At 70.7% G+C, this 55,210-nt stretch carries 60 protein-coding genes and 1 pseudogene (2 of these 61 cut by a window edge); 21 read left to right on the top strand and 40 right to left on the bottom strand.

The features are described 5' to 3' along the window. The 4 genes from GUY59_RS00605 to GUY59_RS00590 all read left to right on the top strand — a co-directional run. Positions 1 to 524, top strand: the 3' portion of a protein-coding gene (locus GUY59_RS00605; protein ID WP_138198617.1) for a glycosyltransferase family 2 protein. Its footprint begins 379 nt before the window's first position; only the last 524 of its 903 coding nucleotides appear in the window; its start codon lies off the left edge, out of view; it ends in the stop codon at positions 522 to 524. Beyond that, a complete protein-coding gene (locus tag GUY59_RS00600) occupies positions 521 to 1,540 on the top strand; it encodes a GNAT family N-acetyltransferase (RefSeq protein ID WP_236666687.1) in 1,020 nt (339 codons plus the stop codon). The genes GUY59_RS00605 and GUY59_RS00600 overlap by 4 nt, the downstream gene beginning before the upstream one ends. A gap of 101 nt (positions 1,541 to 1,641) precedes the next feature. Continuing rightward, positions 1,642 to 2,949, top strand: coding sequence for a nucleotide sugar dehydrogenase (locus GUY59_RS00595; RefSeq protein ID WP_138198618.1), 1,308 nt, complete (start codon positions 1,642 to 1,644; stop codon positions 2,947 to 2,949). Then, a complete protein-coding gene (locus tag GUY59_RS00590; RefSeq protein ID WP_138198619.1) occupies positions 2,939 to 4,123 on the top strand; it encodes a glycosyltransferase family 4 protein in 1,185 nt (394 codons plus the stop codon). Before GUY59_RS00595 ends, GUY59_RS00590 begins: the two co-directional genes overlap by 11 nt. Here the strand turns inward: GUY59_RS00590 and GUY59_RS00585 are convergent. Then, entirely contained in the window at positions 4,096 to 4,941 is an 846-nt protein-coding gene (locus tag GUY59_RS00585) for a glycosyltransferase (RefSeq protein ID WP_138198620.1), read from the bottom strand. The two genes, GUY59_RS00590 and GUY59_RS00585, sit on opposite strands and share 28 nt — an antisense overlap. A gap of 26 nt (positions 4,942 to 4,967) precedes the next feature. Here GUY59_RS00585 and GUY59_RS00580 point away from each other — a divergent pair, with 26 nt between their 5' ends. Together GUY59_RS00580 and GUY59_RS00575 are read left to right on the top strand one after the other, a co-directional pair. Continuing rightward, complete coding sequence (locus tag GUY59_RS00580; protein WP_138198621.1) at positions 4,968 to 5,516, top strand: dTDP-4-dehydrorhamnose 3,5-epimerase family protein; 549 nt, start codon at positions 4,968 to 4,970, stop codon at positions 5,514 to 5,516. A gap of 3 nt (positions 5,517 to 5,519) precedes the next feature. Continuing rightward, positions 5,520 to 6,419: a hypothetical protein gene (locus tag GUY59_RS00575; RefSeq protein WP_138198622.1), complete on the top strand. Its 900-nt coding sequence runs from the start codon at positions 5,520 to 5,522 to the stop codon at positions 6,417 to 6,419. Here GUY59_RS00575 and GUY59_RS50450 read toward each other — a convergent pair. Together GUY59_RS50450 and GUY59_RS00565 are read right to left on the bottom strand one after the other, a co-directional pair. Further along, positions 6,368 to 7,714 carry an O-antigen ligase family protein gene (locus GUY59_RS50450; RefSeq protein ID WP_138198623.1) on the bottom strand — a complete coding sequence of 449 codons (1,347 nt, stop codon included), beginning with the start codon at positions 7,712 to 7,714 and terminating at the stop codon, positions 6,368 to 6,370. The genes GUY59_RS00575 and GUY59_RS50450 overlap by 52 nt on opposite strands. 3 nt (positions 7,715 to 7,717) lie before the next feature. Continuing rightward, a complete protein-coding gene (locus tag GUY59_RS00565) occupies positions 7,718 to 8,458 on the bottom strand; it encodes a hypothetical protein (RefSeq protein ID WP_138198624.1) in 741 nt (246 codons plus the stop codon). A gap of 131 nt (positions 8,459 to 8,589) precedes the next feature. Between GUY59_RS00565 and GUY59_RS00560 the strand changes: the two genes are divergently transcribed. Next, the gene (locus tag GUY59_RS00560) at positions 8,590 to 9,462 is read left to right on the top strand and encodes a DUF6492 family protein (protein WP_138198625.1); all 873 of its coding nucleotides are present in this window, start codon (positions 8,590 to 8,592) and stop codon (positions 9,460 to 9,462) included. Here the strand turns inward: GUY59_RS00560 and GUY59_RS00555 are convergent. From GUY59_RS00555 to GUY59_RS00515, 9 genes are all read right to left on the bottom strand, one after another. Next, the gene (locus tag GUY59_RS00555; RefSeq protein ID WP_138198626.1) at positions 9,441 to 10,259 is read right to left on the bottom strand and encodes a hypothetical protein; all 819 of its coding nucleotides are present in this window, start codon (positions 10,257 to 10,259) and stop codon (positions 9,441 to 9,443) included. The genes GUY59_RS00560 and GUY59_RS00555 overlap by 22 nt on opposite strands. Before the next feature lie 76 nt (positions 10,260 to 10,335). After that, positions 10,336 to 11,223 (bottom strand): glycosyltransferase family 2 protein, encoded by an 888-nt coding sequence (locus GUY59_RS00550; protein WP_138198627.1) that lies wholly within the window; start codon positions 11,221 to 11,223, stop codon positions 10,336 to 10,338. Then, positions 11,210 to 12,658 (bottom strand): oligosaccharide flippase family protein, encoded by a 1,449-nt coding sequence (locus GUY59_RS00545; RefSeq protein ID WP_252374792.1) that lies wholly within the window; start codon positions 12,656 to 12,658, stop codon positions 11,210 to 11,212. The genes GUY59_RS00550 and GUY59_RS00545 overlap by 14 nt, the downstream gene beginning before the upstream one ends. Next, positions 12,655 to 13,623 (bottom strand): hypothetical protein, encoded by a 969-nt coding sequence (locus tag GUY59_RS00540; protein WP_138198628.1) that lies wholly within the window; start codon positions 13,621 to 13,623, stop codon positions 12,655 to 12,657. Before GUY59_RS00540 ends, GUY59_RS00545 begins: the two co-directional genes overlap by 4 nt. Then, a complete protein-coding gene (locus GUY59_RS00535) occupies positions 13,620 to 14,885 on the bottom strand; it encodes a DUF4910 domain-containing protein (RefSeq protein ID WP_212746124.1) in 1,266 nt (421 codons plus the stop codon). The genes GUY59_RS00540 and GUY59_RS00535 overlap by 4 nt, the downstream gene beginning before the upstream one ends. After that, positions 14,882 to 15,901, bottom strand: a complete 1,020-nt coding sequence (locus GUY59_RS00530) for an NAD-dependent epimerase/dehydratase family protein (RefSeq protein ID WP_138198630.1) — start codon at positions 15,899 to 15,901, stop codon at positions 14,882 to 14,884. Before GUY59_RS00530 ends, GUY59_RS00535 begins: the two co-directional genes overlap by 4 nt. A gap of 6 nt (positions 15,902 to 15,907) precedes the next feature. Then, positions 15,908 to 16,558, bottom strand: coding sequence for a PIG-L deacetylase family protein (locus tag GUY59_RS00525; protein ID WP_138198631.1), 651 nt, complete (start codon positions 16,556 to 16,558; stop codon positions 15,908 to 15,910). Continuing rightward, a complete protein-coding gene (locus GUY59_RS00520; protein ID WP_138198632.1) occupies positions 16,555 to 17,334 on the bottom strand; it encodes a glucose-1-phosphate cytidylyltransferase in 780 nt (259 codons plus the stop codon). The genes GUY59_RS00525 and GUY59_RS00520 overlap by 4 nt, the downstream gene beginning before the upstream one ends. After that, on the bottom strand, positions 17,331 to 18,542 hold the full coding sequence (locus GUY59_RS00515; RefSeq protein WP_138198633.1) for a class I SAM-dependent methyltransferase: 1,212 nt from the start codon (positions 18,540 to 18,542) through the stop codon (positions 17,331 to 17,333). Before GUY59_RS00515 ends, GUY59_RS00520 begins: the two co-directional genes overlap by 4 nt. Positions 18,543 to 18,586: 44 nt before the next feature. On the opposite strand from GUY59_RS00515, the gene GUY59_RS00510 reads away from it, so the two are divergent. After that, positions 18,587 to 19,165 (top strand): dTDP-4-dehydrorhamnose 3,5-epimerase family protein, encoded by a 579-nt coding sequence (locus GUY59_RS00510; RefSeq protein WP_138198634.1) that lies wholly within the window; start codon positions 18,587 to 18,589, stop codon positions 19,163 to 19,165. Here the strand turns inward: GUY59_RS00510 and rfbD are convergent. From rfbD to GUY59_RS00445, 13 genes are all read right to left on the bottom strand, one after another. Beyond that, entirely contained in the window at positions 19,147 to 20,004 is an 858-nt protein-coding gene (gene rfbD / locus GUY59_RS00505) for a dTDP-4-dehydrorhamnose reductase (protein WP_138198635.1), read from the bottom strand. The genes GUY59_RS00510 and rfbD overlap by 19 nt on opposite strands. 11 nt (positions 20,005 to 20,015) lie before the next feature. Continuing rightward, the gene (rfbB, locus tag GUY59_RS00500) at positions 20,016 to 20,939 is read right to left on the bottom strand and encodes a dTDP-glucose 4,6-dehydratase (RefSeq protein ID WP_138198636.1); all 924 of its coding nucleotides are present in this window, start codon (positions 20,937 to 20,939) and stop codon (positions 20,016 to 20,018) included. Further along, complete coding sequence (locus tag GUY59_RS00495) at positions 20,936 to 22,003, bottom strand: glucose-1-phosphate thymidylyltransferase (protein WP_138198637.1); 1,068 nt, start codon at positions 22,001 to 22,003, stop codon at positions 20,936 to 20,938. The genes rfbB and GUY59_RS00495 overlap by 4 nt, the downstream gene beginning before the upstream one ends. Before the next feature lie 2 nt (positions 22,004 to 22,005). After that, positions 22,006 to 23,460: a sugar transferase gene (locus GUY59_RS00490; RefSeq protein ID WP_138198638.1), complete on the bottom strand. Its 1,455-nt coding sequence runs from the start codon at positions 23,458 to 23,460 to the stop codon at positions 22,006 to 22,008. Positions 23,461 to 23,696: 236 nt separating this feature from the next. After that, positions 23,697 to 24,047, bottom strand: a complete 351-nt coding sequence (locus tag GUY59_RS00485; RefSeq protein ID WP_138198639.1) for a hypothetical protein — start codon at positions 24,045 to 24,047, stop codon at positions 23,697 to 23,699. A 194-nt stretch (positions 24,048 to 24,241) separates the two neighbouring features. Further along, on the bottom strand, positions 24,242 to 24,871 hold the full coding sequence (locus GUY59_RS00480) for a GntR family transcriptional regulator (protein ID WP_132329201.1): 630 nt from the start codon (positions 24,869 to 24,871) through the stop codon (positions 24,242 to 24,244). Beyond that, positions 24,868 to 25,740: a DMT family transporter gene (locus tag GUY59_RS00475; RefSeq protein ID WP_138198640.1), complete on the bottom strand. Its 873-nt coding sequence runs from the start codon at positions 25,738 to 25,740 to the stop codon at positions 24,868 to 24,870. Before GUY59_RS00475 ends, GUY59_RS00480 begins: the two co-directional genes overlap by 4 nt. A 29-nt stretch (positions 25,741 to 25,769) precedes the next feature. Continuing rightward, positions 25,770 to 26,147 (bottom strand): hypothetical protein, encoded by a 378-nt coding sequence (locus GUY59_RS00470; RefSeq protein WP_138198641.1) that lies wholly within the window; start codon positions 26,145 to 26,147, stop codon positions 25,770 to 25,772. Between the two features lie 162 nt (positions 26,148 to 26,309). Next, positions 26,310 to 26,804: a GNAT family N-acetyltransferase gene (locus GUY59_RS00465; RefSeq protein WP_138198642.1), complete on the bottom strand. Its 495-nt coding sequence runs from the start codon at positions 26,802 to 26,804 to the stop codon at positions 26,310 to 26,312. 9 nt (positions 26,805 to 26,813) lie between these two features. Then, a complete protein-coding gene (locus tag GUY59_RS00460; protein ID WP_138198643.1) occupies positions 26,814 to 27,185 on the bottom strand; it encodes an MmcQ/YjbR family DNA-binding protein in 372 nt (123 codons plus the stop codon). A gap of 66 nt (positions 27,186 to 27,251) precedes the next feature. After that, positions 27,252 to 27,671: a VOC family protein gene (locus GUY59_RS00455; RefSeq protein WP_138198644.1), complete on the bottom strand. Its 420-nt coding sequence runs from the start codon at positions 27,669 to 27,671 to the stop codon at positions 27,252 to 27,254. Between the two features lie 291 nt (positions 27,672 to 27,962). Continuing rightward, on the bottom strand, positions 27,963 to 28,721 hold the full coding sequence (locus GUY59_RS00450; RefSeq protein ID WP_138198645.1) for a class I SAM-dependent DNA methyltransferase: 759 nt from the start codon (positions 28,719 to 28,721) through the stop codon (positions 27,963 to 27,965). 118 nt (positions 28,722 to 28,839) lie between these two features. Then, on the bottom strand, positions 28,840 to 30,051 hold the full coding sequence (locus GUY59_RS00445) for a cytochrome P450 (RefSeq protein ID WP_138198646.1): 1,212 nt from the start codon (positions 30,049 to 30,051) through the stop codon (positions 28,840 to 28,842). A gap of 76 nt (positions 30,052 to 30,127) precedes the next feature. On the opposite strand from GUY59_RS00445, the gene GUY59_RS00440 reads away from it, so the two are divergent. The 6 genes from GUY59_RS00440 (at position 30,128) to GUY59_RS00420 (ending at position 36,203) form a co-directional block, all read left to right on the top strand. Continuing rightward, the gene (locus GUY59_RS00440; protein WP_138198647.1) at positions 30,128 to 30,760 is read left to right on the top strand and encodes a TetR/AcrR family transcriptional regulator; all 633 of its coding nucleotides are present in this window, start codon (positions 30,128 to 30,130) and stop codon (positions 30,758 to 30,760) included. Between the two features lie 138 nt (positions 30,761 to 30,898). Continuing rightward, positions 30,899 to 32,092 (top strand): ROK family transcriptional regulator, encoded by a 1,194-nt coding sequence (locus tag GUY59_RS00435; protein WP_138198648.1) that lies wholly within the window; start codon positions 30,899 to 30,901, stop codon positions 32,090 to 32,092. 184 nt (positions 32,093 to 32,276) lie between these two features. Continuing rightward, on the top strand, positions 32,277 to 34,634 hold the full coding sequence (locus GUY59_RS00430) for an ATP-binding protein (protein ID WP_252374793.1): 2,358 nt from the start codon (positions 32,277 to 32,279) through the stop codon (positions 34,632 to 34,634). After that, the gene (locus GUY59_RS48175) at positions 34,598 to 34,759 is read left to right on the top strand and encodes a helix-turn-helix domain-containing protein (RefSeq protein ID WP_236666685.1); all 162 of its coding nucleotides are present in this window, start codon (positions 34,598 to 34,600) and stop codon (positions 34,757 to 34,759) included. Before GUY59_RS00430 ends, GUY59_RS48175 begins: the two co-directional genes overlap by 37 nt. 57 nt (positions 34,760 to 34,816) lie before the next feature. Then, the gene (locus GUY59_RS00425; protein ID WP_330849105.1) at positions 34,817 to 35,644 is read left to right on the top strand and encodes an alpha/beta fold hydrolase; all 828 of its coding nucleotides are present in this window, start codon (positions 34,817 to 34,819) and stop codon (positions 35,642 to 35,644) included. A 130-nt stretch (positions 35,645 to 35,774) separates the two neighbouring features. Beyond that, positions 35,775 to 36,203 (top strand): hypothetical protein, encoded by a 429-nt coding sequence (locus GUY59_RS00420; RefSeq protein ID WP_138198649.1) that lies wholly within the window; start codon positions 35,775 to 35,777, stop codon positions 36,201 to 36,203. Positions 36,204 to 36,579: 376 nt separating this feature from the next. Here the strand turns inward: GUY59_RS00420 and GUY59_RS00410 are convergent, their stop codons facing one another. The 3 genes from GUY59_RS00410 to ccsA form a co-directional block, all read right to left on the bottom strand. Next, a complete protein-coding gene (locus GUY59_RS00410; protein ID WP_138198650.1) occupies positions 36,580 to 37,098 on the bottom strand; it encodes a type II toxin-antitoxin system RelE family toxin in 519 nt (172 codons plus the stop codon). Positions 37,099 to 37,101: 3 nt separating this feature from the next. Next, positions 37,102 to 37,410 (bottom strand): type II toxin-antitoxin system prevent-host-death family antitoxin, encoded by a 309-nt coding sequence (locus tag GUY59_RS00405; RefSeq protein WP_138198651.1) that lies wholly within the window; start codon positions 37,408 to 37,410, stop codon positions 37,102 to 37,104. A 193-nt stretch (positions 37,411 to 37,603) separates the two neighbouring features. Continuing rightward, on the bottom strand, positions 37,604 to 38,293 hold the full coding sequence (ccsA, locus tag GUY59_RS00400; RefSeq protein ID WP_201760339.1) for a cytochrome c biogenesis protein CcsA: 690 nt from the start codon (positions 38,291 to 38,293) through the stop codon (positions 37,604 to 37,606). 376 nt (positions 38,294 to 38,669) lie between these two features. On the opposite strand from ccsA, the gene GUY59_RS00395 reads away from it, so the two are divergent. Genes GUY59_RS00395 through GUY59_RS00380 form a run of 4 tightly spaced genes read left to right on the top strand, consistent with a single transcriptional unit; the run spans position 38,670 to position 41,459 of the window. Next, positions 38,670 to 39,032 (top strand): hypothetical protein, encoded by a 363-nt coding sequence (locus GUY59_RS00395; protein ID WP_138198653.1) that lies wholly within the window; start codon positions 38,670 to 38,672, stop codon positions 39,030 to 39,032. After that, positions 39,032 to 40,201, top strand: coding sequence for an MFS transporter (locus GUY59_RS00390; protein WP_138198654.1), 1,170 nt, complete (start codon positions 39,032 to 39,034; stop codon positions 40,199 to 40,201). The genes GUY59_RS00395 and GUY59_RS00390 overlap by 1 nt, the downstream gene beginning before the upstream one ends. Beyond that, entirely contained in the window at positions 40,198 to 40,563 is a 366-nt protein-coding gene (locus GUY59_RS00385) for a BlaI/MecI/CopY family transcriptional regulator (RefSeq protein WP_138198655.1), read from the top strand. Before GUY59_RS00390 ends, GUY59_RS00385 begins: the two co-directional genes overlap by 4 nt. Then, positions 40,560 to 41,459: a M56 family metallopeptidase gene (locus tag GUY59_RS00380; protein ID WP_138198656.1), complete on the top strand. Its 900-nt coding sequence runs from the start codon at positions 40,560 to 40,562 to the stop codon at positions 41,457 to 41,459. The genes GUY59_RS00385 and GUY59_RS00380 overlap by 4 nt, the downstream gene beginning before the upstream one ends. 194 nt (positions 41,460 to 41,653) lie before the next feature. Here the strand turns inward: GUY59_RS00380 and GUY59_RS51175 are convergent. Further along, positions 41,654 to 42,061 (bottom strand): annotated as a pseudogene (locus GUY59_RS51175) (class I SAM-dependent methyltransferase); the annotation flags it as partial. Between the two features lie 179 nt (positions 42,062 to 42,240). On the opposite strand from GUY59_RS51175, the gene GUY59_RS00370 reads away from it, so the two are divergent. Beyond that, positions 42,241 to 42,411, top strand: coding sequence for a hypothetical protein (locus tag GUY59_RS00370; protein WP_161714309.1), 171 nt, complete (start codon positions 42,241 to 42,243; stop codon positions 42,409 to 42,411). Positions 42,412 to 42,442: 31 nt separating this feature from the next. Here GUY59_RS00370 and GUY59_RS00365 read toward each other — a convergent pair whose 3' ends face one another. Beyond that, positions 42,443 to 43,090 (bottom strand): MFS transporter, encoded by a 648-nt coding sequence (locus GUY59_RS00365; RefSeq protein WP_138198657.1) that lies wholly within the window; start codon positions 43,088 to 43,090, stop codon positions 42,443 to 42,445. A 69-nt stretch (positions 43,091 to 43,159) separates the two neighbouring features. Further along, a complete protein-coding gene (locus GUY59_RS00360; RefSeq protein WP_201760338.1) occupies positions 43,160 to 44,137 on the bottom strand; it encodes a cation diffusion facilitator family transporter in 978 nt (325 codons plus the stop codon). Between the two features lie 128 nt (positions 44,138 to 44,265). On the opposite strand from GUY59_RS00360, the gene GUY59_RS00355 reads away from it, so the two are divergent. After that, positions 44,266 to 44,622, top strand: coding sequence for an ArsR/SmtB family transcription factor (locus GUY59_RS00355; protein ID WP_138198659.1), 357 nt, complete (start codon positions 44,266 to 44,268; stop codon positions 44,620 to 44,622). A 183-nt stretch (positions 44,623 to 44,805) separates the two neighbouring features. Here GUY59_RS00355 and msrA read toward each other — a convergent pair whose 3' ends face one another. Further along, positions 44,806 to 45,468, bottom strand: coding sequence for a peptide-methionine (S)-S-oxide reductase MsrA (msrA, locus tag GUY59_RS00350; protein ID WP_138198660.1), 663 nt, complete (start codon positions 45,466 to 45,468; stop codon positions 44,806 to 44,808). A gap of 120 nt (positions 45,469 to 45,588) precedes the next feature. On the opposite strand from msrA, the gene rarD reads away from it, so the two are divergent. After that, positions 45,589 to 46,536, top strand: coding sequence for an EamA family transporter RarD (gene rarD, locus GUY59_RS00345; protein ID WP_138198661.1), 948 nt, complete (start codon positions 45,589 to 45,591; stop codon positions 46,534 to 46,536). On the opposite strand, the gene GUY59_RS00340 is transcribed toward rarD, so the two are convergent. The 8 genes from GUY59_RS00340 to nuoH form a co-directional block, all read right to left on the bottom strand. Beyond that, a complete protein-coding gene (locus GUY59_RS00340; protein WP_138198662.1) occupies positions 46,512 to 47,501 on the bottom strand; it encodes a polyprenyl synthetase family protein in 990 nt (329 codons plus the stop codon). The genes rarD and GUY59_RS00340 overlap by 25 nt on opposite strands. An 11-nt stretch (positions 47,502 to 47,512) precedes the next feature. After that, the gene (gene nuoN, locus GUY59_RS00335) at positions 47,513 to 49,096 is read right to left on the bottom strand and encodes an NADH-quinone oxidoreductase subunit NuoN (protein WP_138198663.1); all 1,584 of its coding nucleotides are present in this window, start codon (positions 49,094 to 49,096) and stop codon (positions 47,513 to 47,515) included. Beyond that, positions 49,093 to 50,652, bottom strand: a complete 1,560-nt coding sequence (locus tag GUY59_RS00330) for an NADH-quinone oxidoreductase subunit M (RefSeq protein WP_138198664.1) — start codon at positions 50,650 to 50,652, stop codon at positions 49,093 to 49,095. The genes nuoN and GUY59_RS00330 overlap by 4 nt, the downstream gene beginning before the upstream one ends. Beyond that, entirely contained in the window at positions 50,652 to 52,490 is a 1,839-nt protein-coding gene (gene nuoL, locus GUY59_RS00325) for an NADH-quinone oxidoreductase subunit L (protein WP_171055269.1), read from the bottom strand. The genes GUY59_RS00330 and nuoL overlap by 1 nt, the downstream gene beginning before the upstream one ends. 73 nt (positions 52,491 to 52,563) lie before the next feature. Beyond that, complete coding sequence (gene nuoK, locus GUY59_RS00320) at positions 52,564 to 52,860, bottom strand: NADH-quinone oxidoreductase subunit NuoK (RefSeq protein ID WP_132329277.1); 297 nt, start codon at positions 52,858 to 52,860, stop codon at positions 52,564 to 52,566. Next, on the bottom strand, positions 52,857 to 53,651 hold the full coding sequence (locus GUY59_RS00315) for an NADH-quinone oxidoreductase subunit J (protein WP_138198665.1): 795 nt from the start codon (positions 53,649 to 53,651) through the stop codon (positions 52,857 to 52,859). The genes nuoK and GUY59_RS00315 overlap by 4 nt, the downstream gene beginning before the upstream one ends. Continuing rightward, the gene (gene nuoI / locus GUY59_RS00310; RefSeq protein WP_132329283.1) at positions 53,644 to 54,159 is read right to left on the bottom strand and encodes an NADH-quinone oxidoreductase subunit NuoI; all 516 of its coding nucleotides are present in this window, start codon (positions 54,157 to 54,159) and stop codon (positions 53,644 to 53,646) included. The genes GUY59_RS00315 and nuoI overlap by 8 nt, the downstream gene beginning before the upstream one ends. Continuing rightward, positions 54,146 to 55,210: the 3' portion of an NADH-quinone oxidoreductase subunit NuoH gene (gene nuoH / locus GUY59_RS00305; RefSeq protein WP_132329286.1), read on the bottom strand. 237 nt of this gene lie beyond the right edge of the window; only the last 1,065 of its 1,302 coding nucleotides appear in the window; its start codon lies off the right edge, out of view — the gene reads right to left on this strand; it ends in the stop codon at positions 54,146 to 54,148. The genes nuoI and nuoH overlap by 14 nt, the downstream gene beginning before the upstream one ends.

The raw sequence follows: 55,210 nt of genomic DNA, 5'->3' as shown, positions 1-55,210 counted from the left end.
AGCCGTCGCTGCGCAGGGCGCCGACCGTGGGTAGGGCCCTGGTCGAGGCGCTGGTCGGCGGGTCGCTGGCCGGGCGCGTCGGCGGGCTGGGCGAGCTGGTGACCGACCCGCGCGACTACGCGCGTCCCGGCGCGTACTCCTGGGCGACCGGCGCGGCCATGCTGCTGTCGACGCGGGTCATCCGCGAGGTCGGCGCGTGGGACGAGTCGTTCCTGCTCTACAGCGAGGAGACGGACTACTGCCTGCGCGCCGCCGACGTGGGATGGACCACGTGGTACGAGCCCGCGTCGGTGATCGAGCACATCGGCGGCGACTCGGGCGTGAATCCGACGCTGGCGGCGCTGCTCGTCGTGAACAAGGTACGCCTGTACCGGCGGCGCCACGGGAGGGCGTCGGGGGCGGCGTACTTCCTGGCGGTGCTGGCCGGTGAGGCGGTGCGGGCGCTGGCCGGGCGGCGTACGTCCCGGGCGTGCGTGGCGGCGCTGCTGCGGCCCTCGCGCCGGATGACGGCGCTGCCGCAATGAGCGGGCTGCGCGTGGAGGCGTTCACCGCGCTCACCGCGGCGGACCTGGACGCCTGGCACACGCTGCGGGAGGCCAATCCGGCCCTCGACAGCCCCTATTTCCACCCCGGTTTCGCGGCGGCCGTGCACGCCAGCGGGCGGCCCGTCCACGTGGCGATCGCGCGTGACGGCGGGAGGCCGGTCGCGTTCCTGCCGCACCACCGGGAAGGGCGGCTGCTGCGCCCGGTGGGCTGGCCTGGCGCGGACTTCCAGGGCCCGATCCTGGCGGCCGGCGCCGGGTTCCGTCCGTTGGACCTGCTCGGGAACGGGGCCGCCGGCTACGCCTTCGACCACCTGGTGGAGGGGGCGCCCGGGTTCGAGCGGTGGGTGGTCTCCCGCAGGCCGTCGCCGTACCTGGACGTGACCGGCGGGCTGGCGGGCTACCTGGGCCGGGCCTCGCGCAGCGGCAAGGAGAACATGGGGCAGGCCAGGCGGCGGGCCGCGAAGGCGGGGCGGGAGCTCGGCGAGCTCAGGTTCGTGGCGGCCTCGTCCGACCCGAAGGCGCTGGCGCGGGTGGTCGAGCTGAAGCGGGCGCAGTACGCCGCGACCGGCGCCAGGGACTTCTTCGCGGGGCAGGACCGGGTCCGGCTGCTCGACGGCCTGCTGCGCGCCCGCGATCCGGGGTTCAGCGGCGTGCTGTCCACGCTGCACGCCGGGCAGCACCTGCTCGCGGCCCACTTCGGCCTGAGGTCGGGCGGGGTGCTGCACTGGTGGTTCCCCGTCTACGACCCGGCCTTCGCGCGGCTGTCTCCAGGCTGGATCCTGCTGCGGGAGCTGGTGGCCGCCGCTCCGGCGCTCGGGATCGTACGCGTCGATCTCGGCAGGGGCGAGGACGAGTACAAGCGGCGGGCCAAGACCGGCGAGAGCGTGGTCTGCCAGGGCCTCGTCACGAGGAATCCGGTACGCGGGGCCGCCGCGGCGGCGCTGTCGAAGGCGAGGTCGGTCGCACGATCGGTCAGGGCGTGGAGAAAACCGTAACGTTCCAACGGACATGCCCGACATATCGGTGGAGGCGGGGGAAATGGCGCGCTGCCCTCCAGACGGCGGTCCACAGCAGACGGTCCCTTACGGAGGCGGCTGTGCGAATTAGTGTCTTCGGACTCGGTTACGTCGGTTGCGTCTCGGCGGCCTGCCTGGCCTCCATGGGACACCAGGTCGTGGGTGTCGACGTCAACCCGGCGAAGGTCGATCTCATCAACGACGGCCACGCGCCGATCGTCGAGGAGCGCATCGGTGAGCTGGTGGCCAAGGCCGTGGGGGGCGGCGCGCTGCGCGCAACCACGGACGCCGCCCAGGCCGTCAGGGACAGCGAGGTGTCGCTGGTCTGCGTGGGCACCCCGTCGGCGCCCAACGGCAGCCTGTCGACGACGTACCTGGAACGGGTGGCCGACCAGATCGGCCGCTCGCTCGCCCCGGGGCACGTGGTGGTCTTCCGCAGCACCATGCTGCCGGGAACCTGCACCGACCTGCTCGTCCCCATCCTGGAACTGTCGTCGGGGCTGCGCGCGGGCGTGGACTTCGGGGTGGCGGTCAACCCCGAGTTCCTGCGCGAGGGCACCAGCGTGCGCGACTTCTTCGCGCCGCCCAAGACGGTGATCGGGGAATCGGACGAAGCCGCGGGCGACGTCGCCGCCGCGCTGTACGAGGGGCTGCCGGGCGACCTCTTCAGGGTGCCCATCCCCGTCGCCGAAATGGCCAAATATGCGGACAACGCCTTCCATGCGGTCAAGATCGGCTTCGCCAACGAGCTGGGCGCGATCTGCCAGGCCATGGGCCTCGACTCGCACCGCGTGATGGACGTGTTCCTGGCCGACCGCAAGCTCAACATCAGCCCCGCCTACCTGCGGCCCGGCTTCGCCTTCGGCGGCTCCTGCCTGCCCAAGGACCTGCGCGGCCTGGTCTACGCGGCGCGTAAGGCCGACGTGTCCGTACCGCTGCTCTCCCACGTGCTCCCGGCCAACGAGGCGCACCTGCAGCGCGCCTTCGACCTCGTCACCGCCTCGGGCAGGCGCAGGATCGGCCTGTTCGGGTTGTCGTTCAAACCCGGCACCGACGACCTGCGCGAGAGCCCGCTCGTCGAACTCGCGGAACGGCTCCTCGGCAAGGGCTACGACCTGCGCATCTACGACGCCAACGTGACCCTGTCGCGCCTGGTGGGCGCCAACCGCGCCTACATCGCCGAACGCCTGCCCCACCTCGGCGAGCTGCTCGGCGACTCGGTGGACGAGGTGCTGCGGCACGCCGAGGTCTGCGTGATCGGGTGCGCGGACCCGACGGTGCTCGACGCGCTGAGCCGCGCGGGCGAACGCCGGATCATCGATCTCGTACGCGTTCCTGACGCGGAGGCCCAGCGGGGCAGAAGGGACTACACAGGCATTGCGTGGTAGAGCGCTCATCCTCGTCGAGAATCTGTCCGTACCGCTGGACCGGCGCGTCTGGCAGGAATGCACGGCGCTGTACCAGGCCGGCTGGGAGGTGCACGTCATCTGCCCGCGGGGCGCCAAGCAGGACACCGAGCCCGAGGCCGTCATCGACGGAGTCCACATCCACCGCTACCCGCTGCGCGCCGCCACCGGCGGTCCCGCGGGCTACCTTCGTGAGTACGGCTCGGCGCTGTGGCACACCTTCCGCGTGGCCAGGCGGCTCGGCACGTTCGACGTGGTGCACGGCTGCAACCCGCCCGACCTGTTCTTCCTGGTGGCGCGGGCCATGCGGAGCAAGGGCACACGGTTCGTCTTCGACCAGCACGACCTGGTGCCCGAGCTCTACCTGTCGCGGTTCGGGCGCGGCGAGGACCTGCTGTACCGGGCGGTGCGCCGGCTGGAGCGGATGACGTACCGGGCCGCGCACGTGGTGATCGCGACCAACGAGAGCTACAAGCAGGTGGCGCTGTCGCGGGGCGGCAAACGTCCCCAGGAGGTCTTCGTGGTGCGCAGCGCGCCGGCGGTCGAGCGGTTCCACCAGGTGCCGCCCGAGGAGGGCCTGCGGCGCGGCAAGCCGTACCTGCTGTGCTACCTGGGCGTGATGGGGCCGCAGGACGGCGTGGACTACGCGCTGCGCAGCCTGGCGCGGCTGCGCGACGAGCACGGGCGTACGGACTGGCACGCGGTGTTCGTCGGCGGCGGCGACACCTTCGACGCGATGGTGGCGCTCTCGCGCGAGCTGGGCCTGGCGGACGCCGTCGAGTTCACCGGCCGGATCCCCGACGAGGATCTGCTGCGCTATCTGTCCACGGCCGACGTGTGCCTGTCGCCCGACCCGCTCAACCCGCTCAACGACGTCTCCACGATGAACAAGATCATGGAGTACATGGCCATGGGCCGGCCCATCGTCTCGTTCGAGTTACGCGAGGCGCGGGTGTCGGCGGGCGAGGCGGCCCTGTACGCGCCGGCCAACGACGAGTCGGAGTTCGCCAAGCTGATCGCGCAGCTGCTCGACGACCCGGACATGCGGCGGCGGATGGGCGAGATCGGCCGCGGCAGGGTGGCGGGACCGCTGTCCTGGCACCATTCGAAGGCGGCGTTGCTGGCGGCCTACGACGCCGCCGTGGGGTCGCGATGACGGCTGCCGGCGTCGGTGCCCCAGCTCGTCCTGCCGCCGCGCACCCTGGTGAGCAGCCGGTCCAGGACCAGCACGGCCAGGTAGCAGGCGGCGTCGAGCGGCCCGACCGCCCGCGAGGCCAGCAGCGCGCCCAGCGCCCGCGGGCGCAAAGGGCGCGCGGGCACGCCGAGTTCGGCGAGTTGCCTGTTGCCCTGCCTGACCCTGATCCGGCGGCGCAGGTGGGCGCGGACGGTGCGGGCGGGACGCACGACGGAGCGCGCCCCCGCCACCACGACCCGCTCGCCGCCGGCGAAGCACCCGTCCACCCAGCCGTCGTCGGAGATCACGTCGGGCAGCGGGAAGGCCCGCTCGTGCCCGCGCTCGTTCAGCACGTAGACGCCGACGCCCGCGAGTGCCCTGGACGGCGTCACCAGCCGGTCGTGCACCCGGTGCACGCGGCGGACCACGGGGCCCGTACCGGACAGGTCCCACTCGGGCTGGGGCGCGCAGGCCAGCACGCCCGGCCGGGCGGCGGCGTCGGCGAGCGCCCGTACGGAGCTAGCGTCGATCCGCACGTCCGCGTCGAGATAGACGCGCGGGTACGCCGCGCACGCCGCGTCGCCCAGGCGCAGCGCGTTGACCTTGCCGGGGGTCGCGGTCTCCAGCACCCGCACGCCCGGCCGCGCCGCGGCCCGCGCGGTGCCGTCGGTGCAGGCGTTGGCCACCACGACGACGTCGAACTCGCCGGGCTCCGTCCCGGCGAGCAGCAGGTCCAGCCCTTCGGCGACGACCGCCTCCTCGTTGTGCGCCGGGATGACGACGCTGACCGCCGGCTTCATCGGACCGCCTCCAGGAAGGACGACACATGAAAGCAGAGCAGGGGGAGCTCGACGGGGTCCTGCTGTTCAGGCCGACGCCGCACCACGACAGCCGCGGCCTGTTCACCAGGACCTTCGACGCGGACGTCGCCGCCGAGGCCGGCCTGGCCGCCGAGACCTTCGTCCAGGACAGCCAGTCGCGCTCGCGGCGCGGCACGGTCCGCGGCCTGCACGGGCGCTCGGGCCAGGGCGAGGCGAAGCTCGTCAGGTGCGCCCGCGGCGCCGTCCACGACGTGCTGGTGGACATCAGGCCGCACTCGCCGACGTTCGGGCGCAGCATGGCGGTGCGGCTCGACGACGAGGACTTCGTCACGCTGTACGTGCCCCCGGGCCTGCTGCACGGCTTCCAGGCGCTCACCGAGCCCGCCGACACCTGCTACCGCATCGCCAGGCCGCACGATCCCGCCGAGGACCTGGCGGTCCGCTACGACGACCCCGATCTGCGGATCGCGTGGCCGCTGCCCGTCACCGAGGTCAGCCGGCGCGACCAGGAGGCGGGTTCGTGGGCCGGCCTGCTGCGGCGGCTGGGCGGCTGAACGATGCGCGGACCTCTCAGCCTGCTGGCGGCCGTCGCGGTGCTGGCCACGGCCTGCCAAGCCGCACCCGCCGAGCAGCCGACGCCGAGCCCCTCCCCCAAGCCGAGCATCACCAGGGCCGACGGCTCGTCCTGCCCCGACCATCCCACCCCGGCCTGCACGGGGGCGCCCCGCGGGGTCAAGCTGGCCAGGGTCGGGCTCGACACGGAGAACGTCGCCTACCGCGTCAGGAAGCCCGGCACCGTGCTCGACGGCGTCCACGTGCCCGGCCATCTGCTGATCCACGCCGACGACGTCACCGTCAGGAACAGCGTGATCGACGGCGACGTGATCAACTCCGACGGCCCCGAGTCGTTCCGGTTCACCATCACCGACACCACGGTGGGCACCACCGGCAAGTGCGAGCCGCTGCCCGGGGTCGGCTACGACAAGTACAGGGCCACCAGGGTGCTGGTGCAGGGGCACAGCGACGGCTTCCGGGTCTCCGGCGACGACGTCGAGATCCGCGACTCGTTCGTGAAGCTCTGCTCCAACCCCGGCGACCATTCGGACGGCATCCAGGCCTACAACGGCGGCAAGGGGCTGCTGTTCCACCACAACACCGTCGACCAGCGCGAGGCCCGGCACATCACCGCGCCCATCTTCCTGGTGGACGAGAAGTCGCGGGACGTGGTCGTCACCGACAACCTCATCATGGGCGGCACGTTCAGCCTCCAGGTGCGCAACGCCCGCGGCAGGCAGGTCGTGCGCGGCAACAAGCTGGTCGACAAGTCGTGGGTGTACGGGCCTGTCGACTCCGAGTGCGGCGGGACGGAGTGGTCCGGCAACGAGCTGGTCACCATCGACGAGAGCTATCGGATCACCTCGATCGTCGGCCCGCTGGTCTGCGAGGGTGAGAGCTGATCGGCCCGCGCGGCCCGCAGCAGGGCGCCGGCCGCGCCGACCAGCACGAAAGCGATCCCGGTCACGGTCGCGAACGACAGCAGGTCGAAGGTGAACGACCCGGCGAGCGGCACGAGCAGGCAGGCGGCGACCGTGAGCCCGAGGTCGCGGTCGCCGGGGTCGGCGCTCAGGTGCCGGGCCCTCAGCGCCGCGTAGCAGGCCACCAGGAACACCGACGTGTACGCCACGGTGCCGACGAGCCCGGTCTCCACCATCGACAGGATGTACTGGTTGTCGAAGATCTGGTGCTTGGGGGCGTACCACGTGCCGAGGCCGCGGCCGAGCCAGAAGTGCCGGCCGATCTCCTGCCCGGCGACGGCGTAGTCGTGCGTCCTGTACTGGATGCTCTCGTCGTTGCCGAGGTCGGTGAACAGCCCGGCGATGGCCCCGAGCAGGCCCGGCACCGCGACCCAGACGACCGCCATGAACCCCGCCGCCGCGAGCAGCGCCCGCGGCCGCCGCCGCGCGGGCCAGCCGACGATCAGCACGAGGCCTGCCACGAACAGGCTCAGCATGGCCGAGCGCGACACCGAGAACATCAGGCCGAACCCGATGAGCAGCGTGCACGCCCACCAGCGCAGGGCCGGCTCGGCGCGCGTGCGGGCTTTGACGGCGTAGTGGGCGGCCAGCGGGAGCAGCATGGCGCAGGTGACGCCGAACTCGATGGGGTGTCCGGTGGTGGCCGCGACACGGCGCAGGTCGGCCCGTTCGAGGACGAACGAGTCCCCCTCGGTGCTGTAGCGCAGGATCGGCAGCTCCATGAACCTGGTCAGGTCCACCGAGAACAGGAACTGGAAGGCGCCGACCACCGAGATGACCGCGCCCGCCACCACCAGCGTCTTCAGCACGAGGTCGAGCCGGCGCAGACCCCGCACGCCGTCGCAGACCGTGAGCGCGATGCCGACGATCGCGATCACCAGCACGAAGGAGTGGTCGCTCAGGTTCAGCTCGTCGGAGTCCATGTACCCGTACGTGGTGAACCCGAAGGTCGCCAGCATCGCGGTGAAGTAGGCGAACAGCACCGTACGCACGGGGTTGCGCCCCTTGGCGGCGCCCAGGGTGAGGGTGAGCTGCGCGCACAACCACAGCAGCGCCGCCGCCAGGCTCACCACGTTCGCGGGGGTGAGCGAGAGCGGCAGGTACTTCAGCACCAGCCGGGCGGGCACGATCAGCAGCACCACGGCGAAGACGGCGGCGACGGTGGCGCCGTCGGCGCGCCCCTGCCGCGGCGGGGCGCCGGGCGTCGCGGCGGCCACCGGCTACGACCCCGGTTCCCCGGCCGCGACGAGCTCCTGCTCGCCGCCCTCGGGCTCGTCCCGCCTGCGCCGGGTTCCCGGCAGCCCGGGGAAACCGGCCCTGCGCGCCGCTGAGAGGCTCTCCGCGGCGAACGCGGCGCACAGGGCGGCGATCAGCCCCAGACCGAGCGCGGCGGCTGCGGAGCGCAGCCTCCTGCCCTCTTGCGGCACGGGTGTGGTGGGCGGCACCGTCTGGCTGATCGTGATGTAGGTCTCGGGTGGCGCCTGCACCTGCCGCTGACGTACGTCGAGCTCCCGCTCGACCCGCTCGATGACCTCGCGGGCCATCCGCGTGGCCGCCTCGGGCGTGCGGCTCTCCCCTTCGACGAAGACGAGCGGGCCGGTCGCCAGCGACTCCAGGTTGTTGGTGCCGTTGGTGACCGCGTACGTGGTGTCGCCGTCGGGGCGCACGCCCATCTCGGTCACCATGTCGGGCGTGCTCATGACGTTGATCAGCATCGACGCGGCCACGTCGAGCCCGTGGTCGAAGTTGAGCAGCGGGTTGACCTGCGGGACGGGCTGGTCGGGGTCGGGTGGCACGGTCCCGCCGCTGGTCGGCGCGGTGAGCACGAGGACCGCTGAGACCGTGTAGGCGACGGGGATCGTGGAGTATGCGTAGACGGCGCCGCCGACGGCCAGCAGGAAGGCCGGAACGGCGACGAACCACCGTCGCGCCAGGACGAGGACGGTCCCCCAGAAATCCACGTGCCCTCCCTGCGAGTCCTGCCTCATGGATGTCGCCGCGAATGGGGTGGAGCGTTACATGAACCGTGTAACACCACCTCTGGCTCCCCGATAAGGGGAAGGCAGGGGCGTTTCGCGAGGGGAGCCGAGCCGTGAGCAAGCTGGCGGTCATCACCCCGTCCTACGCCCCGGACGCCGCTCTCTTCGCCGACCTGCACCGGTCCGTACTCCGGCACACGTCGGACGACACCGTCCACCACGTCTTCGTGCCCGCCCGCGACCGGCAGGTCTTCGCCGGGTTCGAGGGTCCGCGCTGCCGCCTGTGGGTGCGCTCGGAGCTGCTGCCCCGCAGGTACGTCCGCGTGCCCTTCACCGACGTGTACGTCAACCGCCGCCGCCCGTGGCCCCCGCTGCGCGGCTGGGTCATGCAGCAGACCGTCAAGATCGCCTCGGCCGGCCTGATCGACGCCGACGCCCTGCTCATCGTCGACTCCGACGCCGTACTGGTCCGGCCGACCGGGGTCGAGTCGTTCAGCATGGACGGGCGGCTCTGCCTCCACCGGGTCGAGAACGCCGTGACCGCCGACATGGAGCGGCACCTCCTGTGGCACCGGGTCGCCCGCGAGCTGCTCGGCCTGCCACCACCGCCGCCACCGCCGCTGCCCGACTACGTGACCGCGCTGACGTTCTGGGACCCGCGGATCGTGCTCGCCATGCGCCGCCGCATCACCGAGGTCACCGGGCGCGACTGGCTCGACGCGTTCAACGGACGGCTGCACGTCTCGGAGTTCGTCCTGTACGGCGTGTTCGTCGACGAGGTGCTGAAGTCGTCGCCGCCGATCAACACGACGATCTGCCACCTGAGCTACCACCACGAGCCCTGGGACGAAGCCCAGGCGGTCGCCTTCGCCGACCGGCTGCCGCCCGAGGCGGTGGGCATGATGATCTCCGCCAAGTCGAACACCCCGCACGAGGCCAGGACGGCCGCGATCCGGCGGTGCGCTCAGGTCGTCGACTCGACCTGAGCGTCCTCCCGCTCCGCCGCGGGAGCGGCCTCCGGCCAGGGCTCGGGTTCCGGCTTCCTGCCCTCCTCGGGCTCCCGCTCCTGCCCTGGCTCCGGCTCGTGCTCCTGCGGCTCGGGCTCCGGCTGAGGGCCGGGGCCGCCCGCGCGGCGGGCGGCGCGCAGGCGCTGGACGCCGTACGCCACGCCGAGCCCTGCCACCACCCCGAGCAGGCCGCCCGAGGCCGCGCCCAGCAGGCGGTCCGTCACGACGAGCCGGGGCGCCGACGCGGGCATCACGTCGAGGATGCCGATGTGCGTGCTCACCGGCGCGCCCAGCGCCGTCTGCCGCTTGGCCAGCTCCACCCTGATGCGCAGCTTCGCCTTGCGCATGACCTCCGTGACCACGGCAGGAGACGTGCTCTCCACCTCGACGTAGACGAACGGCCCGTTGGTGCTGATGCCGAGCAGGTCCGGGTTGGTACGGCCGTCGTTGACGGTCAGGACGGTCGGGCCGTCCTCCGTCACGCCCAGCTCGGCCGCGACCTCCGGCGTGTTGGTGGACAGGATGAGGATGCCCGCGGTCGTCCGCAGGGCGTCGTTGAACTGCAGCAGCGGATTGGTCAGCCCGAGCCGCTGCTGGGGACCGGTCTCCAGTGTCCCGCCCGTGGCCGGCACGGTGAGCACCATGGAGGCGGTGGAGACGTAGCGGCTCGGGACCAGGAAGTACGCGGCCAGGGCGAGCCCGATCGCGACGACGGCGACCGGCGGCCCGATCGCCTTCTTCCTGACCAGACCCCAGACGGTTGTCCAGAAGCGCACTATTTCCGCCTCCGTCGACTTTTGTAACGATGCAAAGTGGAAATCGCCCTTGTCATGAACGCCGTTACACCAGCGGCTACGTCGGCCGGGCCATGGACAGCAGCTTGCGGCTGCGGTGGGCGATCGTGCGGCGCTGGCGGCGAGCGTACATGCGCAGCACCCCGGCGCGCGCCCGGCGGCGATCGTCGTCGGCGAGTCCGGCGTCGCGCACCCATCTGAGCAGTTCCCTGCACTGCAGCGTGTTGGCCGCGTGCGACTGCCAGGACGGCACGTCGAGGCGGCGGGCCAGGCCGGAGATGCGCTCCAGCCGCCAGTTGCGGTGCGACAGCACCTCGGGCACGTGCGCCCACGGGCCGGCCAGCGCCAGCTTGGCGGCGAACACCTCGTCCTCGCGCAACATGTTCCTGCGCGGGATGCCGACCGCCGGTTCGCGGCGCAGCAGGCCGTAGAGCGGGTCGATCAGGAACGGGCTCTCGTTGAGCAGCCTCAGCATCTCGGTGAAGCGTTCCACCGGGTCGTCGGAGCCGAGGCCCCCGCCTTCATGCGGGCCCTCGTAGGCCGCGGTGGTGACCGTACCGTCCGGCCGGCTGTAGGAGACCTGGTTGGTGACGAGGATGAGCCGCTCGTCGGACGCGAACGCCGCCATCGCGCGCGAGACGCACGCGGGCTGGAGCCGGTCGTCGTCGCCGATCCACCGTACGTACGCGCCGCGCGAGATCCGCGCCGCGTGCGTGAAGTTGGCGAGCAGGCCGACGTTGTGCGGATGCCGGTGGTAGACGATCCTGCGCTCGCCGGCCGCCAGGTCGCGGCAGAGCTCCTCGGTGCCGTCCGTGGAGGCGTTGTCGGAGATGACCAACTCGATGCGCGGGTAGTCCTGGGCCAGCACCGAACCGATGACGCCTTCGAGCCGGTCGGCGCCGTTGCGCACGGGCAGGGCGATCGAGACGAGTTCAGGTTCCCGCATGTGCTCTCCCTTGACGTACGAGTCGCTGTAGCGCGGCGCGCGGCACCGCGACGAGCACGAACACCAGCAGCCCCGCGCCTCCCGCCACGCACAGCTCGGCGAACGGGCCGTCCACGGCCGCGGCCGACCCGGCCATGACGAGGCCGGCCGGCACGGCCGCCGCAAGCGGCCTGGCCAGTCCCGCCCCGAACAGCCGCAGCGGCACGCCGGACCGGTGCAGCGCCGCCGCCAGCAGCGGCAGCGCCACCACCACGGCGATGACCGCGTGCGCCACGGCGGCGCCCTCGATGCCTCCGATCCTGGCGCCCGCCATGAGCGCGGGCACGAGCGTGAACGCCCAGGCCAGGTTCACCCACATGGGCGCCCTGGTCGCGCCGGTCGAGGCCAGGACGTCGGTGATGAGCAGGGTCAGCATGCGCACGGCCATCACGATCGCCAGGAAGCGCAGCACCCCGGCCGACGGCGACCAGCGTGCGCCGTACAGGAACTCCACGAGCGCGGGGGCGAGCACGCCCATGGTCACCGCGACCGGCAGCACCAGCGTGGCCAGCAGCGGCACCGCCTGCCGTACGCCCGCCCGCAGCGGCTCGTCGCCCTCCTCGGCCAGGCGGGAGAAGCTGGGCAGGGCCACGTAGCGGATGGCCGTGCCGATGAGCCCGGGCACCCAGCTGGAGATGTTGTAGGCCAGCAGGTAGAAGCCGAGCAGCGCCGGTCCGAGCACGTCGCCGACGATGACGGCGTCCACGTTCAGCAGCAGCCCTTCGACGCCGAGGCCGGCGCAGAGCGGCAGCCCGAACCGCAGCAGCCGGGCGGCCACCGCGCGGTCGAAGCCGAGCTCGATCCTGACCGCGGCCAAGACGACCACCAGCACGCCGGTGAGCGCGGCCCCGCTGAGCTGGCCCCACGCGAAGCTGTAGGCCCCTGAGCCGTTCGCGGCCAGGGTGATGGAGACGCCGGCGTTGGCGGCGAACCCGGCGAGGTTGGCCCAGGCCAGCTTGTCCTGCCGGAACGTGCGCATCAGCGCGGCGCTGCGGACCGCGGTCAGCCCGTAGACGAGGTTGGTGGCCATGAGGATGCGGATCACCCAGGTGGCGTCGTCGCTGCCGGCCAGCCGGGCGTAGAACGGCGCGATGACCCAGAACAGCGCGTACAGGCCGGCGCTGGACAGGATGGCCACCACCGTGGCCGTGGGCGCGACCTCCTCCAGCCTGCCGCGCCACTGCACGGTCGCGGAGATCACTCCGGCGTCGTTGATGTAGATGACGAACTGGGTGGCCGCCAGGGCGATGGCGAACACGCCGAAGTCCTCGGGCACCAGCAGCCGGGCCAGGACGAGGCTCATCACGAACGAGCCCGCCTTCATGACGAGGTTGCCGAGCAGGCTCCAGCGCAGCCCGCGCCCCGCCTTCCTGCCGATCTCGCCGACCTCGCTCACCGGCCGTCACCGTCGCCCGGCGGCACCCTCTCCAGCCAGATCTCCCGCCAGAACGGTACGAACTCGCGCGGGCAGCTCGCGTTGTAGACACCCTCGCAGACGAGGTCGTCGAGGACGATGCACGGGCTCTTCATGCTGAGCATGCGGCCGGTCCTCTCGTCGAGGCAGCGCTCCACCCTGGCGCGCACCCGCGCGGTCCTGCCGCAGTAGCGGGCCATCTCCTCCTCGAAGCCCAGCCCGCGGTTGAGCAGGCTGTCGTTGAGCGTGTCGAGGATCTCCTCCTTCGGCCTGACCCTGACCAGCTCTCCCGGTTTCAGGTCCAGCTTCTCCGTCGGGGTGACCCGGCCCGCCCGTCCCTCGACGAAGCCCCAGCGCAGCCCGCGCCTGAACCACAGGCGTCGCGGCAGGACCTTCTTGCTGAACTCCTGGAACCGGTTGAACAGCCCGACGAGGAAGGTGCGTACCACCGAGGCCACGCCGGCGTTGCCGCTGCGCACGTCGGTGACGTACTGGCCGAGGTCGCGGAACGGCAGGCAGGTGGGCGCCGCCCTGAGCAGTTCGGTGGCCTGGCAGGAGTAGTGGTCGGCGTCCTTGCGGGTGCGGGCCAGCAGCAGCGGCAGCAGCGCCGGCTCGGGCTCGGGAGCGGCCTGCGGCTCGTCCGGGTCCACCCGTCTGAGCCAGGCCTCCTTCCAGTACAGCGAGCAGGCCGTCTGGCAGCCGCCGTGCGCCTCGCCGTCGCAGCGTGCCCCGGTCAGGTGGACGGCCCGTTCCATCCGGCGCATGCCGCTGCGGCTGATCGTGTCGCACAGTTTGTGCGCGACCTTGTGCACGGTCATCCGCCGGCCGCAGAAGCGCGCCATCTCCGGCATGAACGGCAGGCTCTCCAGCTCACCCCGCTCGTCCAGCGTGGCGAGGATTTCGGCCTCGCTGCGCACCTCGACGAGATCGCCCACCCGCAGGTTCACGCGCCCTCCCTCTTCAGCAGCCCCGCCGCCTCCAGCGCCTGCGCCGCTTCCGCCACCGCGCGGAAGGGCAGGCCGGACCGGTCGGCGACGTCCAGCAGGCAGTGCGCGCCGTCCGACAGGTTCAGCACCCACAACATCGCCATCTGCGCCTGTTTCGTGTCACTCCGGCCGCCGATCGATCCGTACAGGCCGCGCCGGCCCAGCTGCGGCTCGCCGTACGGGCTGAGGTTCAGGTAGCGGCCGTCGCCCTCCAGCACCTCCACCGCCGACCACAGCGCCTCCAGCGTGTCGGCCATGGACTCCGGCGAGACGAAGTCCAGGTCGTCGCCCGAGGTGTGGTATTCGGGGTAGCCGGCGTACGGCGTCCTGGTGAGGCTGCCGACGGGCAGGTCGAAGCCGGGCGAGCAGTACTGGCGCTCGTCGTAGCCGTACGGTGAGAAGTCCGTGATCGTGTGCGGCCGTTCCCGCAGCACGTGCGCCATCACCCGGTCGATGCCGGCGTCCCCGCGCCTGCTGCGTTTGTAGGTCAGCGGGCCGCGGTCGCCGGCGCAGGCCAGCGTGAGGCCGTGCCTGACCCTGGAGACGCGCTCGCGGTTGCGCGCCAGCCACGTGATGGCCCCGATCGTGCCGGGCGCGAACACGAAGCGGTAGGTCAGGCGCGGCCGCTCCAGCCGGGAGGCCAGCGCGGTCGCCACGGCGAGCCCGGCGAGGTTGTCGTTGGCCAGCGACGGGTGGCACGTGTGGCACGAGATGAGCACCTCGTCCGTCGTCCGTCCGCGTACGACGTGCTCGGCGTACGTCAGGTGCCCGTCGGCCAGCGTCGAGTCGATCACCACCTTGTACGGCCCCTCGCCGAGGCCGTCGAGCGTGCGCTGACTGAGGCAGAACCCCCACGTCTCGGCGTAGTAGGCGGTCCGGTAGGGGACCAGGCCGGGCTGCTCGGGCAGCGTGTGCAGGTGGGGCCGTAGCTCCGCCAGCGTCATCGTGGCCGACACGGGGACGCTGTAGCCGACGACGTGCAGATTGGAGCGCCGGAAGTCGACGACCCTCGCGCCGTCCGCGTCCATGACGTAGGCGTCGCGGACGTTCCACTCCTTGGGGACCGCCCAGTCGAGCACCTGCGTGCCCGTCGGGACCTCGTGCACGTCCAGGTCGAGGTGTTCGGCGAGGATGCCGAGCGTGGCGCGCACCCCGTCGCCCGTGATGGAACGGCACAGCGGGTAGAGCCGCGCCACCAGGGCGTGCATCTCCTCTCCCGTCACGGCCTCAGCTCCGCGGTGACCGTGCCGCTCGACCGCCGCTCGGCCAGCCATGCGAGCCTGGTGAACCGCTCGCGGAAGTCGGCCTGCGTCAGCCCGTAGGTCCGGTAGGCCTCGGCCAGTTCGACCGCGCCCGCCTTCACCGTCCAGCGGGCGTGGAAACCCGGCAGCGCCTGCCTGATCCGCGAGAAGTCCACCCGGTACGAGCGCGGGTCGGCCCCGGTCTCGCCCGTGATGAGCAGCCGCGATCCCGGCACCGCCTCCACGACGTGCCCGGCGATGCCGGCGACGGTGAGGTTGTTCTGCTCGCCGCCGACGTTGAACGCTTTGGCGTGCACGGCCTCGCGTGGCGCGTCGAGCATGGCGGCGAAGGCGTCGGCGATGTCGGCCACGTGCACCAGCGGCCGCCACGGGGTGCCGTCGGACAACACGCGCACCTCGCCGGTCAGGTGGGCGTGGCCGACGAGGTTGTTGAGCACGATGTCGGCCCGCAGCCGCGGCGAGAACCCGAACGCGGTCGCGTTGCGCAGGAACACGGGTGTGAAGTCGTCGTCGGCCAGCTCCAGCAGCTCGTCCTCGACCCGCACTTTCGACTCCGCGTACGGGGTCACGGGCCGCAGCGGGGCGTCCTCGCCGAGCAGGTCGTCCCCACCGGAGGCGCCGTACACCGAGCAGGTGGAGGCGTACAGGAAACGGCGCACGCCGACGTCGCGGGCGAGCCTGGCCAGGCGTACGGAGGCGTGGTGGTTGATGGAGTAGGTCAGCTCGGGCGAGAGCGCGCCGAGCGGGTCGTTGGAGAGCGCGGCCAGGTGGATGACCGCGTCGACGCCTTCGAGCAGTTCCGCGCGTACGTCTCGCAGGTCGGCGCGGTGGCCCGGCGGGTCGGCGGGCGGGGGACCGAGCACGCAGCGGGCGAACAACCCGGAGTCCAGGCCCGTCACGTCGTGACCGGCCGTGGCCAGCCGCCCGGCCATGACGGTGCCGAGGTAGCCCTGGTGCCCGGTGAGCAGGACACGCATGTCGTTTCAGCCTCCAGCTAGGTCGAGCGAGATCTTGTCGAGGTAGAAGGCCTCGGCGTAGCGTGCGTGACACTGAACGCCGCGGACCCTGGCCATACCGAGGAACGCCTCCCTGTCGAACCAGGTGCGCCGGCGTTGTGACGGGTAGTGCTCCCACAGCAGGGCGACCTTGCGTTCGGCGAGCGCGAGGTCGAGCGGCTGGTACGCGTGGGGGCGGCCGAGATCGCCGTCCCATTTGAGGATCTCGTAGCCGAGCGCGAGGTGGTCTCGGAAGGCGGTGGGCACCAGCCGGGCCAGGCCTCTGTGGTCCTGGTGGGCGTCGCCGGCGTGGGGCGCGAGGATCAGGTCGGGTTCGGTGCGCAGACGCAGCTCCTCGACCGCCGTCTTGGCCTCGTCCCAGTGGGCGGGCAGCCGTCCGTCGGGCACCTTGGCCACCGTGATCCGCAGGTCGGCGCCGGGGCAGAAGGCGGCGAGCGCCGTGCGCTCCTCGCGCTCGCGATCGGTGCCGCCGCCCGACAACACCAGGACGTCGACCTGCACGCCGGGGTGGGAGGTGCAGACGGCGAGCAGGGTGCCGCCCGCGCCGATGGCGATGTCGTCGCAGTGCGCGGCGAGCGCGGCGATCCTGCGCAGTCCGGTGGGGATGAGCCGTTTCATGCTGTGCGCTCCCACAACGCCCACGGGCGGTCGCCGCGCGAGTAGGCGCGGTCGAGCTCCAGCCGCTGGTTGACGGTGTCGGTGGGCCGCCAGTAGCCGCGGTACGGGTAGGCGAGCAGCCGTCCGCGTTTGGCCAGCTCCCTGCACCCGTCGACGAGCAGGTCACCGTTCTCGGGGATGTGGTCGAAGACCTCCTGCCGTAACACGAAATATCCGCCGTTGACCCAGAGCGGCATTTCGGTGACCGCGGTGATCTGGTCCACCAACCCGTCCGGCGTGATCCCGACGCAGTGGAAGGTGCCCGGCGGCGGCACGGCCATCAGCGAGCCGCCCGCGTCCGACCTGGCGAACCTGTCGATGATCTCCGGCAGCGGCGCATCCGTGAGCACGTCCGCGTAGTTCGCCAGGAACATCTCGTCGCCGCCGAGGTGGTCGCGCACCCGGCGCAGCCGCTCGCCGATCGACGACTCGATCCCGGTGTGCACGAAGGAGACCGTCCAGTCGGAGATGTCGTTGCCCAGCAGCTCGATGTCGCCGCCGCGCAACACGAAGTCGTTGGACGCGGTCTCCTCGTACGTCAGGAAGAAGCTCTTGATGTGCTCGGCGCCGTACCCCAGGCAGAGCACGAACTCCTTGTGACCGAAGTGCGCGTAGTAGCGCATGACGTGCCAGAGCAGCGGCCTCGGGCCGACGAGCTGCATGGGCTTGGGCACGTCGCCCGGCGCCCCGGTGCGCATGCGGGTGCCGTGTCCGCCGCAGAAGAGGACGACCTTCACACGACCTCCAACGTGGGGATGGGGAAGACCAGTCGGCCACCCCAGTCATGGACGTACGACAGCTGCTCGACCAGCTCCTCGCGCAGGTTCCACGGCAGGACGAGCACGTAGTCCGGCCGGTCGGCGGCGATCCGGCCGGTCGGGAGGATCGGGATGCGGGCGCCGGGCGTGAACTTGCCGTGCTTGTACGGGTTGCGGTCCACCGTGTACGCGAGCAGGTCCGGCCGTACGCCGCAGTGGTTGAGCAGCGTGTTGCCCTTGCCGGGAGCGCCGTACCCGACCACGGTCCGGCCCGATTCGGCGGCGTCTATGAGGAAGCGCAGCAGGTCACGCCGGACCCCGGCCACCCGCCCCGCGAACTCGGCGTAGCCGGAGATCTCGTGCAGCCCGGCCGCCTTCTCCAGGGCCAGGACGTCGGCCACCCGCGGCGACGGCGCACTCCCGTACTCCGAGGGCCTGGCCCACAGGCGGATGGAGCCGCCGTGGGTCTCCAGCAGTTCGACGTCCACCACCGCCAGGCCGCCGCTCGCCAGCGCCCGCCGCGCCGACGCGACGGTGTAGTACTGGAAGTGCTCGTGGTAGATCGTGTCGTACTGGTTGCGCTCGATCAGCGTGAGCAGGTGCTGCACCTCGACGGAGACCATGCCGTCGTCGGCGACCAGCGTGCGCAGCCCCTCGGTGAAGCCGATCACGTCGGGGATGTGCGCGTAGACGTTGTTGGCCACGACGAGGTCCGCGCGCCCGTGCTCCCGCACGATCGCCCGCGCGCTCTCCGGCGTGAGGAACGCCGTCACCGTCGGCACGCCGCGCTCCCTGGCCGCCGCGCCGACGTTCACCGACGGCTCGACGCCGAGGCAGCGCACACCCCGCTCGACCACGTGGCGGAGCAGGTAGCCGTCGTTGCTGGCCACCTCCACCACGAAGGAGTCCGGCTTCAGGTCGAGCCCTGCGACGAAGGCCCTGGCGTGCTCCACCCACGAGGTGGAGTAGGAGGAGAAGTAGGCGTAGTCGGTGAAGGTCTCCTCGGGGGAGATCAGCGGCGGGATCTGCGCCAGCCAGCACGACGTGCACACGCGCAGCCGCAGCGGATAGGTGACCTCCGGCTCGTCGAGCTGACCGGTGGTGAGGACGCGTTCGCATGGGGGCGTCGCCCCCAGGTCCACGACACCGGTCATGTCGGTGGAACCGCATAAACGGCAAGGTGTCATTCGTACGCTCCGATGGCAGATTTCTCGTTGGTACTGTGCGGGCCATGGATCCCCTCGGCATCGACGGAGCGTGGGTGCACACGCCGCGCGTCCACACCGACTCCCGTGGCTCGTTCCTCGAGGCGTTCCGCCCGGCCGGCCTGCCGCGGCGCTTCGACGTCGCCCAGGTCAACTGCTCGGTCTCCGGCCGCGGGGTGCTGCGGGGTGTGCACTTCGCCGACGTGCCGCCCGGCCAGGCGAAGTACGTGATGTGCGTGTCCGGCAGCGTCCTCGACGTGGTCGTCGACCTGCGGACCGGATCGCCCACGTTCGGCCGCTGGGAGGCGCGCACGCTCGACGACCGCGCACGCCGCGGCATGCTGATCGCCGAAGGACTCGGGCACGCGTTCATGGCGCTGAGCGAGCAGGCCACGGTGGTCTACCTGTGCTCGCAGCCGTACGCGCCCGGCCGCGAGCACGGGGTCCACCCGCTCGACCCGGCCCTCGCCATCACCTGGCCGGCCGGCGTCGAGCCCGTGCTGTCCGACAAGGACGCCAGGGCGCCCTCGCTCGACGAGGCACTCGCGGGCGGGCTGCTGCCGGATCACCGCGCGTGCCAGGAGTTCTACGCCACGTTGCATTGAGGCCCCGCCTTCGCGGCGATGACCGGCCAGGCCGCGTGCAGCGCCGCCCGCCAGTGGCGCAGCGGCTCGGCTTTCGTGCAGGCGAGCACGCTGCTGGCCGGGCGCCGCGCTGGCCGGGGCCAGGCGGTGCTGGCGACCGGCCGCACCCTCCCGGGGTCCGCGCCGAGCAGCGTGAAGACCTCCTTGGCCAGGCCGTACCACGTCGTCTCGCCCGAGCAGACGCCGTGGTAGACGCCCGGCGGCAGGTCCGACCGGGCCAGCCGTACGAGGAAGTCGGCCAGGTCGGCGGCCCACGTCGGCTGCCCGCGCTGGTCGTCGACCACGTCGACGAACGGGCGCTCACCGGAAAGCCTGATCATGGTCCGGACGAAGTCGGCGCCGGTCGCGCCGTACAACCACGCGGTCCGTACGACGTAGTGGCCGTGCTCCAGCGCCGCGCGCTCCCCCGCCAGCTTCGTGCGCCCGTAGGCGTTGACCGGCCCGGTGGGCGCGTCCTCCCGGTACGCCGCCGCGCTCGCGCCGTCGAAGACGTAGTCGGTCGAGACGTGCACCAGCCGCGCCCCGGTCAGGTCGCACGCCTCGGCCAGCCAGCGCACCGCGTGCCCGTTGATCGCCAGCGCCTCCGCCTCACGCGACTCGGCCTCGTCCACGGCGGTCCAGGCGGCGCAGTTGATCACCGCTCGGGGCCGGTAGGCGCGCACGAAGTCGCGTACCGCGCTCCGGTCGCGCAGGTCGAGCTCGCTGCGGGCGAGCGCGAGCACCGGGTCGCCGGTCAGCGCCGTACGGTCGAGCACGTCGGTGGCGAGCATGCCGCCCGCGCCCGTGATGAGCCATCTCATGGCGCCTCCCGTCAGGCCGTCCACCAGCCGCGGTGTTCGGCGTACCAGCGCACGGTGTCCTTCAGCCCCTGCTCGAACGTGATCTCCGGCCGGTAGCCCAGCGCGCGCAGCTTCGTGTCGTCGAGGGAGTACCGGCGGTCGTGGCCCTTGCGGTCCTCGACGTACTCGACCAGGTCCCAGCCCCGGCCGCAGGCCTCCAGCAGAAGGCCGGTCAGCTCCAGGTTGCTCAGTTCGGCCGTGCCCGCGATGTGGTAGACCTCGCCGGGCCGGCCCTTCTCCATGACCAGCCGGATGCCGGCGCAGTGGTCCTGGACGTGGATCCAGTCGCGCACGTTGCCGCCGTCGCCGTAGAGCGGGACGGTCGCGCCGCGCAGCAGCCGCGTGACGAACAGCGGGATGATCTTCTCGGGATACTGGCGGGGGCCGTAGTTGTTGCCGCAGCGGGTGATGGAGACGTCCAGTCCGTACGTCGTCGCGTAGGAGAGGGCGATCAGGTCGGCGCTCGCCTTGGAGGCCGCGTACGGCGAACGCGGCGCCGGCGGCGCGTCCTCGGTCCAGGAGCCCGACTCGATCGTGCCGTACACCTCGTCGGTCGACACCTGCACCACCTTCGCCACCCCGGCCTCCAGGCAGGCCTGCAGCAGCGTCTGCGTGCCCAGCACGTTGGTGCGCACGAACTCGGCCGCCTCCACGATCGACCGGTCCACGTGGGACTCTGCGGCGAAGTTGACCACCACGTCGTGACCGGGCACGACCTCGGACAGCAGGCGGGCGTCGCACACGTCGCCGTGCACGAACGTGTGCCGCGCCCCGTCGAGGTTGGCTCGGCTTCCCGCGTAGGTGAGCTTGTCCAGCACCGTCACGTCCGCGGCGTCGAGGCCGTGCGCGAAGTGGGAGCCGATGAACCCCGCGCCGCCCGTCACCAGAATTCTCATGAGTGGATCTGCACCTTGCTGTGATCGCCCAGCACGAGGCGGTGGGCTCGGGGGGTGTGGGGCGCTGGGGTGACCTCGACGTCGTGGCCGATCAGCGACCACTCGATCCGGCCCACCCCGGCGATGGAGGCCCTGGGCAACACGATCGAGTATTCGATCTCGCTGCCGGTGACCGTGCAGGACGCGCCGATGGAGGTGAACGGGCCGACGTAGCTGTCGCTGATGCGTGCGCCGGCGCCGATGATCACGGGGCCGACCACCCGCGAACGTTCGACGACCGCGCCCGGCTCGACCACGACCCGGCCCACGAGGTCGCTGGCCGCGTCGACGTGCCCGCTCACGCGCGGCTCCACCGACTCCAGGACCAGCCGGTTGACCTCCAGCATGTCGGTCACGTCGCCCGTGTCCTTCCAGTAGCCGGTGATCACGGAGGACTCGACGCGCAGCCCCGCCTCGATCAGCCACTGGATGGCGTCGGTGATCTCCAGCTCGCCCCGCCACGACGGCTTCAACTCCGCCACCGCCGCGTGCACGGCCGGGCTGAACAGGTAGACGCCGACCAGCGCCAGGTCGCTCTTCGGCCGCGCGGGCTTCTCCTCCAGGCCGATGACCCGTCCCTCGGAGTCCAGCTCGGCCACGCCGAACTGGCGCGGGTCCGCGACCTCGGTGAGCATGATCTGGGCGGCGGGCCGCTCCCGGGCGAACCGGGCCACCAGGTCGGTGATGCCGCCCACGATGAAGTTGTCGCCCAGGTACATGACGAAGTCGTCGTCGCCCAGGAAGTCGCGGGCGATGAGCACGCCGTGGGCGAGCCCGAGCGGCGCCTCCTGCCGCAGGTACGTCACCTGCAGCCCGAACGCCGAGCCGTCGCCCACGGCCGCCTCGATCTCGGCCTGGGTGTCGCCGACCACCATGCCGAGCTCGGTGACGCCCGCCGCCGCGATCGCCTCCAGGCCGTAGAACAGGACCGGTTTGCCGGCGACCGGCACGAGTTGCTTGGCCGAGGTGTGCGTGATGGGCCGCAGCCGTGTGCCCGACCCTCCGGCGAGCACGAGTGCTTTCACTGCTAGTAAGCCCCTTCTCCACGGGTCACGACGGACCAGGTCTTCCAGAGAATCTGCAGGTCGAGGATGAGCGACCAATTCTCCACATAGCGCAGGTCGAGGCGTACGGACTCCTCCCACGTCAGGTCGGAGCGGCCGCTGACCTGCCAGAGCCCGGTCATGCCCGGTTTGACGACCAGGCGGCGGCGGACGTCGGCGCCGTACTTGCCCACCTCTTCGGGCAGCGGCGGGCGGGGGCCGACGAGGGACATCTCGCCGCGGATGACGTTGAGCAGCTGGGGCAGCTCGTCGAGCGAGTATTTGCGCAGAAAGGCGCCTACGCGGGTGACCCTTGGATCGTTCCTAATCTTGAAGAGCACCCCGTCGAACTCGTTCGCGTCGAGTAGGTCGCGCTTGCGCTGCTCCGCATCAACCACCATCGTACGAAATTTCACGACGCGGAATTCTTTGCCGCCTTTGCCGACCCTGACCTGGAAGAACAGCGCCGGCCCCGGGCTCGTCAGCCGGATCACCAGCGCGATCCCCAGCAGCGGCAGGGCGAGCAGCAGCAGCGCGGTCCCCGCCACGAGCCGGTCGAACACGGTCTTGACGAGCTGCTTCGTACCGTCGAACTCCGGATGCTCCACGTGCAGCAGCGGCATCCCCGCCACCGGCCTGATGCTGATGCGCGGCCCCGCCACGTCGAGCAGCGCGGGCGCGACGAACAGATCGGTACGCGCGGTCTCCAGGCTCCAGGCCAGCCGGCGCAGCGCCGCTCCGTCCAGCTCCGGGCAGGCCAGCACGGCCACGGCGTCGGCCTTCTCCCGCTCCACCACGTTCGCCACGTCGTCGAACGACCCCAGCACGGGGACACCGTCCAGGTCGACGTCCCTGCCGCCCTCGGGAAGGCAGGCTCCCACCACCCGCATCCCGTGGTAGGGCTGGCGCCTGAACTGCATCACCAGGTCGAGAATCGACTCCCGGTGCCCGACCGCGACCACCTGGCGCATGTAGTCGCCCACCGCTCTTCTCCGGTGGAGACGTTTACGCATGCGATAGCGGAAATAGAGGGTGGCGAGCAGCGCCAGCGGCAACATCGCCATGACGAAACTGCGGGCGATCGTGGTCTGCGTCGCGTAGGCCATGATGGCGACCGTGGCCATCAGCCCGGCGCCGCCGTTGAAGACCGCCTTGAACTCCTCCGTGCCCTCGCCGTTGGCGCGCTGGCGGTAGGCGCCGCCCATCATGAGCGCGATCGGCCAGGCGACCACGAGGCCGAATCCCAGCAGATATTCGGCCGGCGGTACGTACACGCCGGCGACGAGCCGGACACCCAGCACGCAGACGCACGCGAGCAGCACGCACACCATGTCGCCGGACAACAGACGCCGCAGGTACGCCCGCGTCCAGATGCTGGACGCACGGCGCGGCACGGCCTCGAGGAGCACGACAGCGGACTCCCCAGTCCCCACCCTCATAGCACCACCCGATACTCGATGCACCGTTCCCTTGCATGGGTTGGCAAGTCCCACGAACATTCAAGGGCGGCGGCCCCCACTAAAGATTAAAGATCAATTCGAGAAGGGGGAATAACGGTATATGTCCACAATCGGACGATTGTTGAGCAGGGCGAGGGCTTGACGGAACGGTCCAGGAGTGGCAGCGCCGATGAAGTGTGAACGACATTTCGTGAAAGGTCGGCGGACCGTACGGGCTAGTCGTACTCCAGGTCCGGCAGCGCGGACGGCGGGTCCGGGCTGCGCCACACGACCACCACCCCGTCGCGCGTGGAGTCCGCGGCCAGGGTCAGCCGGTCGAGATCGAAGTCCGGCAGGTAGCGCAGGCGGGCGAGAAAGGAGGCGTCCGTGGCCGAACGCGGCACGACACAGCCCTCGCCATCGCGGTCGAGCAGAATGTAGAGGACGTCCTCGCCGGCTTCCGTGACGACACGGACCTCCACGACGTCCTCCCAGGCGAGGGCCTCGACACTACCGTCAGCGTAGTGACGGGTGACGCCCTCTTCCGTGACGTACACGTAGGAGTCCGGCATCGCATTGCCGTGCATGGGCGCGATTCTTGCGAGTTCAGGGGTGCTCCCGCAAGGGTTCGTACGCAATGGGGCCTTTGCCGGCACGCTGTCGCCGCCACGGGTGGCGCTTCAGCGGCTCGTCAAAGGCGTCTCAGCGGCGTTTCAACGACTTCTCAGTGGCGTCGCAGTAGGTCGCAGTGGCTTCGCGGTGGCTTCGTCACAGTGGCTTCTCAGTGGTGACCGACGCCCCACGAGTGGCTGAGATGCGCCGCCGCCGCGGCACGCGCCGCGTCGGGCGGGCCCTCGGCGATCGCGTCGAGCAGCTCGCGGTGCTCGCGGACCAGCACCTCCCGGTCCTCGTAGACCTCGCGCAGCCGGACCAGGCCGAGCCTCGTCTCGGCGGCCAGGGCGCCGTAGAGGCGTTCGAGCCGCGGGCTCCCGACCGCCTCGATCAGCGCCTGGTGCAGCGCCATGTGCTCGGCCACGCTCTCCGACCACGGCGCGGCGGCCGGGAGGTCGGCCATCCGGCGCAGGGCCGCGTCGGCCTCCGGCACCCGCCGGCCGGCCACCGCCTGGGCCATCAGGTCCTCCAGCGGGCGCCGGACGTACATGAGGTCGTCGAGATCGGAGAGCGTCACTTCGGGGACGTAGGCGCTGCGGTTGCGCTCGCGCCTGAGCAGGCCCTCGTGCACCAGCGTCGCCAGCGCCTCACGCACGGTCGGCCTGGCCACGCCGTACGACGCGGCGAGCTCCTGCTCGGGCAGCGAGGTGCCGGGCGCGATCTCGCCGGAGAGCACCCTGCTGCGCAGGGCGTCGGCGAGCGCGCCCACGGTTGAGACGGGTCTGAGCGGCAACGTCACGGCTGCGACTCTAACGCCCTTTCCCGCGTTCGTTCCGGTACGGCCACCACGACGAGGCTCAGGGCCAGCAGCACCAGCCCCGCGACCGACACCGGGGCCAGCCGCTCGCCCAGCACGACCAGGCCGAGCAGCGCCGCGACGGCCGGCTCGGCCAGCGCCAGCGTGGCGGCGGTGGCCACGGGGGTGCTGCGCAGGCCCCGGCCGTACAGGAAGTAGGACAGCGCGGTGGTGCCGAGGCCGAGGTAGAGCACGGCGGCCAGCCCGCGCGGCTCCCCCAGCCAGGCGACCCCGTTCGCCAGCAGGATGGGCAGCATGACCACCGCCGACCCGCCGAACATCACCCCCATCACGGCGTCCGACCTGGCCCCCCGGCCGATCTCCCTGGCCGCCATGACGGCGTAGAAGGCGTACAGCAGCCCGCCCAGCAGCGCGAGCAGCACCCCCGACACCACCTCCCCACCCGCCTGCGTCCCGCCTCCGACGATCAGTGCGGCCGACCCGCAGATGGCCGCCGTGGTCGCCGCGGTCCAGCGCCCGCTCGGCCGTCGGCCGTGCATGAGCCAGGAGAGCAGCCCGGTGAAGACGGGCCCGCTGCCGATCGCGACCACCGTGCCGATCGCCACTCCGGTGCGGGCGACCGCCGCGAAGTAGCAGAGCTGGTACGCGGCCACCGCGGCGGCGCCCAGCAGGAGGGCTGGCCTGATCGTGTCCCTGAGGCCGGCTCCGGCGTAGAGGGCGAGTGCCGTGCCCCCGATGACGAGCCGGGCGGCGGCCAGGGCCACGGAGTCGGCGGAGACGAGCAGGCCGGCCGTGCCCGCCGTACCCCACAGCACGGAGGCGCCCACGACGGCGAGCGGTCCATTCCTCATGACCGCCATTGTGCCTTACTGTCTGACAATCAGACAACGTCGTCGAGCAGCCGGTCGATCAGCCGTCTTGCCGGGGCCGCCACCTCTCCCGCGTAGTCGTCGAGCACCGCAAGAGCGTCGCCGAGATCGGGCACGCTCTTGCGCGGCAGGTCGAGCAGGGACTCACCCTCCGCCGTGATCTCACCTGTCACGTGGAAGGCACCGTCCGCGGCGGCGATGGACACCTCGAACCGCATCTCGCGGCCGTCGGGCAGGGTGAAGGTGGCGCCGGTCCTCGCGCCCGCGGGAGGAAAGAAGTAGGAGAAGCGCTCGCTCCTCACGAAAGGATGATGTAACTCCGCAAGGATCTCCGACGCCCGGCTGAGGGCCGCCAGCAGCCCGGCCGCCGCCAGACTCTCGCTGTCCACCCTGCCCAGGGTAGATCAGCCCGCCCGTCACTGGCCAGGCACGCCGGAGCCGGGCGGGCTCAGCGGTCCGTGGCGGCCGGAATGACGGGCGGGCTCACCGGTCGGTGGCGGCCGGAATGACGGCGGGCTCACCGGTCGGTCGCGGGCGGAGTGACGGCGGGCTCAGCGGTCGGTCGCGAGTCGGGCGTGGCGTTCGACGTCGTAGCGGACGCCCTCGTAGCAGAGCTTGCCGCGCTCAATCCCCTCCGGGAGGAAGCCCGCCTTGGTGGCGACCCGGCACGAGGCCGGGTTGTTGGTGCGGTGCCCCAGCTCCAGCCGGTAGAGGCCGCGCTCGGCGAACGCCCACCGGGCCAGCTCGCCGGTGGCCGCCGTCGCGACGCCCAGCCCCCTGAACGCGGGCACCACCCAATAGGACACCCACCCGTTGTCGTGGGCGTCGATCCCGACGACCGCGACGTTGCCCGCGACCTGCTCGCCGACCGTGACGGCGAAGGCGTGGCCGACCCCCTTCCAGGAGGCGATCCAGCCCACGGCGTCCTGGAGGGTGACGACGGGCCACGGCGACTGGTGCCGCAGATCGGGGGACTCGAAGGCCTGCAGCACGGCGGGAGCGTCGTCGTCGCACCATTCCCGCAGCCGGATGCTCACATGGGTCACCGCCCGAGATTACCCAGACTGCACCTGTTGCCCGATTTGGTGGGTGGCTTCGAAGTCCGCCACCACCTGCTTCGGCGCGGTCAGGCACCAGGCCTCGGCCACCAGCTCGAACAGTTCGTCGCGGTCGATCTTGTCGAGGTGGACCACCACCCACCCGAACCGCCCGGCCGTGAACTGCACCTCGAACACCTCGGGCCGCTCGGCCACGAGGGCGATCTGCTCCTCGATCGTGGCCTTGAGCCCGACGGTCTCGGTCGCCTCCCACAGGTAGCCGAAGCCTTTGTCACGGACCTTCAGCCCGATCCACTCGCCGCCATGGCTCATCCGGACCTCGGGCAACTCGTCAAGCAACGCGAGGAACTCATCGACGCTCACACCCATGCCGACTGTGTACCAGACGCCGCCGACACTTCACGGCCCCACCGTGCCGCCGCCCCGCGGAAACGATCAATCGTAATAGCGGACTTCCAGCACGTTCCCATCGGGATCGGGAAAGTAAATCGCCTCGGGAGCGATGCCCCGGGCGCCGAAGATGTTGGTCGCGGTGCCGGAGATCTCCACCCCGTGCTGTTTCAAGCGGACCTGGAGGGCGTCGAAATCCTCCCTGCCCACCGACAGGCAGAAATGGTTGATCGGATGCCCGGAGCTGCCCTTCACACCGGTGTGCTCGTCCACCCCTTTTAAGGCGTCGTACGCGATCAGATCGAGGATCGTCTCGGCCGAGATCCGCACGCTGGGAAAAGCCGCCTTTCCATCGCGAAACTCCTCCGTCCGCACCCCGGGCAGCCCGAGCACCTGCTCGTAGAAATGCAGGGACCTTCGCTGGTCGGCAACCCAGCAGACGAGATGGTCAAGGCGCACATCCATGAATACCTCCTGCTCCAATATCGGCCGCCCGCCGCTCCTTGTCCACCTGTTGATCCACCTGTCCGCGACTTTGTGCCTGCGCGAAACACGTGGTTAACGCCGAGTTAGCGGTGATGACCTGCGCGGTTGAGCCGGCTGCGGCATTCTCGCCCACAATGCGGATGTGATGGAGATCATCGCCACCGGGACCAATAATAGTCGCAGGCTTTCCGAATGAGGATGGGACCCCCGTGCGGGCCGGCCCCGCGAAACGGCAGGAGGATCCTCGCGGGACCGGCCGGGGCAGCGGTTCTACGGCAGGCGGTAGACGGAGACGTGCGAACGTGACTCCGCGGTGAACTCGGCACCGGTCCAGTCGGCGTGCCTCGACTCCAGCTCGAACCCGGCCAGCTGCGCCATGAGGTCGAGCTCGGCCGGCCAGATGTAGCGGTGCGGGCTGCGGAACAGCTCGGCCCGCTTGCCCCCGTCGAAGGTGAAGTGGTGCGAGACGACCAGCTGGCGGAGCACGTCGTAGGTGTCGAGGCCGATGTAGCCGGATTCGGCGGTGAAGACCGTCGCCGGCTGGCCGGGCGGCAGCTTGCGCAGTTCGGGCACCCACAACTCGATCACGAACCGGCCGCCGGGCTCCAGGTGGCGGGCGGCATTGCGGAAGCACGCGACCTGTTCGGCCTGGGTGAGCAGGTTGGAGATGGTGTTGAAGACGAGGTAGACGAGGGAGTAGGACCCCGGGGCGGAAGCGGTCGCCATGTCGCCGGCGATCACCGGGATCGTCGCCTCGTCCACCTTGGTACGCAGCTGCTCGATCATCGGCCTCGACAGCTCGATGCCGGTGACCGGCACCCCACACTCGGCGAGTGGCACGCCCACGCGGCCGGTCCCGATGGCGAACTCGAGCGCCCGCCCGCCGCCCGCGAGCTCGGCGAGGCGATCCACGGCCGGCCCCAGCACCTCGGGCGCGAACATGCCGGTGCCCGGCGTGTCGTAGCGCCGGGCCGCCTCGGCGTCCCAGATGCGCTCCTGCGTGAACTCCGGCTCCGCCGCTCCTGTCATGCCGTACGTCCCATCTCACCTGCGGTTGATGATGTGCTCAGGTGACCAACAGTAGGCAGCCCGCGAGCCCGGCGTCGAACAGATTTCCGCCGGGCCGCGGCGCCCTCGGCGGGCGGTGTCAGGCGGGTTCGAAGGCCACCGGGAGCCGGTGCACTCCGTAGATGGCCATGTCGGTCCTCATCGCGAGCTCCTCCTCGGGTACGGCCAGGCGCAGGCCGGGAAAGCGGCGGAACAGCGCCGCGTACGCGACCCGCATCTCGACCCTGGCCAGCTGCTGGCCGAGGCACTGGTGCACCCCGTGGCCGAAGCCCACGTGGCCGGTGGCCGACCTGGTCAGGTCGAGGGTGTCGGGGTCGTCGAACTGTCCGGGGTCGCGGTTGGCCATCGGGATGGAGATCACCACCGTCTGGCCCTTCCTGACGGTCACGCCCTCCAGCTCGACGTCCTCCAGCGCGGTGCGCTGAGCGCCGAACTGGATGATCGACAGGTACCGGAGCAGTTCCTCGACGGCGTTGTCGATCAGCGTGGGGTCGGCGCGCAGGGCGGCGAGCTGGTCAGGATGGCGCAGCAGGGCGTAGGTGCCGAGGGCGATCATGTTGGCGGTCGTCTCGTGCCCGGCGATGAGCAGCACCAGCCCGACGCCGGTGAGCTCCTCGTCGGTCAGGTCGCCGCCGGCGACGAGCGCGCTGAGCAGGTCGTCCCCCGGGTCGGCGCGCTTGGCCGCGACGAGCCGGCGGAAGTATCCGTAGAGGTGGTTCATGGCGGCCATGAACTCCTCCTTGGGCGTGCCCAGGCGGACCATCGTCTCCGTGGTGCCCTGGAACTCCGCGCGGTCGGCGTACGGCACGCCGAGCAGTTCGCAGATCACCAGCGAGGGGATCGGCAGTGAGAAGTGCTGGACCAGGTCGGCCGGGGAGCCCGCCTGCTCCATCGCGTCCAGGCACTCGTCGGCGATCTGCTGGATCCGCGGGGTCAGCCGGTTGAGCCGGCGCACGGTGAAGTGGGCGGTCAGCAGCCTGCGGTAGCGGGTGTGGTCGGGCGGGTCGAGGCGCAGGAACATTCCGGGGAGCATCGGCGCGGCGGGGTCCTCGCCGAGTGAGTGTTCGAAGGGCAGGTGGCGCAGGTCCTGCCGGGCGCTGAAGCGCTGGTCGGCCAGCACGGCACGGGCGAGGTCGCGGCTGGTCGTCACCCAGCCGATGTGACCGTCGGGGAAGCCCAGCGGGTGCAGCGGTCCCTGGGCGGCGAGGTCGCGAAGCGGGGCGGGCGGGTCGAAGGGGTGCTCACGCGCGGTGGGCAGTTGCATGGGGCGGACACCGGGGCCTGCGGTCATGCGACGTCCTCCTAAGTAGAGAGTCTCTACTTTTAGATAATACATACCTTCATACCCTGTCTACTATGCTGAGCGCATGCCGGAGCAGATGGGCTTGCGGGAGCGCAAGAGACGGCGCACACGGCAGACCCTGATCCACACAGGGCTGCGGTTGTTCGCGGAGCGGGGATACGACCAGGCCACCGTGGCCGACATCTGCGCGGCGGCCGAGTTGTCGCCCGCCACGTTCTACAAGCACTTCCCCGCGAAAGAGGACCTCGTCTTCGCCGACTATCCCGAGCGGATCGACGCCATCCGCACGCTGACCTCGGCGCCCCAACCGGGAGAGTCACTGGAGAGCCTGCTGCGGCGGGCCTTCACCATGGTGCTCGAACCGGGGCGGTGGAGCATCGACGCCGACGAGGACGCGGCCGTGATCCGCACACGTCTAGCCCTCACCGTTCCGGCGCTGCGGGCGATCGCGCTGCGCTGGATGTTCGACCTCCAGCACGAGTGGGCGAAGGCGCTGCGCGAGGTGTTCCCCCAACTGGACGACGTCACCGCGCACGCCATCGTCGGAGCCATGGTCGGAGCGCTCGCGAGCGCCGGCCGGGCCTCCATGGAGAACGGGCGGCACGGAGCCGCCCTGATCGAGGACATCACCCGGGCCCTCGACATCGCCATCACCGGACTTCCCCGCCACCTCACGGCCGCGACACAGGAACCCTGACCGCCCCGACGGCGACACCGCGCTCCCCTCCGGCTACACCTGCGCCTGACCCCGTATGACCAGGGTGAGGAGCCGATCGCGGCTGTCCGGAGTATCGTCCACTTCAGCACCCGACGTTCACGATCCGAGAGGTCAAGGTTGCCCCAGGAGGAGATCCGCCGGCACAACGCCGGCACCCTGCTCCGGCACGTACACCTGGGCGGCGCGGTCTCCCGCACGACGCTGGCCGAGCGGATGAGGCTGAACCGCAGCACCATCATGACGCTGACCACGGAGCTCGCCACCGCGGGCCTGGTCCGCGAGGAGCTGCCCGCCGACACCGGGCGGGCCGGCCGGCCGTCGCTGGTGGTCCGCCCCGACTCCGGCCAGGTCTACGTCCTGGCCTTCGACGTGGCCGTGGACCGCCTGGTCGCCGCCCGGGTCGCGCTCGGCGGGACCATGCTGGACCGCAGGGAGGCCGTGCGCCCACGCGCCGGAGCCGACCTCGACCGCGTGGTCGAGGTGCTCGCCCGGTTCGGCCGCCAGTTGCACCGGACGGCCCCTTCGTCCTCCGTGTGCGTCGGCGTCGGCGCGTCCTACTGCGGCATGATCCGGCCCGGCGACGGCATGGTGCGCTTCGGGCCCGACATGGGCTGGGTGGACCAGGCGTTCGGCACCGAGCTGGGCCGCCGGCTGGGGCTCGGCCTGCCGGTGTCCGTGGGCAACGAGGCGCACCTCGGGGCGCTGGCCGAGCAGCTGCGCGGAGCGGGCGCCGGCTTCCAGAACCTCATCTACCTCCACGGGGACGTCGGCGTGGGCGGCGGCATCATCGTGGGCGGAAAACTGCTGGACGGCGACGGCGGCTACGGGTGCGAGCTGGGGCACATGGTGGTGAACCCGTACAACGGGCGCCCCTGCGGGTGCGGCTCACACGGCTGCCTGGAGGCGGAGGTGGGCGAGCGGGCCCTGCTCGACTCGGCGGGCCGGCCCGCCGAGTCGTTCGGGCGCGACGCCGTACGCGCCGTGGTGGACGACGCCGACCGCGGCGACCCCGCGGCCCAGGAGGCGCTGCGCCAGGTCGGCGACTGGCTCGGCATCGGCGTGGCCAACCTCATCAACCTGTTCAACCCCGGCATGGTCGTCTTCGGCGGCATGCTGCGCGACATGTATCCAGGCGCGGCGGCCCAGGTGCGCGCCCGCATCGCCGCCAACGTGCTGCCCGTCGCCCGGGAACGGGTGAGGTTGCGCACCTCGGCGCTGGGGGACGACGCCACCCTGGTCGGCGCCGCCGAACTCGGCTTCTCCGACCTGCTGGCCGACCCGCTGGGCGTGCTCACCCGTATGAGAGGGTGAGCGCCCGCGAGGGTCAGTCGCGAACCAGCCTGACCGTTTCCACCGGCCCGGCGAGGTGTCGGCGTACGAGACGTACGAGGTCGCGGAGTGGACCGACACGGCACCGACCTGAACCAGACCCTGTTCCCCCCGCCCGGACACCTTCGATCCGCGGCGGCTCGGAGGCCTCCTACAGTAGGTGTTCGTGCTTTATGGAAGGTCTGCCGAGATCGCCGCACTCGACGAGGTGGTCGCACGGGCCCGCGACGGCTCCGGCGGTGCGGTGGTGTTGCGGGGGACGACGGGAGCGGGCAAGACCGCGCTGCTGGATGCCGCGGCCGCGCGCGGTGGAGCGATGCGGGTGTTGCGGACCACCGGCGTGGAGTCGGAGCGCGATCTCGCGTTCGCGGCGCTGCACCAGGCGCTCCGGCCGGTGACCGGCTCGCTCGATGCGCTGCCCGAACCGCAGCGCGCGGTGGAGGGCCTGTCCGAGTCCGCGGCGGCCCGGTTGCTGGAGCCCCGCTGCGGTGGGGCGGCCGCCCGGGTGGTACGCGAGCTGGTCATGTTGACCCGCGCGAACCCGCTGGCCCTGAGCGAGGTCGCCGCCCGCCTGACACGCGCGCAACTCGCGGGGCGCGAACCGCTGCCCGACCCGCTGCCCGGTGGTACCCGCCTGTTCGGCGATCGGGTGGCCGCGTTGTCCGCCCCCGCTCGGCTGCTCGCCCTGGCCTCCGCCGTCGAGACCGACCTCGGCCTGGTCCTGCGCGCCACCGACCGGCTGTTCGCCGAGCAAGCGCTACGTCCCGGTACGCGTACGGGACCCGACACCCGAGCCCGAGCCGCAACCGAAGCCGGGGCGGGAACCGGGACCGGGCGGGTGGCGCTGGCCGAGTTGGAGGAGTCCGGGCTGGCCGGGGTGTCGGGCACGAGCGTGCGCTTCCGTCATCCGCTCATCCGATCCGCGGTGTACGAGTCCGCCACCCCCGCCGCCGTCCGCCACATGCACGCCGTACTCGCGGAGCTGACCACGGATGACCGCCGCGCCTGGCACCTGGCCGAAGCGACCCTGGGCCAGGACGAGCAGGTCGCCGCCGCCCTGGTGGCCGCCGCGGAACGAGCGCGCGACCGTGGCGGATACGGCGCCGCCGCCACCGCCATGGCCAGAGCCGCCGAGCTGACCCCCGAGCCGCGTGCCCGTGCCGTACGCCTGAAGGACGCCGCCGTCGCGGCCTGGCTCGGCGGCCGCCCCGGACAGGCGGAGTCGCTGCTGGCCGAGGCGCGCGAACACGCCGGCGGGGACGCCCCCCTCGCCATGGAGATCGCCCGGCTCCAGGGGCGGTTCGAGCTGAACTCGGGCAACGCCGCCGAAGCCGTACGGATCCTGTCGGCGGGCGAGAGCCTGGACCTGCTGGCCGACGCATCAGAGGCGGCCTCGTACGTCGGCGACACAGCGGCCGTCGTCGAGCTCGGACGGCGGGCCGCGGCGCATCCTGAGGGGTTCCTGCGGGACACGGTGGCCGGGATCGGCCTGACGCTGGACGGCGACGCCGCCGGACCGGGCCTGCTGCGGCGGGCGCTGGCCCGGGTGGGCGAGTTGGAGGGCGCGGCGGAGCACCTGTGGGCGGCGGCCGCGGCCAGCTACCTGGGCGAGCCGGACCTGGCCGCCGAGATGGCCGGTCGCGCGGGGCGGGTGGCCAGGGTGTCGGGGATGAGCGGGCAGTTGCCGGTGGTGCTGGAGTTCGTGGCGACCGGCGACCGCCTCGCCGGGCGGCTGGCGCGCAGCCAGGCCGTCTCGGAGGAGGGCCTGGCGCTGGCGCGGGAGGCCGGCTATGAGAACTCGGTGGCCGCGCACCTGGCCAACCTGGCGGTGCTGGCGGCGCTGCGGGGCGAGGAGGAGCCCTGCGAGCGGCAGGCCCGCGAGGCGCTGGCCATCGCCATCCCGCACCGGGCCGGGTTGCGTGCGGGTGTGGCGTCGTACGCGCTGGCGCTCCTCGACCTGTGCCTGGGCCGGTTCGCGGCGGCGCACGACCGGTTCACCGCCATCGTCGCGGCAGGACCGGGCGCCGGGCACCCGACCGTGGTGTGGCGGACGACGACCGCGTCGAGGCCGCCGTGGCCGCGGGCGACGAGGCGGGCGCGCGGACGGCGCTGGCCTCGTACGAGCAGTGGTCGGCGCACAGCGCCACGGCCGAGTCGCGCGCCCTCCTGGCCCGTTGCCGGGGCCTGGTCGAGTCGTCCGAGGACGCCCTGGTCGAGGCGCTGCGGCTGCACACCAACCCGTTCGAGGCGGCCAGGACTGCCCTGCTGCTGGGTGAGCGTCTGCGGCGGGCCCAGCGGCCGGGCGAGGCGCGGGCGCACCTGCGGACGGCGTGGGAGACGTTCGAGCAGGCGGGCGCACGTCCGTGGGCGCGGCGCGCGCAGGACGAGTTGCGCGCGGCGGGCGAGAGCGGACACACCCCGGCCAGGGCCGCGCTCGACGCGCTCACCCCGCAGGAACTACGCATCGCCGGCCTGGTCGCCGACGGCTTGTCGAGCAAGCAGATCGCCGCCCAGCTCTTCCTGAGCCCGCGTACGGTCGAGTACCACCTGTACAAGATTTATCCGAAGCTGGGCATCGCATCCCGTACGGATCTCGCGCGGCTGGTAGTTCTACAGAAGCCGCCCGCGACCGAAGACGACATGCTGTGAGACATGCAGAACGTGAACATCTGGAGTGAGTAGTTCGGCGCGCGGACGGACCCGCCGATCCTGCTGATCATGGGTTCGATGTCGCAGGGAATCCTGTGGCCGGACGAGCTCGTCGGCCGGCTGGCCGCCGCAGGCCGCAGGGCGATCCGCTACGACCACCGCGACACCGGCATGTCGGACACCGTGGACTTCGACGCGGAACCGTACACCTGGGACGCCATCAAGAACGACGTCTACCGCGTGATGGATCAGCACGGCCTGGAGAGCGCCCACCTGGTCTGCCACTCGGCGGGCGGTCTGCTCGGCCAGTTCGTCGCCGTGGAGCGGCCGGAGCGGGTGCGCTCGCTGACCGTCATCGGCTCCTCCCCGCTCGGCGGCGGCGAGGGCCAGGTGATCATGCGGGCGCTGACGGGACAACCGCAGCTCAAGGGGAGCCTGCCGGAGCCCACACCGGAGTTCGTGGCCTTCTACCGTACGTTGATGGCCGCCCCGCCACCGGCGGACCGGCGCGCCCGGATCGACGGCATGATCGCCGAGCAGCGCCTGCTGCACGGCACCGGGTTGCCGTTCGACGAGGACGCGGCCCGGCGCCTGCAGGAACGCATCCACGACCGGGCCCGCGACCTGTCAGCGGTGGCCAACCACCGCCGGGCCGCCATGGCCAAACCCGACTTCGAGCCGGTGGGAGTACTCCATCGGGTCAAGGCGCCCACACTCGTCATCGAGGGCAGCCACGAGCCTGCCAAACCGGGCCACAGCGCGATCATCGCCGAGCAGATCCCAGGGGCGCGGCTGATGATCGTGGCGGGCATGGGCCACACCCTGCCGCCCGAGGTACACGAGGAACTGGCCACCGCCATCCTCGCGCACACCGAATCGGCGTGAGAACGCCGAAAGGTGAATGCGGTAATGCGCTGAACGCATCGAAAGCAAAGATAAATCGGCACGCTCTACCGTGGTCGCAGGAAGGCAGGGACATCAGTTCACGACGGCACCCACAGGGGGAATCCGCATCATGAAACTACCGAGATCAACGGCTGTCGCGCTGGCGGCCATCGCGATGGCCGCGCCGCTCCTGTCGACGGCATCGCCGGCGGCGGCCCAGTCGGCGAGTGCGTGGAACTGCACCAGCCTCAGCGGTTCCGGCCCATCGAGCAAGGACAAGGACGGCAGGGATGTATGGGCCGAATGCCATAAGGGCAATGAGTGGGTGAGGGCGTACTTCCGGGCGTACGACGAGAAGGTGGAGCTCGAAGACCACCACGGCAGTGACCCCAACAGCGTGGTGGCCTACCTGACCGTCGCAGGCTCGGGAACAGCGAGGTTCAAGGGCGCGGGCACCCGGGACAAGAGTTACGACGAGGGCAAGGCGGTTTCCATAAAAGTCTGCACCTCCGACTCATCGACGAAGGTCTGCCACACGCAGAGCGGAGGAAAGACCTGACTGAAAGACGGGTGGCCGGCCTTGGCGTGGGTTATCGGATCGTGGAACTTCGGGGGATCGGCGCGATCACGCGCTCGTCTGGGGCTGGTTCGACTTGCGCGGCATCTGGAGCCGCCGTTCGCGCGGCTTCGTGACAGCCAACGTCAGGCATCAACCGGATCGATCGCGCTCCTCCTCACGCGAGGCGGCGTGCGCCACGAGGCGGTCTTTCAGAAGATCAGCGCCATGCGAAGCCCCTGGCGCGGGTATACGCCTCGCCGGAGGTCAGGCCGACCGGGCAGGTGACGCCCGTGCCGCCGATCCCGCAGTACCCATTGGGCACTTTGTACAGGTATTGCTGGTGGTAGCGCTTCGCTTCGGGCAATAGATGTGCGACCTAATGAGACTTAGACCGGTACTCCGCCCACAGGTCGACAGCCTCTTGAAGATCAAGAGCAGCAACGTCCTCTCGGGCCATCCCGACCGTGTGGATCAACCGGTCCGCGAGCCAATCCGGAACCGGTTCTCTAGGGGGTGCTTCCTCCATCCGAAGATGATCGGCTAGCGTGCCGAGACGCTCGATCACCTGACCGAGCTGGACAAACTCAGGACGGGCAGCACCCGCCTCGCGGACCCTCGCTGTCGCCTCCGCGTACACTTCTGCGTCGGCACGCTCACCGACGGCCCACACCTCACAGATCTCCACCGACTTGCCCTCAGTGATCCGGTAGACGACACGCCAGGTGTTACGCCCGACCACCAGCTTCCGAAAACCGGTCAGTTCCCCACCGAGCGGGTAACCGGCCTCAGGGTTATCCAGCAGGAGAAGGATCTTCTTGAGTACCTTGGGTACCGCGTCTGGGCCAATGCGTCGGAGGTCGTCGACCGCCGGCGCCGTAAAGACGACGTCGGACACGACTCACTCATCGTCCGGGATGGCGGCCAACGACTCGCGAGTTTGCCCGAAGGCGGCAAGCACGTCGTCGAGCGAGACCCGCTCCCCCGTGTCCGTGACAGACCGAGCGAGCACCAGCGCAAGATCACGCAGATCAGCCGCCGCCTCCTCCAACTCATTGAGTCGGCGAATGCTCACCACGGCCGCCACCGGCTGATGCCGGCGGGTGACCACCAGATCGGTCCCCTGCTCCGCATCAGCCACCAGGCGGGCAACCCCTCGATGAGCCGCTTCTGTGACGCTCAGCTCAATAGCGTCGTGCAGAACAGCCATACATGAACTGTATATCTTTCTGCACAGAACCGCGATACTTCGACCCTGGGTGCCGTCAACCAACGTGTCATAGGCCGTCAAACCTCGAAGAACCCACGCCATCGCCGCGAACGTGTGTCGCACCTCGGCCGTCAACTACGTCGAAGCGGCAATCGTGGCAGATAACCGTGGTGAGGCCATGCGCAACGCCTTGTCACAGCCTCGCGTAGGAGTGCAGGGAGTCGAGGAGCAGGTTCACGCCGATCAGGTTGAACAGCAGGCTGGTATAGGCGGTGACGGCGATGAGCGCGACCCGCTGCGGACTCCAGCCTCGGGTGGCGCGGGCGTGCAGGTAGGCGGCGTAGATGACCCAGGTGATGAAGGCCCACACCTCCTTGGGGTCCCAGCCCCAGTAGCGGCCCCAGGCGCTGTCGGCCCAGATGGCGCCGGCGATGACGGCGAACGTCCAGATCGGGAAGGCGAAGCTGTGCAGCCGCCGGGCGAGGACGTCGAGTTGGTGCGGCTCCAGGCCGTGCACGGCGCCGCGCCCGCGAGCGTACAGGAACAGGGCTGAGGTGATGGCGCCGAGGGTGAAGGCGCCGCTGGCGGCCACGGAAGCGGTGACGTGGATGGCCAGCCACCCGGAGCGCAGGGCGGGGATGAGTGGTCCGGCTTCGGTGTAGAGGCCGGTGATGGCCGACCCGAGAGCGGCGGCGACGCCGCCCGCCACGTACAGTCCCAAGGCGCGGGCTTCGGGACGGGCGCGGGACAGCAGCAGGTACGACACCGCGGCCGCCAGCGCTGAGGCCGTGACGAACTCGTACATGGTGCCCAGCGGGACGGTCCCGGTGGCGGCACCCCGCAAAGCCGTGGCCGCCGCGTGGAGCAGGACCGCCGCCAGCATGCAGCGGCTCGCCAGCCTTGGGACGGAGGATGTGTTCGGAGGTGGCACGAGAGGTGGGGCAGCCGCCGCAGGCACGAGGACCCGCGCCCGTGCGGTCTGATCGTGCTCCCGTCGGCGCGCTGAGGCCTGGGCGGCGGCGTGTGCCAGCAGCGCCAGGGCGTATCCAATCAGCGCCGTGAACAGCACGAGGTCGCTGGATCCGGCCAGTAGCTGACTCATCTCCTGATCTCACCCTTCCTCTGGATGCATCTATTACACGATGTAGTGTTACACGGCGTAGTAGAGGGGTCGGATTCGGCTCCGGCTTCGATGCGGGAGGGACGATGCAGGACGCACAGGGCCAAGGTGGTGGCCGGCACCCGGTCGTGGAGGCGAGGTGAACAGCGCGATCGCGACCGGCGTGATCGTCGGCGCGCTGCTGCTCGCGCTGGCGAGCCTGGTCTCGGCTCTGCGTGACCGCGCCATGGGGATGGTCCTGCTCTGCGGGGTCGCCGTTCTGGAGATGGCCGTGCTGGTACAGGCCGGGGTGACGGTCGTGGCGGCGATCGGCGATGCCGGGTCCCGGGATCTGGTGACGTTGTACGGCTACCTGCTGGGAAGTGCGCTGATCCCGCCGGGCGGGGTGGTGCTGGCGTTGGCGGAGCGCAGTCGCTGGGGTTCGGGGATCCTCGTCGTGGCCGGGTTCGCGGTGGCCGTGGTGACGGGCCGGCTGCTGCAGATCTGGCAGGGTGCCGGGTGATGGGGCGCAGGGCGCAACTGGTCATCGCGGCCACGGTGTTCGTGGATCTGCTGGGCTTCACCCTGGTCCTGCCTTCGCTGCCGTTCTACGCCGCCGGGCTGGGAGCGGGCGGGCTGTGGTTCGGGGCGCTGATGAGCGCCTACTCGGTGACGCAGTTCCTGGCCGCGCCGGTGCTGGGCCGGCTGTCGGACCGGTACGGGCGGCGGCCGGTGGTACTGCTGGCGCTGGCCGGGACGGCGGTGTCGATGGCGCTGACCGGCATGGCGGAGTCGCTGGGCTGGCTGCTGGCCTGCCGGGCTCTGGCCGGGGCCTGCGGGGGCAGCATCTCGGTGGCGCACGCCTACGTCGCCGACGCGGTACCGGCCGAGCGGCGCACGGGCGCGATGGCGCGGCTCGGCGCGGCCATCGCACTGGCGTTCGTGCTGGGGCCGGCGATGGGCGGTGTGATGGCGCCGCTGGGGTTCGCGGCCTGCGCGTACGTGGCCGCCGCGCTGGCCGCCGTGAACTTGGTAGCGGCCCTGCTCTGGCTGCCCGAGCCCGGCTGCCGCCCGCCGCCGGACGAGCCGGACGGCGGCCCCGAGCAGCGGGCGCCCGTGCTGTTGCTGGCCGCCTCCGCCTTCCTGGCGATGGCCTCCTTCGTCGGCATGGAGACCACGCTGGCCTTCCTCGGCCGTGACCGCTACGGCTGGGACGCGACCGCGATCGGGCTCGCCCTGGCGGCGGCGGGGCTGGCCATGGCCATTGTCCAGGGCGGCCTGGTGGCGGTGCTGGCCCGGCGGTGGGGCGAGGCGCGCGTGGCGGCAGCGGGCGCGGCGGTGATGGCGGCCTGCCTGCTGGCCATGGCGGTGGCGGCGACCTGGTGGCAGTGCCTGGCCGCGCTGTGCCTGCTGGCCGCCGGGCACGGTCTGCTCACCCCGTCCGTGTCCAGCCTGCTGGCCGCTGCCGGATCGGCGCGTCGGCGCGGGGCGAGGCTCGGCGTCGGGCAGTCGGCGAGCGCCGCCGCCCGGATCGTCGGCCCGGCCGCCTCTGGGTTACTGTTTGACCTCGGGGCGGCGCTGCCGTACCTGGCCGGGGCCGCATCGGCCGCGTTGGCCGCTGCCACGGTGCTCACCGGCGGGCAACGCATCGCCCAGGAAGGCATCGACGAGAAGAGCGAGGAGCGGGCGTGAACAGTCTCGGCGAGCTGGAGCGCTCGATCATGGACGTGCTGTGGCGCTCCGACGCTTGGCTGACCGTCCGCGACGTGGTCAACGAGCTGCCCGACCGTAAGCTCGCGTACTCGACGGTGATGACCGTGATGAACCGGCTGGCCGCCAAGGGGTACGTACGCCGCGAACGCGACGACGACGGACGCACCTGGCGCTACCTGCCCGCTGCCCGGCGGGAGGCGTACATCGCCGAGCTGATGCTGTCGGCACTGAGCGAGACCGGCGACCGGATCGCCGCGCTCAGCCACTTCGCCCAGTCGGTCACCGCCGAAGAGGCCGAGGCGCTGCGCGAAGCGCTGCCGCCCGGCGGGGAGCGGCCGTGACCTACGCCGCGCACCACCTCATCACCCTGGCCCTCGCGCTCGCGGCCGCCGTGGTGATGCCGCGCGCCCGCTGGGCCACGCGCTTCCCGCGCGCCGGCGTGCTCGTCTGGCAAGCTGTCGCGCTGACGGCGGTTTCCTCTCTGATCGGCGCGCTGCTGGCCGTCGGGCTCGCGCCGCTCAGGCTGGGCATCGTCCCCGGGCTAGCCCACCTCGCCGGCGGTGACCTGCCCGTACGCCTGTCGCCCTGGCATCTGCCGGCCATCGCGCTGGGCCTGGCGTTGACCGTGTGGCTGCTCGTCGCCTTCGTGCTGACCTGCCGCTCGCTGGCGACGCTGCGGCGACGGCAGCGGGCGCTGCTCAGCCTGGTCGCCTCCACCGATCCGGACGCGGCTGGGGCGCACGTCGTCGAGCATCCGGCGGTCGCCGCCTACTGCGTGCCGGGCAGGCGGGCCGCGATCGTGGTCAGCACCGGGGCGCTCGGTCTGCTGCCCCGCGCCGAGCTCGCCGCGGTGCTCGCCCACGAGCGGGCGCACGCCCGCGAACGGCACGACCTGGCGCTGCTGCCGTTCGCCGTGCTTGAGCGTGCGCTGCCGTGGAGCGGGGCGGTGCGCGCCATGCTGCGCCACGTCGCCATGCTGGTCGAGATGCGCGCCGACGACCGGGCCGCCCGCGCCCACGGCCCGGCCACGCTGTCGGCGGCGCTGCGCCGCTTCCGCTCCAGTGACCGTCTGCCCTCCCCCGCAGGCACGCTCGGCGGCACCGGGGAGATCGACGCCCGCCTCCACCGGCTGACCGCGCCGGAGCCCCGGCTGCGGTTCCTGACCGGGGCCGCCGTACTGCTGACAGTGCTCACCGTGTCCACCACCCCGCTCAGCCTGTTCCTGCTGCCCCTCTGAGGCGAGCAGCCGCAGCCCTCCGTGCGGATCAACTGGCCGGTCGACGAGCCCGGACGTAGGAGAGCATCACCGAAGATCGCCCGTGTCCAGGACCGGACCTGGAAGCCTGCCTGCGGGACGAGGTCGCCGAGCAGGTGGTGCGCGTTGTGCCGCATCTCCGGCCCCGTCAGTGCCGCGACCAGGTGGGCGAGCAGCGGGTTGGCGGGCGGACGAAACTCGGCGATCAGCAATCGGCCGCCGGGCCGCAGCACGCGGAACATCTCCCGGATCGCCGTGCCACGATCGGCGGCCGGCATGTGGTGGACCGCGGGACTGGAGACCACCACGTCGGCACAGGCGTCGGGCAGCTCCATCGCCTGGCCTTCGCCGACGAGGTAGGAGCAGTTGGCGGCGGCCCGCCGACGGGCGTGTCCGATGACCGAGACGGACGGGTCCACTCCCGCCACCTGTCCGTCCGGTCCGACGGTGCGGGCTATGATCCGGGTCAGGTAGCCGGTGCCGCAGCCGACGTCGACGACGCGGTCCCCCGGCCGCGCTATGGACAGCGCGGCCAGCCTGGTGAAGACCTCCTTTCGCCGGCCGAGAAAGCCGACCTCCGCCATGACCTCGTAACCGCGCGGGCGATCGATCGTCCGGCCCGCGTCCGCGTCTTCCGCATGAGCATGAAGCAGCCTGCCCAGTCCCATCACGCCTCCTGTCGAACACCCTGTTCGCTTACGTATGGTCCGGCCAATAACATGGAGGGTCGACAACCAATGCCGCCGACTGTGCAGTACGCGGCGTGCGGGCGTCCACGTCGCTGGACCTGGTCGTCACCTGCGTCGTCGGGGCGTTCGTGGCCCTGCTCGCCAAATGGGTGGACGGGGGGATCAGCGCCACTCCGGCAGAGCTGGAGGCGGCCTTTCGCGCCACCGTAGTGCCCGGCGTGCATACGCTGGCCGCACAGCCCTGATCACAGCCCTGATCACAGCCGTTGATCGAGGTCAGGCGGCGATGCGGCGCAGCATGAAGGGCACCGCCAGGAAGGCCACGCCCGCTGCCAGAAAGGCGCCCGTTCCCATGGCTCCGGCCACCGTGCCGGCCAGCGCGGCCAGCGGCGGCACGGCCAGGAATTTCAGCGCGACGGCCGCCGCCACCAGGCAGGTGAGCGCGTCGACGGCCACCAGCCAGCGCACGCCGAGCGGCAGCAGCACCGCCGCCAGCAGTCCCGCAGCCGCTCCGGCCGCCGACAGCGCCATCCCCATCACCGCGTACGAGTGATGCCGCCGCTCTCCCGTGCTCGCCCGGGCCAGCAACTCCTGCGACGCCGGCTCGTGCACCTCGAAGGCCAGCCCCACCACCGCGATCGCCACCAGCACCTGAGCCTGACCATGCGCCAGCGCGAGGGCGGCCAGCGACAGACCGGTCGCCACCAACCCGGCGGCCAGCACCGTGCGCGGCGAGAACCGATCGAGCAGGAACGCCCCCGCCCATCGTGAGATCAGCGCCGTGACCCCGAACAAGGCCAGCGCCACCGCCGCCAGCTCAGGGCCCGTCAGCACCGTCAGAAAGGACAGGACGTAGGCGCCGAGCGCGTTGAGGATGCGTACCCACACCAGCGTCCTGGCCGCCACCGGCAAAGATCTCAGCATGCGCGCTCCCCCGAATCACCGGCGCGTCATCCTGGCACAAGCTACCGACAAAACGCCCCTTACCTGGCCTTACCTGTGCGTCAGGAGAACGGCATGGTGATCGGTGCCGGCCGGGCCGTCCGGGTCGGCATGCACCGTCGCCGCACGAAGCCGCGGCAGCTCATGGATCAGCCGGTGCTCGGCCTCCACGGCCACGCCGTGCGCCTCGATGAGCGAGGCGTCATGACGCACGCCGATCTCGACCTCGGCCCGCAGCGCGTGACCGACCCAGCGCAGCCGTACCGCGCCGACCCGCTCCACACCCGGCACCGCCGCCAGGATCTCCTCCGCCTGGCTGATCAGCTTGGGGTCTACCGCGTCCATCAGCCGGTGGTAGATCTCGCGGGCGGCATCGCGCAGCACGAAGCAGATGGCCACGGTGATCAGCAAGCCCACGATGGGGTCGGCCAGCGGGAACCCGAGCGCCGCCCCACCGGCCCCCAGCAGCACCGCCAGCGACGTGAAGCCGTCAGTGCGAGCGTGCAGACCGTCGGCCACCAGTGCCGCCGAGCCGATTTCCCTGCCCACCCTGATCCGGTAGCGGGCGACCCACTCGTTGCCCAGGAACCCGACCACACCGGCGGCGGCCACCAGGCCCAGCGCCCGCATGTCGGCCGGGTCGATCAGCCGCTTGACCGCCTCATAACCGGCCAGCGCCGCCGACGCCCCGATCAACAGCACGATGACGACCCCGGCCAGGTCCTCCGCCCTGCCGTAACCGTAGGTGAAGCGGCGCGTGGCCGCCCGCCGCCCCAGCGAGAAGGCGATCGCCAGCGGCACCGCGGTCAGCGCGTCGGCGAAGTTGTGCAGCGTATCGCCCAGCAACGCCACCGACCCCGACAGCGACACGATGACCGCCTGCACCAGCGCGGTCGCGATCAGCACGGCGAACGAGATGGCCAGCACGCGCATACCCCGGCTGCTGGACTCCAGCGCGGTGTCGGTCTTGTCCGCGCTGTCATGGCTGTGCGGGGTGATGACATGGCGGAGCTTCGACAGCAACCGCATGCCCCGGACCTGTTCGTGCCCATGCCCATGACTGTGACCGTGCCCATGACCGTGCTGCGGGGGATCAACCTCAGCCATCGCGTACCTCTCGCTTGCCTTTGACCCAATTGCCGGGACTATATGTAGTCATGTATGCACGCGACAACCAATCAGGTGCGTCACAGCCGCAAGAGCAACCGACAAGCGCGCAGGTCGACACGGCCGTCGACGCCTTCCGGATGCTCAGCGACGCCACCCGGCTACGCCTGATGTGGCTGCTGTCCAGCGGCGAGTACGACGTCAGCAGCATGTCCGCCGCCATCGGCGCCGCCCGGCCCTCGGTCTCCCAGCACCTGGCCAAACTCCGCCTGGCCGGGCTCGTGCAGACCCGGCGCGACGGCCGCCGCGTGCTCTACCGAGCCCGCGACGCCCACGTCCGGGCCATCATCAACGAGGCCCTCTTCCATGCCGACCACGAGGTCTCCGGCATCCCGAGACACGACTGATGCCCGTTGCCGCAATCCCGTGCTTAGGGATCATTGTGGGCAGCGAGCCCGCGCGGCGGGCACGCCGCAGGCGGCACGCCCTTGACCCTGTAGTGAAGGTTGTCGCCGGAAACGGCTCTGGCCCAAGATCGACACCGGACTTGCCGGGCGATCAAGGGCCAGGATTTGGCTGTCTCCGCAGGTCTACGCCTCGCCGGACGTCAGGCCGACTGGGCAGGCCACGCCTGTCCCGCCGATCCCGCAGTACCCGTTTTTGTTGCGGTGGAGATACTGCTGGTGATAGTCCTCGGCAAAGTAGAAAGGTCCGGCGGGGGCGAGTTCGGTCGTGATGTCGCCGTACCCGGCCTGCTTGAGCACCTTCTGGTACGCGTCCCGCGACGTCTCGGCGGCCTTCCGCTGCTCCGGCGAGTGGTAGTAGATGGCCGAACGGTACTGCGTGCCGACGTCGTTGCCCTGGCGCATGCCCTGCGTCGGGTCGTGGGCCTCCCAGAAGATCTTCAGGAGCTCCTCGTACGACACCTTCGCCGGGTCGAAGACGACCCTGACGACTTCGGCGTGCCCGGTGAGGCCGCTGCAGACCTCGTCGTACGTCGGGTTGGGGGTGTGACCGCCCTGGTAGCCGGCGGCCGTCGTGACGACGCCCGGCGTCTGCCAGAAGATGCGCTCGGCGCCCCAGAAGCAGCCGAGGCCGAAGTCGGCGACCTCCAGCCCCGGCGCGTACGGCGGGGCGAGCGAGGCGTCGAGGACGGCGTGGCGGTCCGGCACGGGCATGGGCTCCGCGCGGCCCGGCAGGGCGTCCTCCGGTCGGACCATCGATGTCTTGTTGCCGCCGAACAGCCAGCCCATAACGCACCTCCAGAGGTCTTCCCTCAGCCTACATACCCCCAACATTTAAGGGCTTCTGAATAATTCCCTTCAGAGGAACCCGTTTGTGTTTAAGGGTTGTAATGCATGAAACTGAGGTACATGCCTGACCTTCGGCGCGGTGTCCTGTTCGGGGTGGCCGCCTACACCATGTGGGGTCTGTTCCCGCTCTACTGGCCGCTGCTCAAGCCCTCGGGAGCCGTGGAGATCCTGGCTCACCGGATGGTCTGGTCGCTGGTCGCCGTCGCCGCAGCGCTGGCCGTACGCCGGCACTGGTCGTGGATCCGGGAGCTGGCCCGCCGGCCGGGAACCTTCGGTCTGCTGAGCCTGGCCGCCGTCACGATCACGATCAACTGGGGCACCTACATCTACGCGGTCAACACCGGGCACGTGGTGGAGAGTGCCCTGGGGTACTTCATCAGCCCTCTCGTCAACGTGTTGTTCGGGGTGGTGCTGCTGCGGGAGCGGCTGCGGCCGTTGCAGTGGGCGGCGGTCGGGTTCGGGGCGCTGGCCGTGCTGGTGCTGACGGTCGACTACGGGCGTCCGCCGTGGATCGCCCTCACGCTGGGGATGAGTTTCGGCGCGTACGGCCTGGTCAAGAAGCGGGCCAACGTGGCGGCCACCGAGAGCCTGGCCGTGGAGACCGTGGTGCTGCTGCCGCCCGCCCTCGGTTATCTGCTCTTCCTGCAGGGCACCGGCGCCTCGACGTTCGGGACCGAAGGCGTCGGGCACGCGGTGCTGCTGGCGAGCGCGGGTCTCGTCACGGCCGTGCCGCTGCTCTGCTTCGGGGCGGCGGCCATCCGGGTGCCGTTGAGCACCATCGGGCTGTTGCAGTACATCGCGCCGATCCTGCAGTTCGCGTGCGGCGTGCTGATCGTGCGGGAGGTCATGCCGCCGAGCCGGTGGATCGGGTTCGCGATCGTCTGGGCCGCGCTGGCGGTCTTCACGTACGACAGCCTCCGGACGGCGCGGGCGGCCGCTCGGGTCAGGAGATCGGCTGCCCAGTCGAACGATCCGGCGGGCGATCAGCCGCTGCGCTCCACCACGTAGTCACAAAGCGCCAAAAATGCGTTCTTGGCGGGGATGTCGGGAAGGCCGAAAATGTCGGCACGGGCCCGGTCCACCCACGACTCCAGCTCCGCCCGCGCCCGCGCCATCCCCGGGTGCGCCCGCAGCAGCGTCAGCGCCTCCTCGACCTCCTCCTCGGCGACCGGCCCCGACAGCAGCGAGGTCAGCCGGGACGTCTCCCCCGTGGCCAGCGCGTACAGCACCGGAAGGGTCTTGACGCCCTCCCGCAGGTCGGTGCCCGGCGTCTTGCCCGACTGCGCCCCGCTGGAGGCGACGTCGAGCAGGTCGTCGCCGAGCTGCCAGCCCACGCCGATGGCCTCGCACGCGCGGCTCAGCCGCTCCTCCACGTCGGCGGGCGCCCCGGACAGCAGCGCGCCGAAGCGGCCGGAGGCGGCGATCAGCGAACCCGTCTTGTCGGACAGCACGCTGAGGTAGTGGTCGACGGGGTCCTCGTCGTCGCGCGGCCCGATGGTCTCGCGGATCTGCCCCTGCACGAGGCGGGAGAACGTCTGAGCCTGGATGCGGATCAGCTCGGGACCCAGGTCGGCCAGGATGTCGGAGGCCTGCGCGAACAGGTAGTCGCCGGTGAGGATCGCCACGGTGTTGTCCCACCGGGCGTTGGCGGAGGGAGAGCCCCGGCGCACCGGGGCCTCGTCCATGACGTCGTCGTGGTAGAGCGAGCCGAGGTGGGTCAGCTCGATCACGACCGCGCCGGGCACCACACCGGGCGCGGACGGGTCGCCGAACTGCGCGGCCAGCAGCACCATCAGCGTCCTGAACCGCTTGCCACCGGCCTCGATGAGGTGCCTGGACGCCTCCGTGACGAAGGCGTCCTCGCTCTCCACCGACCGGCGCAGCAGCTTCTCGACCGCGGCCAGTCCGTTGGCCACGTCCTGCGCCAACCGCTCGTCCTCAATGGGAAGGTCAACCACGGGAGGCGCGGACATACGGGATCCCCTTATCTAATGAACAGGCTGCGAGCAGCGTCGTCAGCAACACCGAGCATGGACTCCGGATAGAGCCCCACCCCTACGGTAACCAGCAGGGAGACGGCGATGACGGCTACGGTTCCCATACTGGGCACCGCGATCGCCGGACCCTCGGCCGAGGGCTCGCTGAAGAACATCAGCACGATCACGCGGACGTAGAAGAACGCCGCGATCGCCGAGGCCACGACGCCCACGACCACCAGCGCCGCCATCCAGCCGCCCATCGAGTCGCCGGGCTGCGTGCCGCTTTCCAGAGCGGCCGCGAACACGGCGTATTTGCCGAAGAAACCACTGGTCAGCGGGATGCCGGCGAAGGCCAGCAGGAAGAAGGCGAACACCCCGGCCAGCATCGGGGCACGCTTGCCGAGCCCGGCCCAGCGCGACAGGTGCCCCGCCTCGCCGCCAGGGTCGCGTACCAGCGTGACCACCGCGAACGCGCCGACCGTGGTGATGCCGTAGACCGCCAGGTAGAACAGCACGGCCTTCAGTGAGCCGGCGTTCTGCTCGGCGGTGCCGAACGTGGCCATCACGCCGACGAGCAGGAAACCCGCGTGCGCGACGGACGAGTACGCCAGCATGCGCTTGATGTCGGTCTGCGTGATCGCCAGGATCGAGCCGACGATCATCGTGAGCGCGGCGACGCCCCAGATGGCCGGCCGCCAGTTCCAGTCGAGGTTGCCCAGACCCACCCAGAACACCCGCAGTACGGCGCCCACGGCGGCGACGAGCGTCCCGGAGGCCATCAGCGCGGTGATCGGCGTGGGGGCGCCCTGGTAGACGTCGGGCTTCCAGGCCTGGAACGGAGCCGCGCCGATCTTGAACATGAGGCCGACGCCGAGCAGCGCCAGCCCGATCATCAGCAGCGGGTCGAGCGCGGCGCCGCGGGCCAGGGCCTCGTTGATGCCCGGCAGCGAGACGGTGCCCGCGTAGCCGTAGACCATCGCGATGCCGTACAGGAAGAACGCCGAGGAGAACGCGCCCAGCAGGAAGTACTTCATGGACGCCTCCTGCGAGAGCAGGCGGCGCCGGCGGGCCAGGCCGCACAGCAGGTAGAGCGGCAGCGACATGACCTCGAGGGCCACGAACATCATCAGCAGGTCGTGCGAGGCCGGGAACAGCAGCATGCCGCCCACGGCGAACAGAACCAGCGGGTAGACCTCGGTGTGGCCGCCGCCCGCGGACTCGGCCTGCTCCTCGTCGGCGCTGCCCGGCACGGCCGCGGCCGAGGCGACGAAGTGGCCCTCGTCGTTGATGAGCAGCACGCAGACGAACGACAGGACGAGGATGACGCCCCAGATGAACAGCGAGGGCCCGTCGACCGCGAGCGCGCCCACAGCGGAGGCCGTGGTGGACACCTGGCCGCGCAGGACCTGCACAAGGACCAGCGCGAACGCGCCGGCCAGGCTGAGCAGGGTCAGCGGCATGTGGATCGCCTTGCGCAGGTAACGCGGCGCCAGGGCCTCGACGAGCACGCCGATGATGGCCGCGCCGAAGACCACCAGCAGCGGCGCGAGCGTGCCGTACTCGATCGTCGGCGCTGGGATGGTGTTCACTGACCTGTCCCCTTCTCAGCGATGGTGGAGGTGGGTACGCCCACGTTGGTCAGCGTCTGTTGCACTGACGGGTTGATCACATCGAGCAGCGGCTTGGGGAAGAGACCGAACCCGATGATCAGGGCGACCAGCGGAGCCAGCACCCAGATTTCGCGGGCGTTGACGTCCTTGAACGGCTTGACCGGCTCGGCGGTCGGGCCGTTCAGGGTCCGCTGCACCATCCACAGGATGTAGACGGCCGCCAGGATCACGGCCACCGCGGAGACGACCGCGGCCGCCGTCAGCGCTCCCGACCCGTGGGCCTGGCTCGAGTACGTGCCGATCATGACCATGAACTCGCTCACGAAGGACGACAGGCCCGGCAGCGAGAGCCCGGCCAGACCGGCGACGAGGAAGAAGCCCGCGAGCACCGGCGCGACCTTCTGCACGCCTCCGTAGTCGCCGATGAACGGCGAGCCGCGCCTGGCGATGAGGAACCCGGCGGCCAGGAACAGCGCGCCGGTGGCGAAGCCGTGGTTGACCATGTAGAGGGCCGCGCCGGACTGGGCGACCGACGACATGGCGAACACCCCCATGACGATGAACCCGAAGTGCGAGATCGACGTGTACGCGATGAGCCGCTTCATGTCGGTCTGCCCGATGGCCACGATGGCGCCGTAGATGATGCTGATGACCGCCAGCACGACGATCGGCACCGTGAACGCCTTGGCGGCGTCGGGGAACAGCTCCAGGCAGAAGCGGAGCATGCCGAACGTGCCGACCTTGTCCAGCACGCCGACCAGCAGCACGGCGGCCCCGGCGGGTGCCTGGGCGGCCGCGTCGGGCAGCCACGTGTGCACCGGCCACAGCGGCGCCTTGATCGCGAACGCGATGAAGAACCCGCCGAAGAGCCACTTCTGCATCGCCGGGTCCTGGATGGCGCCGACCAGTTCGGGGAACATGAACGTCTTGCTGCCCGCGACCACGTAGAGACCGATGACCGCGACCAGCATGAGCAGGCCGCCGAACAGCGAGTACAGCAGGAACTTCACGGCCGCGTAGGACCGCTGGGCGCCGCCGTACGAGCCGATCATGAAGTACATCGGGATCAGCATGGCTTCGAAGAAGACGTAGAAGAGGAAGATGTCGGTCGCCGCGAAGACGCCGATCATCATCGTCTCCAGCACCAGCAGCAGCGAGAAGTACGTCTTCACCGACCGCTTGGGCGTGATGAGCGTGCCGTCGGCGGTCTTGACGCCGTCGGCGTCGTGCCAGGAGGCCAGTACCACGATCGGCACCAGCACCACCGACAGCGCGATCAGTACGAGCGCCACGCCGTCGACGCCGACCCCGAACTTCACGCCGAAACTCGGGATCCAGTCGTACTCGGCGACGAACTGGAAACGGTCGCCGTTGGGCTTGAACCCGGCGGCCATGACGCCCGTCAGGACCAGCACCGCCAGCGAGACCAGCAACGTGACCTGCTTGGCCAGCTTGTCACTGCCCTTGGGAAGCAGGGCCACCACGATGGCGCCCAGCACGGGCACCGCCATGAGTATCGGAAGCCAGGGTGACATCAGATGTTCCCAACGAGGAGCAGGGCGCCGGTCAGCAGGGCGGCACCGATCAGGATGGACAGCGCGTACGTTCTGGCGAAGCCCGTCTGGATCCGCCGCAGGCGCCCGGAGCTGCCGCCGATGCCCGCCGCCAGACCGTTGACGATCCCGTCGATGCCGCGGTTGTCGAAGTACACCGCGAGGCGGGTCAGCCACTGGCCGGGACGCATGAAGAGCGACTCGTTGAGCGCGTCACCGTACAGGTCGCGCCGGGCGAACGTGGTGAGGAAGGAGCCGCGCGGCTGCACGGACGGAACCTCGGCCCGGCCGTACCTCATCCACGCGAAGGCCGCGCCGACCGCGACGAGCGCCAGGGTCGCCAGGCCGGGGGTGCTGGTGAAGTGGAAGGCGGGCAGCTCTTCCGGCCGGCCGACCGCCGGGGCGAGGAACAGCAGCAGCCGGTTGCTCAGGACGAGGTAGGCGCCCAGGCCGAGCGCGCCGAGCGACAGGATCATCAGCGGGATGGTCATGACGGACGGCGACTCGTGCGGGTGGGCGTCGTCGGCCCAGCGCTTCTGGCCGAAGAAGGTCATGAAGACCATCCGCGACATGTAGAAGCCGGTGATGCCCGCGCCGAGCACGGCCAGCCAGCCGAGGATCGGCTGGTGGTGCACCGCGGTCTCGATGATGCCGTCCTTGGTGAAGTAGCCGGACAGCAGCGGGAACCCGATGATCGCCAGGTAGCCGATGAAGAACGTGGCGAAGGTGGTGGGCATGAGCTTGCGCAGCCCGCCGTACTTGCGCATGTCGACTTCGTCGTTCATGCCGTGCATGACCGAGCCGGCGCCGAGGAACAGGTCGGCCTTGAAGAAGCCGTGCGTGATCAGGTGGCCGATCGCGAAGGCGTAACCCGCCGGACCGAGGCCCGCGCCGAGCATCATGTAGCCGATCTGCGACATCGTCGAGCCGGCCAGGCCCTTCTTGATGTCGTCCTTCGCGCAACCGATGATCGCGCCGGCGAGCAGCGTGGCCGCGCCGACGATGGCCACGGCGAGCGCGGCCCCCGAGCCCTCGGGGAAGAAGAACGCCCCCGAGCGCACCACGAGGTAGACGCCGGCGGTGACCATGGTCGCGGCGTGGATCAGGGCCGACACGGGAGTCGGGCCCTCCATGGCGTCGAGCAGCCAGGACTGCAGCGGCAGCTGCGCCGACTTGCCGCACGCGCCGAGGAGCAGCAGCAGCCCGATGGCGAGCGTGGTCGGGTTCTCGGACGTGATCGGCTGCAGTTCGCCGAAGGCGAGCGTGCCGAACGTGGTCCAGATGAGGAACATGCCGACCAGCAGGCCGAGGTCGCCGACGCGGTTGACGACGAACGCCTTCTTCGCCGCGACCGCCGCCGACGGCTTGAACTGCCAGAACCCGATCAGCAGGTACGAGGCCAGACCCACGCCCTCCCAGCCGATGAACAGGCCCACGTAGTTGTCGGCCAGCACCAGCAGGAGCATCGCGGCCACGAACAGGTTCAGGTAGGCGAAGAACCTGCGCCGGTGCTCGTCATGCGACATGTAGCCGATCGAGTAGATGTGGATCAGCGAGCCCACACCCGTGATCAGGAGGGCGAAGCTGATCGACAGCGGGTCGATCAGCAGCCCCATGTCGACCATGCCCGGGATGAACTCGTAGAGGTGCACGGCCCGCCGGCGCTGCTCCTCCCCGAACCCGACCAGCTCGAAGAAGGCCAGCACCGCCACGGCGAACGAGGCGAGGGACATGGCCACGCCCAGCAGATGGCCCCAGCGGTTCGTGAACCGGCCGAACACCAGCAGGACGAACGCCCCGACGAGCGGGAAGGCGATCATCAGCCAGGACAGTCCGATCACGCCGCCGGTGTGCTGGGCGATCTCAGCGATATGAGATTCCACCAGTCACCTCTTAGTACTTCAGCAGGTTGGCGTCGTCGACGGACGCGGACCTGCGGGTTCGGAAGATCGTCACGATGATGGCCAGGCCGACGACGACCTCGGCCGCGGCCACCACCATCACGAAGAACGCGATGATCTGGCCTTCCAGGTTGCCGACCTGCCTGGAGAAGGTGACGAAGGCGAGGTTGCAGGCGTTGAGCATGAGCTCCACGCACATGAACACCACGATCGCGTTGCGCCGGATGAGCACGCCCATCGCGCCGATGGCGAACAACAACCCCGAAAGGATCAGGTAGTGCGTGGTCACTTGGTCACCCCGTTGCTCTCTTCGGCGTCGCTGTCCGCGCCGTCGTCGTCGGCCCGGTGCCTGATGGCCGCGGCGAGCTTGGGGTCCTCGGGCACGCGGCCGTGCTCGACGTCGTAGCGCGCGATGTAGCGGTTGACCGAGGACTCCGCGACCGACCCGTCCGGCAGCAGCGCCGGCATGTCGATGGCGTTGTTCCTGGCGTACGTGCCGGGACCGGGCAGCGGCGACGGGTGGTCGCCGAGGAACCGGGCACGGGACAGGTCCTTCTGCGTGGGCCTGTCGGTGAGTCGTTCGCGGTGCGCCAGCACCATCGCGCCGAGCGCGGCGGTGATCAGCAGCGCCGAGGTGATCTCGAACGCGAAGACGTACTTCGTGAACAGCAGCAGCGCGATGGAGCGGATGTAGCCGCCCTGCGCGGTGGCCTGCGCGAGCCCCGCCTCGTCGGCGAAGACCGCGTTGCCGATGGCGAGCGCGATCAGCGACACGAAGCCGAGCGCCGCGATGACGGCCCAGAACCGCTGGCCCTTGAGCGTCTCGACGAAGGAGTCCGACGAGTCCACGCCGACGAGCATGAGCACGAACAGGAACAGCATCATGATCGCGCCGGTGTAGACGATGATCTGCACCACGGCCAGGAAGGGCGCGTCCTGCACGGCGTACAGGACGGCCAGGCTGAGCATCACGGTGCCGAGCATCAGCGCGGAGTACACGGCCTTCCTGTTGAAGACCATGCCGAGCGCGGCGCCGACGGAGACGACGGCGAGCACCCAGAAAGTGATGGTCTCACCCATTGGTCCGTCCCAGGCGGTAGTAGTCCTCTTCGGTCTCGCCGAGCCGCATCGGGTGCGGAGGCTGCTCCATGCCCTGGGTCAGCGGCGCGAGCAGCATCTCCTTGGTGTAGATGAGGCTCTCGCGGTCGCTGTCGGCGAGCTCGTACTCGTTCGTCATGGTGAGCGCGCGGGTCGGGCAGGCCTCGATGCACAGCCCGCACAGGATGCACCGCAGATAGTTGATCTGGTACGTGCGCCCGTAACGCTCGCCCGGCGAGTAGCGCTCCTCCTCGGTGTTGTCCGCGCCCTCGACGTAGATCGCGTCGGCCGGGCACGCCCAGGCGCACAACTCGCACCCGACGCACTTCTCCAGCCCGTCAGGCCAGCGGTTGAGCTGGTGACGCCCGTGGAAGCGCGGGGCCGTGGGCCTCTTCTCCTCCGGGTAGTTCGTCGTGACGGGCTTTTTGAACATCGTATGGAAGGTGACCCCGAAGCCCTTGACGGGGTTCAGCCAGTCAGTTAGTCCCACTGGGAATCTCCTTGTGCTGCACCCCGTGGTAGTGCGGCAGATCAAGCGGCGGCACCGGGAAGCCGCCCGCCACCGGCTCCTTGGACAGTTCCTCGAACTCGGCCTCCACCTGCGCCTTCCTGGCCTCCTTGCGCCGCTGGTTGACGGTGTCGAACCGCATCCAGATGGCCAGCGCCCCGACCACGATCACCGCGCCCAGGCCGATGCCGATCATCCTGTCGCCCTCGTTGATCACGACGTTGCGCACCGCCGCCACCAGCAGGATCCACGCCAGGTTGACCGGGATCAGCACCTTCCAGCCCAACGCCATCAGCTGGTCGTAACGCACCCGAGGCAACGAGGCGCGCACCCACACGATGAAGCAGAAGGTCAGCACGAACTTGATGAAGAACCAGAGCACCGGCAGCCAGCCGACGTTCGCGCCGTCCCACAACGAGATCGGCCACGGCGCCCGCCAGCCGCCCAGGAACAACGTCACCGCGATGGCCGAGGCGGTGAACGTGTGCAGGTATTCGCCCATCATGATCAGGGCGAACTTCAGCGACGAGGAATATTCGGTCTGGAACCCGCCGACCAGCTCGCCCTCACCCTCGGGCAGGTCGAACGGGATGCGCGCCGCCTCGCCGAACATGCACACCACGTAGATCAGGAACGACGGGATGAGCAGCACGGCGAACCATGTGTCCCCCTGCGCCTTGACGATCTCGGAGGTGGACAGCGTGCCCGCGAACAGGAAGATCGCCACGAACGACAACCCCATCGCGATCTCGTACGAAACCACCTGGGCCGCCGACCGCAGCCCGCCCAGCAGCGCGTACGGCGAGCGCGACGACCACCCTGCCAGCACCACGCCGTAGACCGAGACCGCGCCCATGGCCAGCATGAACAGCACCGCCACCGGCAGGTCGACCAGCTGCAGCGGCGTCTGCACGCCGAACAGGTTGACCATCGGCGCGAACGGCACGATCGAGAAGGCCAGGAACGCCGGCACCACCATGATGACCGGCGCCAGCAGGTAGAGGACCTTGTCCACGGTCCGCGGGAAGATGTC

The organism is Nonomuraea sp. K271, from assembly GCF_009908215.1.
Classification (GTDB): domain Bacteria; phylum Actinomycetota; class Actinomycetes; order Streptosporangiales; family Streptosporangiaceae; genus Nonomuraea; species Nonomuraea longispora.
Note: the sequence above shows the minus strand (reverse complement) of the source record. Positions and strands in the feature narration are given on the sequence as shown.

Coding starts and splice junctions, on each gene's coding strand:
- nuoL (WP_171055269.1), bottom strand. CDS start 52,490: ATGATCGCCTTCCCGCTCGTCGGGGCGTTCGTCCTGCTGGTGTTCGGC.
- GUY59_RS00585 (WP_138198620.1), bottom strand. CDS start 4,941: ATGAAGCCGGCGGTCAGCGTCGTCATCCCGGCGCACAACGAGGAGGCG.
- GUY59_RS00405 (WP_138198651.1), bottom strand. CDS start 37,410: ATGGCTGTTCTGCACGACGCTATTGAGCTGAGCGTCACAGAAGCGGCT.
- GUY59_RS00315 (WP_138198665.1), bottom strand. CDS start 53,651: ATGGGTGAGACCATCACTTTCTGGGTGCTCGCCGTCGTCTCCGTCGGC.
- GUY59_RS00490 (WP_138198638.1), bottom strand. CDS start 23,460: ATGAGGGTGGGGACTGGGGAGTCCGCTGTCGTGCTCCTCGAGGCCGTG.
- GUY59_RS00475 (WP_138198640.1), bottom strand. CDS start 25,740: ATGAGGAATGGACCGCTCGCCGTCGTGGGCGCCTCCGTGCTGTGGGGT.
- GUY59_RS00575 (WP_138198622.1), top strand. CDS start 5,520: ATGCGCGGACCTCTCAGCCTGCTGGCGGCCGTCGCGGTGCTGGCCACG.
- GUY59_RS00485 (WP_138198639.1), bottom strand. CDS start 24,047: ATGCACGGCAATGCGATGCCGGACTCCTACGTGTACGTCACGGAAGAG.
- GUY59_RS00340 (WP_138198662.1), bottom strand. CDS start 47,501: ATGTCCGCGCCTCCCGTGGTTGACCTTCCCATTGAGGACGAGCGGTTG.
- GUY59_RS00330 (WP_138198664.1), bottom strand. CDS start 50,652: ATGTCACCCTGGCTTCCGATACTCATGGCGGTGCCCGTGCTGGGCGCC.
- GUY59_RS00445 (WP_138198646.1), bottom strand. CDS start 30,051: ATGACCGCAGGCCCCGGTGTCCGCCCCATGCAACTGCCCACCGCGCGT.
- GUY59_RS00460 (WP_138198643.1), bottom strand. CDS start 27,185: ATGGGTGTGAGCGTCGATGAGTTCCTCGCGTTGCTTGACGAGTTGCCC.
- GUY59_RS00455 (WP_138198644.1), bottom strand. CDS start 27,671: ATGGATGTGCGCCTTGACCATCTCGTCTGCTGGGTTGCCGACCAGCGA.
- GUY59_RS00450 (WP_138198645.1), bottom strand. CDS start 28,721: ATGACAGGAGCGGCGGAGCCGGAGTTCACGCAGGAGCGCATCTGGGAC.
- GUY59_RS00420 (WP_138198649.1), top strand. CDS start 35,775: ATGAAACTACCGAGATCAACGGCTGTCGCGCTGGCGGCCATCGCGATG.
- rarD (WP_138198661.1), top strand. CDS start 45,589: ATGCCTGACCTTCGGCGCGGTGTCCTGTTCGGGGTGGCCGCCTACACC.
- GUY59_RS00355 (WP_138198659.1), top strand. CDS start 44,266: ATGTATGCACGCGACAACCAATCAGGTGCGTCACAGCCGCAAGAGCAA.
- GUY59_RS00600 (WP_236666687.1), top strand. CDS start 521: ATGAGCGGGCTGCGCGTGGAGGCGTTCACCGCGCTCACCGCGGCGGAC.
- GUY59_RS00525 (WP_138198631.1), bottom strand. CDS start 16,558: ATGAAACGGCTCATCCCCACCGGACTGCGCAGGATCGCCGCGCTCGCC.
- ccsA (WP_201760339.1), bottom strand. CDS start 38,293: ATGCTGGCGGCGGTCCTGCTCCACGCGGCGGCCACGGCTTTGCGGGGT.
- rfbB (WP_138198636.1), bottom strand. CDS start 20,939: ATGAGAATTCTGGTGACGGGCGGCGCGGGGTTCATCGGCTCCCACTTC.
- msrA (WP_138198660.1), bottom strand. CDS start 45,468: ATGGGCTGGCTGTTCGGCGGCAACAAGACATCGATGGTCCGACCGGAG.
- GUY59_RS00360 (WP_201760338.1), bottom strand. CDS start 44,137: ATGCGGTTGCTGTCGAAGCTCCGCCATGTCATCACCCCGCACAGCCAT.
- GUY59_RS00530 (WP_138198630.1), bottom strand. CDS start 15,901: ATGCGTGTCCTGCTCACCGGGCACCAGGGCTACCTCGGCACCGTCATG.
- GUY59_RS00510 (WP_138198634.1), top strand. CDS start 18,587: ATGGATCCCCTCGGCATCGACGGAGCGTGGGTGCACACGCCGCGCGTC.
- GUY59_RS00515 (WP_138198633.1), bottom strand. CDS start 18,542: ATGACACCTTGCCGTTTATGCGGTTCCACCGACATGACCGGTGTCGTG.
- rfbD (WP_138198635.1), bottom strand. CDS start 20,004: ATGAGATGGCTCATCACGGGCGCGGGCGGCATGCTCGCCACCGACGTG.
- GUY59_RS00365 (WP_138198657.1), bottom strand. CDS start 43,090: ATGCTGAGATCTTTGCCGGTGGCGGCCAGGACGCTGGTGTGGGTACGC.
- GUY59_RS00580 (WP_138198621.1), top strand. CDS start 4,968: ATGAAAGCAGAGCAGGGGGAGCTCGACGGGGTCCTGCTGTTCAGGCCG.
- GUY59_RS00440 (WP_138198647.1), top strand. CDS start 30,128: ATGCCGGAGCAGATGGGCTTGCGGGAGCGCAAGAGACGGCGCACACGG.
- GUY59_RS00550 (WP_138198627.1), bottom strand. CDS start 11,223: ATGCGGGAACCTGAACTCGTCTCGATCGCCCTGCCCGTGCGCAACGGC.
- GUY59_RS00390 (WP_138198654.1), top strand. CDS start 39,032: ATGGGGCGCAGGGCGCAACTGGTCATCGCGGCCACGGTGTTCGTGGAT.